Here is a 56037-nt window from a genome sequence, read left to right as displayed (position 1 = left end):
CGACAGCAGCGATGTGCTGGTCGTGCATGCATCCAATAGCGTGGAGGTGTTTCGGGGCGTGCTGGAAGAGTTCAGCCGCCTGAACCCGTCCGTGCGGCTGGAATACACCGAACTGTCCACGCAGGATCTCTACAACGACGCCGTGGACCGCGCCGCGAAGGCGCCCGGCGTGCCGTCCGGGCCGGACCTCGTCATCAGCAGTGCCATGGACCTGCAGACCAAGCTCGTCAACGACGGCTATGCGCGTCCCCACGTGTCGCCGCAGACGCGGTCCCTGCCGGGCTGGGCCAACTGGCGCGACGAAGTGTTCAGCATCGGCACCGATCCCATCGTCATGGTCTACGACACGCGCAGGCTCGACGCCGCCCGCACGCCGCACACCCGCCGCGAACTGCTGTCGCTGCTGCAGGCGCCCGACCAGCCGCTGGCCGGACGGATCTCCACCTACGACGTCCAAGGCAGCGGCATCGGCTACCTGGCCGCCACGCAGGACACGCGCCTGGACAGCATGGCGGGCGCACTCCTTGCCGCCTTCGGACGCAACGGCGTGACGCTCCACGCGTCCACCGAACATGCGCTGGACAAGCTGGAAAGCGGCGACGTCACGCTGGCCTACAACCTGCTGGAATCCTATACCCGGCATCGCATCGACCAGGGCGCGCCGCTCGCGATCATCTATCCGCAGGATTACACGCTGATGCTGTCGCGCTCGGCCATCATTCCGCGGCAGGCGCCGCGCGGCGACCTGGGCGCGCTGTTTCTCGACTATCTGCTGTCCGCGCGCGGCCAGGAAACGCTGGCGCGGGTCTCCGGCATGCGGCCGGTCAGCGCTTCGGTCGTGCCCGCGGCCGGCGTGCGGCCCATGGCGCTGGGCGTCGGCCTGCTGGTGTACCTGGACCCGCTGAAAAAGCGCCACTTCCTGGACCTGTGGCGCGCGGCGATCCTGCCGCCGCGCTGACGCCGCCGGCCGCGCCTAGCGCAGCGCCACGCTCATGCCGCCGTCGGCCATCACCACGGCGCCCACGATGTAGCTGGCTTTTGGCGACGCCAGGAACGCGATCACCTCCGCGATCTCGCTCGGCTCGGCCGCGCGCCGGATCGGCGCGTTCCTGCCATGCTCGGCGAGGAATTTCGGTCCATCGGCGTGGATATGGTTGGTGATGTTGGTGACCACGTCCCCCGACCCCACGGCGTTCACGCGGATGCCGTGCTCGATCGCCTCCAGCGACAGCGCGCGCGTCAATTGCGCCAGCGCGCCCTTGGACGCGGCGTAGGCCGCGATGGTGGGAAACGCCTGGTAGCAGGCATAGGAGCCCACATTGACGATGGCGCCGCGGCCCGCGGGCACCATCGCGCGCATGGCCTCGCGCGAAAACAGGAAGGCGCCGGTGGAATTGACCGCCTGGATGCCGTTCCAGTCGTCCAGGGTCATGTCGACCACCGGCTTGTTGATGATGATCCCGGCGTTGTTCACCAGGATGTCCAGGCGGCCGTAGCGCGCCAGCGCGGTCCTGACGGCCAGCTCGGCGCTCTCTTCGCGCGCGATGTCGGCCACCAGGGGCTCGACCCCGGGGCGCGCCAGCGCGCGCACGCTTTCCTGCCGGTCCACCGCCACCACGCTGGCCCCCTGCGCATGCAGAAGTTCCAGCGTGGCCTGGCCGATGCCGCTGGCCGCCCCCGTCACGATGGCGGCCTGGCCGGCAAAGGGGCGGGTTGCGTCGTACGTCGTCGTCATGATGTCTTTCCTCTCAATGGGTTGTTCAATACGGGCTGGCCGTCGGCCGCACCACCACTTCGCTGACGTCCACGTCGTCGGGCTGATCGATGGCATAGGCAATGGCGCGGGCGATGGCGTCCGGGTGCAGCGCCACGCGGCGGAATTCCTGCATCGCCACGCGCGCGGTGTCATCGGTGATGGTGTCCGCCAGCTCTGACTCGACCACGCCCGGGCAGACGACCGTCACGCGGATCTTGTCGGTCTCCTGGCGCAGGCCGTCCGAGATCGCGCGCACCGCGAACTTCGTCGCGCAGTACACCGCCGCCGTCGGCGACACGCTCAGCCCGCCGATGGACGACACGTTGATCACCTGTCCCCGGCCCCGGCGTTCCATGCCGGGCAGCACCGCGGCAATGCCGTGCAGCACGCCGCGGATGTTCACGTCGATCATGCGGTCCCACTCGTTCACCTTCAGCGAGGACAAGGGCGACAGGGGCATCACCCCCGCGTTGTTGACGATCACGTCGACCGGCCCGTAGGCCGCTTCCGCGGCACGCACAAAGGCCTGCATGTCCTCGGCCGAGGTGACGTCCAGCGCGCGAAACGCCGCCGTGCCGCCCTTTGCCTGAATCTCTTGCACCAGCCGTTCCAGCCGGTCGGTGCGGCGCGCCCCCGCATACACGCGGTGGCCCTGCGCGGCCAGCAGGCGCGCGGTCGCCTCGCCGATGCCGCTGCTGGCGCCCGTGATGAGCACCACTTTGGATTGCCGGGATTGTTGGGATTGCGTCGTGGTCATGGTCGTTCTCCTAAGTTGGAACCATGACTGGAATGCTAAGGACGGCGCCGCCTCGCGCGAATACCCGGCCCTATCGCACCCTTGCCCATTCCTATTGAAGGCCGTTTTTTGCAGGGACGCGGACCGGTAGAATGCCCGGAACCGGAAACCGAATCACGAAGGCCCCATGACACTGCCGTCCAATCCGCTGTCGCAAGAGATGATCGCCCTGGTCGAACGCCTGGCGCCCAACGAGGGATACAGCCTGTCCGCGCTGGACGGCGTGCGTTTCATGCGGTCGGACCGGCCGCTGGGCCGCACGCCGGTGCTTTACGAACCCGGCATCGTCATCGTGTGCCAGGGCCGCAAGCTGGGCTTCCTGGGCGACGAGGTCTATGTCTACGACGCGCAGCACTACCTGGTGCTGTCCGTGCCCCTGCCCTTCTCCACGGAAACGCAGGCCAGCAAAGAAGAGCCCCTGCTGGCCGTCTCGATCCGGCTGGACCTGGCCACGGTGGCGGACCTGGCGCTGGCGATCGACGCGCACGACGCCGCGCGGCGCGAGGGCGGCCCCCGCGAGGGTGGCCCCCACGAAGGCGGCCCCCGCGAGGTCGCGCCCCGCGATCACGCGCCGCTGGGAATCGCGTCCACGCCGCTGTCCGGCGAACTGGCCGATGCCACGGTGCGCCTGTTGCGCGCGCTGTGCAGTCCGCTCGATGCCCAGGTCCTCGGCCCGGCGCTGGTGCGCGAGATCGGCTTTCGCGTCCTGAGCGGCGAGCAAGGCGGCGCGCTGCGCGCCGCGCTGGCGCACCAGGGACGCTTCGGGCGCGTGGCCAGGGCGCTGCGCCGCATCCACACCGACTTCGCCCAGCCGCTGGACGTGACACACCTGGCGCAGGAGGCCGGCATGAGCGTGCCCGCCTTTCACGTCAACTTCAAGGCGGTCACGCAGACCTCGCCGATCCAATACATCAAGTCGACGCGGCTGCACCAGGCAAGGCTCATGATGATCCGCGACGGCCTGACGGCCGCGTCGGCCTCGGCCCGCGTGGGCTACGAGAGCGCGTCGCAATTCAGCCGCGAGTTCAAGCGCTTCTTCGGCCGCGCGCCGGTCGAGGAAGTGCGCGACATGAAGGCGTCGTTCGCGCTGTCGCCCGCCGTCGCCATCGGCGAGTTCGCGGCCCCGCATTGAAATTGCCGGATGCCCAGGGCGTGTGCCGCATCGTGTAGCATTCCGCGCACTTGCAGCCACTCCATGCATCATGAGCTCTGACGTATCCCGCGCCATTGGCGTGCATCACAAGACCGCCCGCCAGATCCAGGATGAAGCGCTCGCCGCCATCCATGGCTGGTTCGACAAGCTGCAAGCGCGCGACGACGTCGATGCCATCGTGGCCCGCACACCGCTGCAAGCCGGCATCCACAGCGAGATCCTGCTGGAATACGAGCCCACGCGCATCGTGTTCGATGTCATGCCGGGATGGGAGCCGGACGACGAGGACGGGCTGCACGCCGAGGGCGGCGGCGGTCCGCTCAGCCCCGAAGCGGTCCAGGAATCCCTGGCGCCCGTGCTGCGCGAGGCCGTGCTCGAACGCATCGCCCGGCTTGCCGGCAAGCCGCACCTGAATCACCACTTCCGTTTTCGCGCGCAGTTCCCCACCACCGGGGGCCGGCTGCGCCTGACGCTGGTGGACCACACCGACGCGCACAAGCAGCAGTGGCTGCGCGAGCGCGTGGCGCAGTACATCGACCAAGCCGTGCTCAATGGCAGCCAACCCACCGATCCGCTGCATGTCAGCCTGCTGTGCGGCCACCTGCTGGATGCGCGCCTCTTTCCCGAACCGGACTACGCGCGGCTGGTCTGCATCTTCCAGCGCCTGCTCGCCCTGAACGCGGGACAGCCGTCGCTGGCCGAGCTGCGCGGCTCCCTCATCCACGCGCTGCGCCGCTGGTCCGAGCAGCAGTACCTGCCGCGTTACGTCGACGTCTCGCAGGACCCCTTCCGCCAGAACATCTATGCGCGCAAGCCCGGCGCCGCGCTCGATCCCCAGGACCGCGGCATCGACCTGCTGCTCTACGCCGCGACGCTGATCCTGCGCCACGAGCCCGGCTATGCGCGTCCCACCGGCCTGGGATTCCTGGAAATCGCGCGCGACCTGGGCAGCGCGCGCGCGGCGGCCATGCTGGCCGAAGGCAGCGGCGCGCATCCGGCCGAATGCACCCGGCTGACGGACGAGCTCGTGGATTGCGCCGCCAACGACGTGCTCGCCACCGTGACCATCGCGATCCGGCAGGAAACGCCGGCTGCCTACGTCCGGTCGCTGGAATTCATCACGCGCCTGCTGCGCGCAGGCTTTCCCGCCGGTTACCGCATCGCGTTCAAGAGCACGGCGCGCCACTACCTGCCGGTCAAGGGCCTCGCCCGGTCCGACATGCACCGCTTCTTTGCCAACGCCGCGCAGCACCCGCAGGCGCATGACGCGCTGCAGGCCTATGCCTGCGCCGCGATCCAGCCCTACGAGTGGTACACCGACGCCGAAGCCGAGAAGGCCTGCCTGTCCGGCACCTATGCCGCCTTTGCGCTGGGCCTGGCCGACGCCAGCCGCTTTGCGCTGCTGCGGCACTACATGGATCAGGTGGATGACGAACATCAGTCGGTGCAGGACCGCTATACCGCCGTCTTTCTTGAACACCATGGGCTGACGCCCGACACCGTCTCCACCGCGGTCGCGTGCCTGCGCCGCTGCACCGACGGCTTCAAGCTGCCCGCCAGGTTCGCGGTCGACGATGCGCAGACACTGACACTACTGGCCGACGCGCTTGCCGACCTGCCCGAGCATGAACGAGCGCATGTGCGTGCACACGTGCGTGCGCGGTTGTTCGGTTCCGACAAGAAGCTGGCCGCGCTGGCGCGCAAGGCCGACGATGCGCGCAAGGCGCCGCTGCTGCGGCTGCTGGAGCCCTAGCCGGGCGGCGCGCGCGCACGCCGTTGCGCGCCGGTTGAATTATCCCGGTATCGCCGCATCACCACGCGCGCCGCCCCGATTTTCATGGCCTGTATTCGCAGGGAATCTCGCCGTGCGCGAGGATTTGAGACGATAATTTGCGCTTGGGCCCGCTGCCGATCACGCGTTCATGCGCGGCGCGCCCAGCCGCTTTGATCCGCAGCAGCGGTGCGCCGCCATCCCTGACCGGCCGGCGCCACCTACCACCATCTGTGACACGTAGCAACGTTTACGTCTGAACCAGAGTTGGAGGCACGCCATGCCCGATCATCGAATCGCAATGCGCCGCGCCGTCGAGGCCGTGGACCATCTGACCGACCCGGATCCGCCATGGGCCGACATCCTCAGCACGGCCCGTGACCTGGTCGGCGCCGACAGCGGCGCCCTCATCGTGTTCGATGCCCGGAACAAGCTGCTGACCCTGTCGGCCATCGGGCTGTCCGATGCGTGCGCGGCGGATTACCAGGCGCACTACTTCAGCTGCGACATCGTGGAACAGGACTCCCGCAACGCGCCCGCGGGCACCTGGCTGGACACCGCGCGCATGTACGACGCGGCCCAGTTGCGCCGCACCGAGTTCTACGCGGACTTCATGACCAAGCACCGCATGGCGCAGGTGCTGGCGCTCATCATCGAATCCAACACCGTGCTGCACGCCGCCATCGGCTTTCAGCGCTCGTCCGTCGATCTCAAGGCCAGCGAGCGGCTGCAATCCGGCGACTATGCCCGGTACTTTCGCACGCTGCGCAACCAGTTGGCGCTGCGAGAGCGCAACCGGACCATCGGATGGAAATCGCTGGAAAGCGCCTTCTCGGAGGTGCAGGAAGCGGTGCTGCTCATCAGCATGGATTGCATGGTGGACAAGTTGTCGCCGCTGGCAGTCGGTTACCTGGGCGACACCAACGGCTGGACCCTGCACGGCCGCAGGCTGCGCCACGCGGACGCCAAGGTGCAGCGGCTGTTCGATGCGCATTGCGCCGCCGTGGCGCGCGACGGCCAGATGCGCTCGATGGCCACGGCCTCCGGCTGGGGGGAACTCTTCTGGGTCGACATCAGCGCGGCGCCGCAGGCGCTCAGCCTGATCGGCGGCAGGATGCTGCTGGTGCGCCTGCGCAAGAAAAGCGCCTTCGCCATGCCTGACGTCACCAAGCTGCAATCCGTGTTCTCCATCACGCATGCCGAGGCCGCGGTGCTGGCGGGCCTGGCCGCCGGGCACAGCGTCGAGGAGGTCGCCACCCTGCGCCATGCCTCGGTGCTTACCGTGCGCAAGCAGGTGGCCTCTTTGCTTACCAAGATGGAGTGCAGCCGGCAGTCCGAACTGGTGAGACTCGCCTCGCTGCTGTAGGCGCAGGACGACGGCCGAGGCCGCCGGGAGCGTACTCAAATTTGAGTATGCGGGCTGCACCCATGCGGTCCTACGATGAGCACAAAGGCATGAGACCCGGGCCGCCGCGCCCCGCCGGGTCACCCCCCCGGCCTGCCCCCCCGCGCCGAACAGGCCATCGCGCCAGCGCGCCGCGCCGGACCATGACCGTCGCGTATCCGGTCCGCAGCTATCTTCGGCCAGCGCCGCGCCACGGCGCGCGCTTCGAGGACACCGGCCCCAATGCTGCGTCTCCCCCTGAAGCCTTAGGAGTCATCCATGAAGCCTGACCTGACATTCCGCGCCCTCGTCCCGGCCGCGCTGGCGGTGTTCGCCCTGCTGTCCAGCCCGGCCGGCGCCCAGTCGGCCGCTTCCGCGCCCACCACCGCCGCGCCCGCCCCCGACTACACCCCCACCCGCGCCGACGTCGAGCGCGACCTCGCCGCATGGCGAGAGTCAGGGCTGGAAGCCCAGTGGGCCGGCGATGAAACCCCGGACATCAACAGTCCGGTGTACATCTCCGACTATCGCAAGTACCAGAGCACCGTCCACGGCAGCGGCATGTCGCAGCCGGCATCGCAGTCCCAGACGGAACCGCAGCGTCGCTGGTGACTCGGCCTTTGCACCGTACCGGCCCACGACGCGCGCGCAGTTGCGCGCGCGCGTCGTCGGTGTGACCAAACCTGTCCGGGCCGCCCGCCCGGCTTGGCGCCCCGCGCAGCCGCCCCGTTACAGGTCCTTCCACATTTAGCCAAATGACACAGTGCTTCCTCCGCTTCTGATTTAGTTCTACTCGTTGCTTGCTGTGGCGTCCGGCGCGACTTTCAGCGCCTGCGTACCGCGGGCAGAGAAAAAATCAATAACCCGGAGGAGAAGTCTATGCGTACGTTCAAGCGCAGGGCCGCCGCATTGCTGGCAAGCGGCCTGATCGTCGTGCTGGCCGGTTGCGCCGCGCCCGGCGGCAAGAAAGACACGGTCGCCATGGCGGGCCTGTCGCAGCCCGTGGAGATCGTCAGGGACAAGCACGGCGTATCCCACATTTATGCCAAGAATCAGGCGGACCTGTTCTTCGCGCAGGGCTTTTCCGCCGCGCGCGACCGGCTGTGGCAACTGGACCTGTGGCGCCGCCAGGGCGAAGGCAAGATGGCCGAGCAGTTCGGACCGCGCTTCATCGAACAGGACCGCGCCGCGCGCCTCTTCCTGTATCGCGGCGACATGCAGGCGGAATTCGCCAGCTACCACCCCGAAGGCAAGGCCATCCTCACTGCGTTCGCCAACGGCATCAACGCCTACGTGAACTGGGTCAAGGCCAATCCCGACCAGATGCCGCCGGAGTTCAAGCTGACGGGCACCGAGCCCGGCTACTGGAGCGCGGAGACTTCGCTGATCCGCATCTACGGCCTGACGCGCAACCTCAGCGAGGAGGTCCGTATGTCGGAGCGGATCGCCGCCCTGGGCCTGAACACCGTGCAGGGATTGAGCACCTTCGAGCCGCCCTTGGCGCTGCAGATTCCCGCTGGCCTGGACGTGCGCCAGATCGACAAATCGGTGCTGGCCACTTACCGGCTTGCGCGCGACGGACAGAAGTTCGAGGCCGGCGATTTCCCGCGCAGCCCGCTCGCCGCCGACGACCGCGCCAGGCTGGCGAGCGCCCTGTCCGAGGGCAGGCTCGCGTCGCTGGACCCCGGCTTCGACCCCCTGGCCGCCCGCTACGAAAGCAATAACTGGACCCTGAGCGGCGAGCGCACCGCCACCGGCAAGCCCATCCTGGCAGGCGACCCGCACCGATCCATCGCCATGCCGTCCTTGCGCTACATGGTCCACCTGAACGCCCCGGGCTGGAACGTGATCGGCGCCGGCGAACCGTCGCTGCCCGGCGTCTCGATGGGCCACAACGACCGCATCGCGTTCGGGTTGACCATCTTTGCATTCGCCGACGAAGAGGATCTCTACGTCTACGAAACCAATCCCGCGAACCCCGGCGAATACCGCTACCAGGGCCGGTGGGAAAAGATGCGCCAGGTCGACGAGACCATCCCGGTGCGCGGCGCCGCTCCCGCCGTGCGCAGCTTGAAGTTCACGCGCCACGGACCCGTCATCCACGAAGATCCGGTGCGCCGCAAGGCTTACGCGGTGCGCGCCGCCTATCTGGAATTCCCGGGCACGGCGGCCTACCTGGCCAGCCTGCGGCTGAACCAGGCGCAGAACTGGAATGAGTTCGTGGCGGGCATGGAAAAGCACTACACGCCCAGCGAAAACATGGTCTACGCCGACGTGGACGGCAACATCGGCTGGTTTGGCGGCAGCATCGCGCCGATCCGTCCGCGCAACGACTGGTCGGGCATGCTGCCCGTGCCCGGCAACGGCGACTTCGAATGGCGCGGCGTGCTGCCCGGCAACTCCCTGCCCCGCGTCTACAACCCGCCCGAGGGCTACGTCGCAACGGCCAACGAGTACAACCTGCCCGCTGATTACCCCTACCGGGACATGTCGGCACGCACCTGGGCGGAACCCTACCGCGTCCAGCGCATCCGCGAGGTGGTGGCCGAAGGCCGCGGGCTGACGGTGCAGCAGTCGCAGGACCTGCAGTTCGACAACCTGTCGATTCCGGCCCGTACGCTGGGGGGCTACGCCAAGGCCCTGAACTCGGCCGACCCGAACGTCGGCGCGGCGCTGCGCCTGCTGAAGGACTGGGATTACCGCATGGACACCGATTCGCGGGCCGCGACGGTCTATGCGTTCTGGCTGCCTGAAGTCGTCAAGCGCGTGACCGACCTGTACGTGCCGGCAAGCGGGCGTGCGGCGTTCGGCGAGCTTTCCACCCGCAAGACCCTGGAAAAGCTCGCCACGCCCGACGCCGCCTTCGGCGCCCGGCCGGAGCAGGGCCGCGACGCCCTCTTGCTGCAGGCGCTGGCGGACGGGCTGCAGAAGCTCAGCGCCAAGATGGGACCGGATTCGACGCAGTGGCAATGGGGCAAGCTGCACCACATCCAGTTCGATCACAGCCTGGCCGCCCTGCTGCCGCCCGACACCGCCAAGGCGTGGGGCACGCCGCGCTATCCGGTCGGCGGCGACAACGACACGGTGCATCGCGCCACATTCCGCAAGTGCGATTTCCGCCAGACCAGCGGCGCGTCGTACCGGCAGGTGATCGACGTGTCCGACTGGGACAACTCGCGCGTGCAGAACGTGCCGGGCCAGTCCGCGGATCCGCGCAGCCCGCACTATCAGGACTTGCTCAAGGGCTGGGCGACCGGGGAGTATTTTCCGATGGCGTTCAGCCGGGCGAAGGTGGACAGCCAGCGCTCGGACACGCTGACGCTCACGCCGGCGGGGAACTGACCGGACGCCGCGGGCGGCCTCCAGCCGGCCTGTCCGGCTTGACGTTCGGCTTGATGTTCGGCTTGATGTTCGTCATGCCGCCCGCCGCGCCGCGGGCGGACAATGTCCCGCAGAACCTCCGGGACCAGGGCGGCAGGCGCCGCGCCGTTGCAGCGCCCCTGCCGCTCTCGCGTCCGCCATATCCCGGGCGCCGCCATGACCGTCTATCCCGTGCTGCTCATCCTGCACCTGCTTGCCGCCTTTCTTTTTGTCGGCACGGTGTCCTTCGAGGTGCTGTTCCTTGAGCCCGTGCAGCGTCGCCTGCCGCCCGACGTGCGCAAGGCGCTGGGCAGCCAGCTCGGTCCGCGTGTGCGCAGCGTGGCGCCGTGGTCGGTGTTGGTGCTGTACGTGGCCGGCATCGGCCTCGCGTGGCAGCACCGGGGCGCGCTGTCCGCGCCCTGGGCATCGTCCTTTGGACTGCTGCTGTCGATCAAGATCGCGCTGGCGCTCAGCGTGCTGGTCCATGTGGCGAGCGCGCTGGCGCTGGCCCGTCGCCGCCGGCTGACGGGCGCGGTGCAGGGCCGCATGCACCTGAGCGTCTTCTGCCACATGATCGCCATCGTCGTGTTGGCGAAGGCGATGTTCTATCTGACGTGGTGAGCCGGGCCGTGCGGTGCGCCTGCGCTAGCGGGCCTGCTTGCCCGAGGCGTCCTGCTCCACCACCATGTCCAGCACGTAGACCTTGGAGGGCGCATCGGCCGGCGGATTCTTCCAGTCATAGCGCTTGACGCGCAGCACGGTGCGCACGCCGTCCTGGTGTTCGAAGCCCTCGATGGACTGATAGAGCGGTTGCCATTTGTCCGGCGCCGGCAGCGCGATGCCCGCCTCGTTGAACTTGCGCTCGCGCACCATCAGGCACTGGTAGTGCGGAATCATGGGATGGCTGCATTCGGCGCGCTTGGCGGCCACTTCCAGGAACATGATCTGCCCCGTGCTGCCGTACAGCGTCTCGGGCGTGGGTTCGCCGATGAACTTGAGCACGGTTCCGTCCTGCGCCGCCAGTTCCAGCGCCGGTTCGGCCTTGTCGCCCGACAGCGCGACGCGCAGGTCACCCTTCAGGCGCTGGCCGATTTCGGCGTCCAGCTGCATCAGGCTCTGTTCGCAGGCCTTCATCGTGGACGCCAGGTTCGCGATGGTCAGCACCCCGTTCTTGTAGGTGTAGCCGCCGAACTGCGCATTGCAGCCGCCGCGGATGTTCAGGCCATCGGCCGTGAAGCTCAGGCGCACCTGGTGCTCGATGCCCTTCTGGAGGGCGGCGATCGACTGGCCCGCCGCATCGGTGGCCGAGGTCAAGCGCCAGTGGTAGGCAGTCAGGGTCGCCTGGGTCTCGGCGGCGGCGGACGGCGTAACGGCGGAAGCAGGCATGGCGGACGATCCTTCGCGGGGAGAGGTAGCGGGCGCGCAGGCGGAAAGCAGCGCGGCGCATACGGATGCAAGAAGGATGGTTTTTTTCATGATTGGTTCCTGTCAGCCGGATGGCCCTGATCGAAAAGCGGCATTCTACGTCCGTGGCGTGGACGAAAATGCCGGGCCACCGCCCAGACAGTTTCCAAATCTTGCGGTGCGGGCGTGCGGCCGGCGAGCGATTACAGTCTGACACCTTCGCCGCCGGCCGCACGCATGCGCCGACCCCGCGCTACAACGCCGAGGCCATCGCCAGCCGCTCCGCGTAGTGCGGAATCGACAGGCGCTCGATAACGGCCTGCTGCTGCGCGCCGAACACATCGCGCTCGTCCGGCGAGGCCGAGATATTCGGACGGTCGATCGTCAGCTTGATCGCGTTGCAGCTATCCACGAAGAACGCGCCGACGACGCGCTCGGGCGGCACCCCCAGCACCCGCGCCACGCTGGCGGGGCAGAACACGTTGGAACGCAGCGCGGCCTCGTAGTCGGCGGCGGAGTTGAACACGATGTCGAACGTGAGCCGGTTGATGCCCGCGTCCTTGCTGCGGATCACCACGGCCATGTCGAGCAGCGGCTGTTCGCGCTGGGGGCTGCCGTCGGGTGGCGCGTCGGCGATCAGCGACAGCGTGCGGTCATCCAGGTTGCCTTCGTAGCGCGTGGTGCCGATGTCGTCGTAGCGGGGCCGGCCGGACCCGCTTTCGGTCCATGCAGAACCATTGGCGCGAAAGTACGTGATCGGGAACATGCGCTGCTTGATCAGGTCTTCGTTCTGGAGCAGGTGGTAAAGCGTCCATTCATAGGCGTCGCCCGCGTCCAGGTTCATGCGCGAGCCTTCGCGGGCGGGGGCCAGCGCAAGCAGGCCGTCCAGGTCGGCGCGGTGGCGCGCGGCAAGCCGGGCGGGATCGCGGTCGATGGTGCGCAGCAGCGCCACCGGGCGGTCGGCCCCGGCTTCATGGATCTGCCAGGCCGCGTCGCGCAAGGCATCCGGAAACTCCGTCTGCACCAGCTTGATCACCGCCTCCCAGATCATCGCGTAATTCGCCTGGAACACCGGATCGCGCGTGCCGCTGGGCACGACCGCGCCGTACTGCCCGTCCTCGCGCTGGAAACTCACCAGATTGGGCGACAGCGGATAGGCAATGTTGCCGGCGGTGGCCTTACGCCCAGCATAGCCATAGTGGATCAGGTAGTGGGTGAGCAGGCTGGCCAGCGTTTCGGCGGCCTGGGGCGTGGCGGCGCGCGTCTCCACGATGAGGCCCAGCTCCTCTTCGCCATCCCGCACGGGCGTGGCCTGCACGCCGTTGCGGCCATACACCAGGACGTCCTCGGGGACGCGCGGCAGGTCGGCGGGGTCCAGATGGACCAGCGACACCTTGCGCTTGCCCAGCAAGCGCGCGCCCTCCAGCTTGATGCTCCACGGCCATGGCTTGCCCGCGTGCACGAACTGGCTGTTGCGGATGCCGGCGGTGCGCGCGTCGCGCGCGAAGAACTCGGTGTGTTCCATCGCCAGGATGCCCTCGGGGTAGAACTGGAGCTGGGGATGGCTTTCCTCGTACAGCGAATGCGCCGCGATCGAATAGGGCGTGCAGCGCCGCGCCGGATCCGGCGCCACGAAGAGCGCCGTACCGTCGTCATAGATCTCCGCCACCAGGCAATCCGACGGCGACCCGGGGTCGCACGCCAGCGCGCCGCATTCCAGCACATGGCCCACGTGGTACGCGAGGCCGGGATCGATGCCGCGGCGGATCATGTCCGACGCGAACAGCGCAATGTCGCACGCCCGGCCAGCCAGCACGTACTTGGCGCCGCTTTCCAGCGCGGTGATGAGGGGATGCACGCCCATCTGGCCCACGATGACGCTCTCTTCGAGCGCCGCCTCGTCCAGGTCGGGACCGGCGCCCGTGGCCCGCAGCGCCCCCGCCCGGTATTCGCGGATGACGCTCGCCGGATCCAGCTCGGAACGGATGACCGCCACGCTGCGGTCGCGCACGCCCAGCTCCTCGAAGACTTCCTTGGCGACGGCGATCATCCAGTCCAGGTTGCGGTTGCCGCCCGCCATGCCGCAGCTCCCCAGGATGACCGGCCCGTCGATGCGTTCGCCCGCCTCGACCATGTTGCGAAAGTCCGCCTTCACGGCTTCGCGTTCAAAGTACTCGGTTCCGGTACCCAGGTAATACGGGCCGGCGTCCATCGACCCCGCATCCGAGATCACGGCGTCGATGCGCCCTTCCAGGGCCTTCTGCAGCGATTCCCGGGGAAATCCATATCCCAGCGCGCCGCACGCGGACACCACGCGATAAACCAGCTTTGCCATCGTCACTCTCCTTGTCGCGCAGGCCGCCGAGGTTGGGGAACCTGCATGGGAGTGAAGCTTGCGCCGGTCTGGGGCGGGCAAAAAATACTATGTCGATATGCGGGTATAGGCGGGCGATATGGTCAGGGCGTCAGCAGCTCCGCGCCCGCCAGCCCCTTTTCCCGCACCTGCTGCATGACGACGTCGCTCAGCAGCCCCCGCACCGCCTCCGCGGGCGGGGCCAGCGGCACATCGGCCGACGCGATGACCGCAGCCGTCAGGTAAACCGGCGGCTCGATCAGCGCCGCCGACACCATGGCGCGTCCGGGCAGGCCGGAAAAATCGCCCCGCGGCAGGATCGTGTGGCCGATGCCGGCCTGCACCGCGGACAGCATGCCGGAGAACACCTCGGTCTCGGCCACGACCTGCGGCACGATGCCGGCCTCGGAGAAGAGGCGGTCCAGCATCCCGCGCGTGATGTTGGGATGCGCGGGCAGAATGAGCGGCATGTCCGCAAGCCGCTCGAACCGCAAGGCCGTTGGCCGTCGCCCGGGTTTGCACGGGCTGACCACGAAAAGCCGCTGCCGGAACAACGGTTCGCGCGCGAACCCCGTGGTCGGCTGGTCCTCGAACACCAGCGCCAGGTCGAGCGAGCTGTCGCGGATGCGCGCGCCCAACTGGCCGCTGGCGTCGCTGCTGAACCGCAGGCTGATCTTGGGCAGCACGGCCCGGCACTTTTCCATCAGTTCGCCGGCCAGGAACGACGCCAGCGTGGACGACATGCCGATACGCACGACGCCCTGGATCTCGCCGTCAAGCGACCGGACGATCTGCGGAATGCGCTCCATGCGGCTCAGGATGGAGGCCGCCTCCGTGTAGAACGCGGCGCCCGCCGCCGTGGGCCGCGCGCCGCGCGCGCTGCGGTGCAGCAGCACCACGCCCAGTTCCTCTTCCAGCGCGGCGATCTGCTGGCTGAGCGCCGGCTGCGCCACCGGAATGAGCGCCGCCGCGCGGGAGAAGCTGCCCGCCTCGACGATCTTCACGAAATACCGGAGGTGGCGCAATTGCACGGACGGGCTCCGGTCAGAACGTCACCTTGACCGACGGCGCACTGCGCTCGGCTGCGCCATGAAACACCGCCTCGATGTTGTTGCCGTCCGGATCCAACACGAATGCGCCGTAATAACCGGGGTGGTAATCGCGCAATCCCGGCGCGCCGTTGTCCTTGCCGCCGTGGGCCAGCGCCGCCTGGTAAAACGCATCCACCATCGCGGCGTCGCGCGCCTGGAACGCAAGGTGATGGCGCCCGGTCAACTGGCCAAGCGCGGCCTGGCTGTCGGCCGTCGATACGAACAGTTCGTCGGCCCAGAAGTAGTCGTCTGCCGTGCCGCCCATGGGCACCTCCAGGGCGTCGAACACGGCCTGGTAGAACCTCAGGCTGGCGGGCAGGTCGCGCACGACGAGCTGGATGTGATCGATCAGGCGGCCGCGATGGATCTCGTGGGTCTGCATGAGGTCTCCGTCCTGGTGAAAAGGCTCGGTTGACTATAGCGCCATCCGCCGCGGATCAACCGGGGCTCGATCAAATGGTGTCCACCCGCCGCGTCCGGCCCCGGAAAAAACGAGGCCCGCATTCCTCTTGCGAGCCATGCGGGCCTGACGTGAAACTCAGGTATCCGGCGCGGCGCCCGGCAGGTCGTGCCGCGAACGGTGGCGCACTGGCACCTTCGCCGCTACTTCGCGGCCGGATACGCCGGGTCGGCCAGGCAGGCCTGCACCCATTCGTAGTCGTCCGCGTCGTAGACCTCGCCGTCGATCTTTGGCAGCGGATCGGCCGCATACACGTACTGCGGCTGGGCCGGCGTGCGATTCCATTTCGTCTTGCCTTCGCTGTCGGAGCATGCCTGGTCCGCGTCGTTGTAGGAGCAGGACGCGACGACCTTGGGCTTGCCGTTCACGACATTGGCGACGTAGCGCCGGGTATACACGCCGCCCGATGCCCACGACTCGTCGATCGAACACACGTGGTCGTGGTTCTGGTAATGGCGAATCGCGAAGCACGCGTAATCCGTGTAGTCGCGCGGCAGGACGTCGCATGAGGTCCAATAGCCCGCGAACGCCCCGCCAGTGAACTGGGCCAGGAACTGCCGTTGTTCCAGCGCGCGGCGGATCATGCGTGGCACCGCGTCGCCTTTTTCCGTTTCCTTGAACTGCGCGCTGCGCGCGCGGATGAGATCGCGCCCGGCCTGGGCGGCGGTCTTGCCGTCGGGCAGCGCGTCGGGCGTCTCGATCAGCGCCTCCAGCGCCTTGTCCCGCGCGACCAGCCAGCGCTTCTGGCTGTTCACCAGCATCGCACGGATCTCGGCGTCGGGCGCCTGCTTGAGCAGCGCGGCGTAGTTCCGGTTCAACTCGGCATCGGCCGCGACCGCGCCGCGGTCCGAGCAGATCAGTTTCTCGACGTCCGTGGCGGCCTTCTTGCAATCGATGGCCAACGCGGGGGCCGACACTGCAAACAGCCCGGCCAGGGACAACAGGCGCAACGCGGGAGTTCCAGGTTTCATCCGATCTTTCTTGGGTTCAGTGGCGGGGCCGCCGGGCATGGCGGTTGAGGTGCCCGCCATTCTGGCATGAAACGGGGTCTGTCCCGAACATGCCGCGCTCGGTGGCGGACCTGGCCTGCCAACCGGAGGCCCGATCAAATGGCGTCCACCCGCCGCGTCCGGCTCCGGCAAAAACGAGGCCCGCATTCCTCTTGCGAGCAATGCGGGCCTGATACCGCGGTCATGCAGGGGCCTGCGATACGCCCCGGGACGCCCCGGGACGCCCCGGGACGCCCCGGGACGCCCCGGGCAGATCAGCCGAACACGCGGAAGCGCTCGGCGTCGTCCATGAAGGGCTTGTCGCCGAAGCCGGCTTCGTTCGAGCCGAACGGCATCTGCGCACGCAGTTTCCACCACGCCGGCACGTTCCATTCACGCGCCACGGCGGCGTCGATCAGCGGGTTGTAGTGCTGCAGGCTGGCGCCGACGCCGGCATTGGCCAGCGCGGTCCAGACCGACAGTTGGGCCATGCCGCCCGACTGCTCCGACCAGACCGGGAAATTGTCGGCGTACAGCGCAAACTTTTCCTGCAGGCTGCGCACCACGTCCTGGTCTTCGAAGAACAGGATCGTGCCCACGCCCGCGGCAAAGCTCTTGAGCTTGGCTTCGGTCTTGTCGAAACCCTCGGCCGGCGCAACCTTGCGCACTTCCTCGGTGGCCAGGTTCCAGAGCTTGTCGCTTTCGGCGCCGAACAGGATCACGGCGCGCGAGCTCTGCGAATTGAAGGACGAGGGGCTGTGCTTGATGGCGTCCTGGATGAGGGCCGTCAGTTCTTCCTTGGAGGCCGACAGGTTGCGGCCCAGCGAATACTGCGTGCGGCGTTTCTTGAGTGCGTCGAGATATGCGTTGCTCATGAGATATGACCTTTCGACCAGTAGATAGAGGTGACGATGAAAGGCATTCTACTGGCTGACCCATGACACGAACACCCGTTCAGCCGTACGTTCGCCGGAACAAACTGTTCCATTGATGGCAATAAAGCGGGAAAAGTGCGCATCCCTGCGCCGAATCAATCGCGGGGATCACGCCCCGGACGGCCGGCGGCGGACCTCGCCATCCAGCCAGTCCTGCAGCGCCTGCACGCGAGGATCGTCCCGGCTGCCGGCGGGATACACCAGGTGATAGGCATAGTCCGGCGCGACCTTGACGCCCACGTCGAACAGCCGAACCAGCCGGCCCTGCTCCAGTTCGCGGTCCACCAGCTCCAGTTCGACCAGGCCGGCCGCCCCGCCCTCCAGCACCGCCTGCACGACGTGGCTCGACTCGGCGAACGCCACGCAGCGGCGGCCATCGAAGTCCGGCACGCCCGCCGCCGCCATCCACATGGGCCAGTCCGGCCACACAATACCGCCGGGCCGGCAGTCCACGTAGCACAGCGTGTGGGCGGCCAGGTCCTCGGGCCGGGCGATGGCGGGCCCGCGCGCCAGCAAGGCGGGGCTGCACACAGGCACGACCACGGTGTCAAACAGCCGATGCGAAACCGCCCCGGCGTACCGGCCCGCGCCGTAGCGGATGGCGACGTCCACGTCGTCCCCCGCGAAGTCCCGCACGTCGTCGCTGATGTCGAAGGTAAGGTCCAGCCCCGGATGCGCGGCGCGCCATTGCGGCAGGCGGGGCAGCAGCCAGTTGGTGGCGAATCGCGCGCCCACCGACAGGCGCAGATGATGCGCGTCCCGGCCAAGCTTGCGCGCACGCGCGGCGGCGCGCCGCAAGGTGTCCAGCGCTTCGCCTGCCGCCTCGACCAGCACGGCGCCGGCTGCCGTCAGGCGGATGGTCCGGCTGGTGCGCGTGAACAGCACCAGGCCGAGCTGGTCTTCGATCTCTTTGATCTGATAGCTGACGGCGGCGGGAGTCAGCCCGACTTCGTTCGCCGCGCGCGTGAAATTCAGGTGCCGGCCCGCGGCTTCGAGGGTTCGCAATGCGCGCGTGCCGGGCAGCGGTCGATTCATGATCTTCAAGCCAGATTTGATGATGACTTGAAAACTACTGGTTTCCCCTGGCGTTGGCAATCGCGGATAGTAGGAATTCTTGAAGATAAACCGGCGGGACGGCATCGTCCCCCTTCACGCTTGGAGTCTCCCATGTCCGCCAGCCCGGCAACTTTCGTGATTCACCGCAACGGCCAGCCCGCGAGCGCCGCCGATCTGGGGCCGCTCGCCTTCGCGGGCTACGCGCACTTCACCGCGATGCAGGTGCGCGACGGCCGGGTGCGCGGGTTGGACCTGCATCTGGCCCGGCTGCGGTCGGCGTCGATGGAAATGTTCGGCCAGGCGCTGCCCGACGACACGGTGCGCCACCGCCTGCGCACGGCGATCCAGGCAAGCCCCGCCGATCATTCGCTGGTCGCCACCGTCTACACGCCGGCCGGCGAGTTCACCGTGGCCGGCCCCGACGCCGGGCTGGACATCCTGGTGCGCTCGAGCCCGCCTGCCGATGGGCCATCGGGCCCCCTGGCGCTGGCGGCGTTCGAGCACGAACGCATGCTGCCGCAGGTCAAGCACGTGGGCGAAATCGCGAAGACGTATCTGCTGCGCGAGGCCGCCGCGCGGGGCTTCGATGACGCGGCCTTCATGGACCGCCAGGGACGGCTGAGCGAGGCGTCGATCTGGAACCTGGCGTTCTGGGACGGCGCGGCGGTGATCTGGCCGGAAGCGGCCATGCTGCGCGGCACGACGATGGGCATCGTGCAGCGGCAGCTCGCGCGCCTGGGCGTGCCGCAGCACACGCGCGCGGTCACGCTGGCGGACCTGCCGGGCTTGCGCGGCGCGGCCGTGATGAACTCGTGGACGCCCGGGGTGGCGGTCAGCCGGATTGGGGAAGCCCGGATGCCGCCCGCGCCGGCCTTCCTGCAATGGCTGCATCAGGCCTATGCCGCCGAGCCGGCTGCCGCGCCCTGAAGCTGCCGGGCTGCCAGGCGGCCGGGCGAGCCGCGCCCGATGCGGCGCGGCACGACCGGCGCGTTGCATCAATCGGCCCGAAAGCCCGTCGCCTTCACCACGTCCGCCCAGCGCTTCGATTCCGAAGCCAGCAAGGCCTGCAGCGCCTGCCGATCCGAGCCCACGACGGCAAAGCCCGCGTCCCCCAGCGTTTTCACGGCGGCCGGCTGACGCAGCGCGGCCGCGCTGTCCGCCTGCAGGCGCGTCAGCACGGCCTCGGGCGTGCCGGCCGGCGCGAACAGCGCAAACCACGCCCCGAAGTTGACCGCCGGCAAGCCGCGCTCGGCGAAGGTCGGCACGTCGGCCAGGGCGGGCGATCGCTGCGCGCCGGTGGTGGCCAGGGCGCGCAGCTTGCCCCCCTGCACCTGGGGCGCGGCCAGCGCAGTCGTCACGAAGGCCGCCTGGACGCCACCGGACACCAGCCCCGACACCGCGTCGCCGGTCGAGCGGTAATGGATCGCCTCGATCTTCAGCCCCGCCTCGCGTGCAAAGAGTTCGGCGCCGAAGTGACCCGGCGTGCCCGCGCCAAACGTCGCGAAGTTCAGGCGGTCGGGCGCCTTCCTGGCCGCGTCGACAAAGGCGGTCAGGTCCCGATACGGCGAACTGGCCGGCACCACCAGCACGAAGTCGGCGCGCACCACCTCGGAAATCGGGGCGAAATCGCGCGGCGGATCGTAGTTCAGGTTGCGGTAGGTGGCGGGGGAAATGCTGATCGAGCCCACCTCGCCCAGCAGCAGGGTCTGCCCGTCCGCCGGGCTGCGCGCCACGGTCTGCGCCGCGATCTGCCCGCCCGCGCCGACCTTGTTTTCCACCACCACGCTTTCGCCCAGCAGCGGTCCCATGTGCTGGGACAGGGTCCGGGCCACGATGTCCGGTCCCGTACCGGGCGGAAAGCCCACGTTCAGGCGCACTGGCCCGTTGGGAAACTGCGCGGCCGCCGCAAGCGGCACGCACAGCAGGAATCCGCCCAGCAGGCGGCGCAGCATTGTTTGCATGGTTGTCTCCTGGTTTTTTTAATGCCGCGGCGCATGCCGCGGGGTCAGCAAATGCGATAAAAGCGCAGCTCGACGCGGTCGGGATACCGCGCGCCCGTGCCGATGAACAGGCTCTCGTTCATCCAGCCCAGCGCGGGCGACGACGTTTCAAAGCGCGGATAGCTGCGGAAATAGATGCGGGCGGGATCCACCGCCTCGCCGCGCGCCAGGCGCGCGATGTCCTCGGCGCTGCCCGTGCGGATGCCGGTGTTCTCCACGTAGACGCGTTCGCCGTCGGGCGTTTCGATCACGTAGCGCGCGTGGATGTCCGTATACGTGGCCGACCGGATGATCTGGAAGTCCGCCCCGCCCGGCAGCACCTTGCCGCGCAGGCGCGGCCCCTCGACCGTGCCGCCGGTGATGGGAATGACGCGGCGCCGGCCCTGCGGCGTATCGCCGACTTCCTGCGGCGCGCCCACGTCGACCACCACGGTGGCCACATGCTCGAGCCGGGGCGGCGGGATCTCGTTGACTGCCGTGTTGCCGCTCATGGCTTTTCTCCACGGGCCAGGCGCAGCGCCGCCGGGTCGAACCCCGCAAGCTGCTTGTAGCGCAGCGACACCGCCGCCAGCTCCTCGCCCGAAATCACGTCGTTCACGTCCGCGAACCCTGCCGGGGCGCGCTCTTCGGCCATCTGCATGACCTGCTCCGGCCCGTTCAGGCGGTTGCGCAGCACGATGCCCGCGGTGCGCGGCAGCCGTTCGGCCTCGTACTCCAGCAGCGCGATCTCCGGCGAACGCGTCTTGCCCCGCAGCGCCTGATCCAGCCAGTCGGCCAGACAGCGCGCGTCCAGAATCGCCTGGGCCGAACCGTTCGAGCCGATGGGATACATCGGATGCGCGGCATCGCCCAGCAGCGTGAACCGGCCCCCCGTCCAGCGCGGCAGTGGATCGCGGTCCACCAGCGGAAATTCATAGATCGCCTGCGCGCCGTCGATGATGGCGGGGATGTCGATCCAGTCCCAGCGCCAGTCGGCGAAGCGGTCGGCAAACACGGACTTGTCGACCTTGCGGTTCCAGTCCGTGGCGGGCAGTTCCGCGCCGGGAATCGACAGCTCGGCAATCCAGTTGATCAGCGAACGGCCTTGCCGGCGCAGCGGTTCCGAAATCGGATAGCAGACGAATTTCTGGTCCTGGTGGCCCGCCATGAACATGCTGCGCCCATCCAGGTAGGGCGGCGCCTCGGTCACGGCGCGCCACAGCATGCGCCCGGAAAACCGCGGCTCGTCGCCCACGGGATGGAGCTGGCGGCGCAGCGCCGAATGAATGCCGTCCGCCCCCACCAGAATGTCGCCCCGCACGGTCTGCAGTTCGCCATCGGCGCGGCGGCGAAATTGCGCCTGCACGCCGGACGCGTCCTGGCTGGCCGATTCGAGCACCATCCCCGGGACGATGGCATCCGGCCCCAGCCGGTCGCGCACGGTCTGCGCGAGCAGCATCTGGAATTCGCCGCGGTGCACCGAGAACTGCGGCAGCGGATAGCCCGCCTCCAGCCCGCGCGGCTCGCGCCAGATGGGCTGGCCGAACTTGTTGTAGTAATGGAGCTGCGAGGTCTCGATGGCGCGTTCGGCCAACGCGGGCATCAGGCCCAGTTGCTCGATCTCGCTTACCGCGTGCGGCAGCAGATTGATGCCCACGCCCAAGGGCCGCAGTTCCTGCGCGCTTTCATAGATGCGGCAGCCGATGCCGCGCCGATGCAGCATCAAGGCAAGGGTCAGCCCGCCGATGCCGGCGCCGGCAATGACGATTTGCATGTCTACTCCTGGTCTTATTTGTTATGCAACATAACAAAATAGACCGGCTTTCCGCACGAGGGATTTCCCGCAATCCGGTGGCGCGGCGACAATGCCTGCATTAGTGTTGAGGCCCCCGAGCCGCCATCCGCCCCCAATGTCCAGAGCTTCCGTCCAACACCCTCGCCGCCCTGCCGCCCGCGGCGAACACTTCGATCCGCACGTTCCCGGCATCCAGTACGGGGCGCTGGACGATCTGGTCGGCTACGCCATCCGCCGCGCGCAGATCCTGATCTACGAAGACTTTCTCGCGGCGCTGGCGCCGTGGGACATCACGCCGCAGCGCTACTCGGCGCTCACGCTGATCGCCGCCAACCAGCATCTCAAGCTGACCGACCTGGCCCGCATCCTGGGCATCGCGCGCTCGGGCGCGGTGCAGATCGTCAATCAATTGCAGGAACTGGGCTACGTCGAGCGCCAGGAGGCCGAACGCGACCGGCGGGCCTACTCCCTGGCCATGACCCGGGCCGGCCACGAAGCGCTGGCCGCCATCACCCGCGCCGTCCAGGCGCACGACGCACGCATCAGCGCCAAGCTGGGCGCGGCCGAACGCCGCAGGCTGATCGGACTGCTGGGCAAGCTGGGCTAGCGGCCGCCGCCGCCCCGCCCGCTTATCAGGGCATTCCCCTATTACGTCCGCCCCGCCGAAAAACTATCGTATTCGAGAATTATCAAATACGAGAATTTTCAGATACGAGAATTTTCACGAAATGACTCCCCGCACCCGACACCATGACTGCTGACACCCTATACGATTTTGCCGTGGTCGGCGCCGGCATCGCCGGCGCCTCCGTGGCCTACCGCCTGAGCGCCACGGCCTCCGTGGCGGTGCTGGAGCGCGAATCCCAACCCGGGTATCACTCCACCGGCCGTTCCGCCGCCATGTTCATGGAGACCTACGGCACGACGCAGATCAAGGCGCTCACGCGCGCCAGCCGCGACTTCTACGAGCATCCCCCGGAAGGCTTCTGCGAACACCCGCTGCTGGCCCCGCGCGGCGTGCTGTACATCGCCACGCCGGAGCAGAAGGATCTGCTGCGGGAGGTGTTCGACGACCTGCATCGCCAGTCCCCCAACGTGACCCTGATCGACGCCGCACAGGCGCTGGCGCGCGTGCCCTGCCTGCGCGAAGACCAGCTCTGCGGCGCGATCGAAGAGCCGGATGCGCGCGACATTGACGTGCACGCCCTGCACCAGGGTTTCCTGCGCGGCATGAGCCGCCAGGGCGCCGTGCTGCACAACAACGCCGAACTCGTGGCGTCGGCGTACGCCGACGGCGTCTGGACGCTGACCCTGGCCGATGGCCGCAGCCTGCGGGCGCGCGCCGTGGTCAACGCCGCGGGCGCGTGGGCGGACCACGCCGCCACAGTGTGCGGCGCGGCGCCCATCGGCCTGCAGCCCTGCCGCCGCACCGCCTTCACCTTCAGCGGTCCCGAGGGCGTCGACTTCTCCCACTGGCCCGCCGTCGTCGGCGTGGACGAGAGCTACTACTTCAAGCCCGACGCCGGCCAGTTGCTGGGGTCTCCCGCCAATGCCGACCCGGTCGACGCGCACGACGTCGTCCCCGAGGAGCTGGACGTGGCCACCGGCATCTACCGCATCGAGACCGCCACCACGCTGACGATCCGGCGCCCGAAACACACCTGGGCCGGCCTGCGCTCGTTCGTGCGCGACGGCGATTTCGTGATCGGCTGGGACGCGGACACGCCCGCCTTCTTCTGGCTGGCGGCGCAAGGCGGCTACGGCATCCAGACCGCCGCGGCCGCCTCCGAACTGGCCGCGGCGGTCCTGACGCGCCAGCCCATCCCCGACCCCCTGCAGGCGCATGGCGTCGACGCCGACGCCATGCGCCCCGAGCGCCTGCGCTGACCCTGCTTTCCACCGACCGAGATCCCGACATGACCGCCATCACCCGCTACCCCAGCACCCTGCCCCTGCCCTTCTCGCGCGCCACCCAGGCGGGCGGCTTCCTGTTCCTGTCTGGCCAGATCCCGATGGACGCCGCCGGCCAGGTCGTGCGCGGCGACATCACCGCCCAGACGCACGCCGCCATCGAGCGCATCAAGGAAACGCTGGCGGTGGCCGGCGCCAGCCTCAAGGATGTGGTGCGCGTGACGGTGTGGCTGTCGGACCTGGCGCTTTTCGCGCAGTTCAACGACGCCTATCGCAGCCATTTTTCCTCGGATTTTCCCTCGCGCTCCACCGTCGAGGCCAAGCTGGCCATGGACGTGGACGTGGAAATCGAAGTGCAGGCGTGGCTGGGCGATGCCCCGGCCAAGGGCCCTGCGGCGGCCGCCTGAAGCCCTTGCCGATCGATAGCATGACACCGCCAGACCGCGACATGGCCTCAACCGGCAACACATCCCCGCCCGAAATCGTGGGCAAGGAAGAAATGGGCACCCGCCTGCGCGCCGAGCGCAAGGCCAGGAAAATGACCCTGCAGGCGCTGTCCAAGGCCAGCGGCATCGCGGTATCGACGCTATCGAAGGCCGAACTCGGCCAGATCGCCCTCAGCTACGAAAAATTCGCCGCCCTGGCCCGCGCGCTCGACATCGACATGACGCGCCTGTTCATGCTGCGCGACGCGGCCCAGGCCGCCGTCGCGCCCACCTACGTCAAGAACAAGCTCAGCGACGCCCGCGACTACATCACCGAGAACTACCACTACCGCCTGCTGATGGGCGAATACCCGGGCAAGAAGATGCTGCCCATGGTCGCGATGATCGACTCGCGCAAGGTCGTCGAGTTCGAGGACTACATCCGCCACCCGGGACAGGAATTCGTCGTGGTCCTGTCGGGCAAGGTCCGGATCCAGTTCGAGAACGGCGACAGCGTCGTGCTCAACCGGCTGGAGTCCGCGTATTTCGACAGCAGCATCGGGCACGTGTACCTGTCGGTGAGCAAAAAGCCTGCGGAGGTGCTGGCGGTTTGCAGCGAGGCGGAGGATGTGGCGGACAGGCTGAAGGGCGGATAACGGATAAGGGCCGGGACGTTGCATCCCGAACGCGGAAACGGGCCCTGGCCGGGCCCGTTTTTCGTTTGTGCCGGTCGTTCTCGCGGTTGAGTACGTCGACGCGGCGCGTGCCCGCCAGCGATTCGCCGATGGCCCTTAGCGCCGGTTCTTCCCCGCCGCCATGAGTTTCTTGGTCATCGTGTCGTACTTGCGCAGGATGCGCCGGCCGTTCAGCGCCTTGCTCCACGAATACAGCGGAAACAATTGCTTGGACCCGTATCCATCCACCAGATACAGCCCTTCCCGCCCGTTGGCGTTGAATCCCAGGACGATGTTGCTCGCGCTGACGTCGTTGAAGATCACGTGCGCATCGATCAACGCCATGAAGAATTCATGGACGAGATAACGCAGTTGCGGGCTGTATCCCTGACGCGCCACCACTTCCTTGAGCGTGGGGGCAAGGTTTCCGTGCGCGTCGACGATCCGTTCCACGACCAGGCCCAGGCCCTTGGACGTCAGGACCAGGCCGAAAATGCGCGCCATCAGCATGTTGCCCATGTGGGCCCCCTGCTGCGCCGTGGTGGCGATGTATTCGACGGTTTCCGCAATGAAAACGCGATGCGCGTCCTCGCGCTGGAAACGCTTGTGCCAGGGGCGCTTGCGACGCAGCTCGCTGCTGCGCGCGCGATTGATGGTCTTGATGAGCAGGGCGTCGTCGGCGGGGTGCAGATACACATCGCGCTCGCTGCCGGCCGCGGCGACGGTCAGCTGCCTCAGGTCCAGGACCTCGAACGGGTTGAATGATCCGGGAGACGCAAGCGCCAGCCGAGGCATGACCTCCAGACCGCTATACGGAGCGGCCGCTTGGGTGATGCGCTGCCGGACAGATACATTTAGCATGGCAAGCGTTCAACCCGACTGCTGCACCGCGGCCGGCCCGCAGGCCCCGCGTTGCGCGAGCCATGTCTGGTAGACCTGCTCCGTGCGCTTGGCCAGCCCGGCCAGCGAGAACTTGCCCTCGCCGTACACCATGCGCCTGCCGGCCTCCCCCATGCGCGCGCGCAGCGCCTCGTCATCGATCAGGCTGGCCAGCGCCGCACGCAGTTTTGCGATATCGCCGGCCGGCACCAGGATTCCCGTCTCTCCGTCGTTCACCATCTCGCTGACGCCCCCCACGTCCACCCCGACGACGGGCAGCCCCGCGGCCGAGGCCTCGACGTAGACGGTGCCCGAGGCCTCTTTCTGCGTCGCCAGCGCAAAGATGTCGCTGCCGGCCAGGATGCTGGGCACGTCATGGCGGAATCCCAGCATGTGGATGCGGTCGGCCAGGCCGATCTCGGCGATCAGCGCCTGCAGCTGTTCGAACAACGGCGCGCCGTTGCCGACCAGCACCAGATGCACCTGAGGCCGCTGCGCCATCAGGGGCCGCAGCGCTTCGATAAGCTCGCGATGCCCCTTTGTCGCCCGGAGAATGGCCACGCAGCAGACCACGATGGCATCGGCCGGCAGCTTGAGTTCCTCGCGCAGGCCGGACGTGATGCCGGGCGGCGGCAAGTTGATGGGGGAATAGACCGTTTCCACGCGATCCGCGGGCACACCCCGCTCGATCAGGTATTCCCTGACGTGATTGCTGACGGTGGTGATGCGATGCGGCACCCAGGTATAGGCCAGCATCGAATTCACCCGATTGGTCAGGTGCCGCGTCCGCACGATCAATGGCGTGCCGGCCATGCGCGCCCCCAGGCCCGCCAGCAAGGTGTCGATGCGGCTGTGGGTGTTGAGCACATCGAAACGCCCCTTGCGCAGGATGCGGGCAACCTTGGGTGCGCCCCGGAGCAGATTCACCAAGCCCCCCATGCGCAGCGTGTGGACCGTAATGCCGGCATCCGCCGCGGCCTGGACGAGTTTCGCCTCCGGCCGGCAGATCAGTTCCACATGATGCCCGCGTTCGCGCATCGCCTGCATTTCCTTGAGGATTCGGCGTTCCTGCCCGGCATAGCCCAAAGCCGCTTCAGCGTGCGCGATGCGCAAAGGTCTTGATGTATCGGAAGACATTAGGAGAGGGAGAGGCAGTCTCTCGACTCGAACGAAAGGACTCGAACGAAAGGCGAAAGAGGTAAGACGAAGGAGGAAAGACGAAAGACTGCAATATTTTCTTGTTAGCTCGGTGGGCACATGGTATTCGCGGGACTTCGCCCGCACAAGCGAGCATTGCAGCGCAAGAGGATGGGGTTTCCCCTGAATTCCCCGTATTTTCACGGGATTGGCGTCGTCGCGGGCTTTTATTCCGGATTGTGGAAATGTGTTTTCCAGCGCCGGGGACCCAGCAAGAGGCAACCCGGAAAGGGGCAACCCAGAAAGGGGCAACCCAGAAACCTACAACAAAAAACCCGCATCCTCATAGGAGAGATGCGGGTTCTTTGCGCCCAGGAACAACCTGGACAAATTCTTGGTGCCGACGGCGAGACTCGAACTCGCACAGCTTTCGCCACTACCCCCTCAAGATAGCGTGTCTACCAATTTCACCACGTCGGCTTGACCATCACGGCAAGGCGTACCTTGCTGGAAAGTCGAGCATTCTATCACGTAAATTTGAAAGCGGGAAAGCTGTCCCGCTTTATCCGTGACGGGTCCGCGCCGGCCCTGTCCCGGCGCCGGCGCGGACCGCCTGCGGGATCAGTTGATCTGCAGGTTGGTCGCCTTGACGACCTCGCCCCATTTGCGGGTCTCGCTTTCCATGAAGGCCTTGAAGGCCTGCGGAGTATTGGGCGGCGGCGGGAGCAGGAAGCCGTTGGTCTGGTAGCTGGCGGCCAGGGCCGAGTCCGAGGTCAGTGCCTTGTTGATGGCGGCGTTGACCTTCTGGACGATTTCGGGCGGGGTGCCTGCCGGCGCGAAGAGGCCGAACCAGGCGGCGACGTCGAAGCCCGGCACGCCGGATTCGGCGATGGTCGGGATGTCGGGCGCGAACGGCACGCGGCTGCCGGTGGTGACGGCCAGGCCGGTCAGCTTGCCGGCGCGCACGTGGGGCAGGAGCGGCGGCAGGTTGTCGAAGATGGAGTCCACCTGTCCGCCCAACAGGTCGGCCACGGCGGGGCCGCTGCCGCGATACGGCACGTGCAGGAGGTCGATGCCGGTCTTCATCTTGAAGAGCTCGCAGCCCAGGTGGGCGGACGAACCGTTGCCGGGCGAGGCGCAGGTCAGCTTGCCCGGGTTCTTCTTGGCGTAGTCGATGTATTCCTGCACGGTCTTGACCGGCACGTTCGCGTTGACCGCCAGGATGTTGGGCACGACGTTCAGCAGCGCGACGGCGTCCAGGTCCTTGAGCGCGTCGTAGGACATCTTGGAATACAAGGACTGGTTGATCGCCGTGGAGATCGATCCCACAAAAAACGTGTAGCCGTCGGCGGGCGAGCGGGTGACGGATTCGGCGCCGATGTTGCTGTTGGCGCCGGGCTTGTTCTCCACCACGAAGGTCTGGCCGAACTCCTTGCCCAGCACGTCCGCGATCATGCGGGCGCTGATGTCGGTCGTGCCGCCCGGCGCGTAGCCCACGACCAGCCGAACGGGCTTGGTGGGATAGGCGTCCGCCTGGGCCTGGACGGGCCCGGTGACGACGCAGGCAAGCGCCGCCGCAATGCCGGCGAGCCTGGAATGGATCTTTCTCATGTTTCCTCCTTTTGAGAACGGTGGGGCGCGACGGGTCGTGCGCGCCGCATTTTTTTGTTGTGGGTGCCGGCGGGGCCGGCTGGATTCAGGCAGGGGCCGGCGGGTGCCAGGGGCCGCTCGGGCGCACCGGCGCGATCAGGTCCGGCGTGACTTCGCCCAGCGTGGCGCAGCCGAGCAGCGCCATATTGGTGGAGATCTCGCTGTGGAATATGCGGGCGACCTTGCGGATGCCCGCCGCCCCGGCCACGGCGGCGCCGAAGAGCTGCGGCCTGCCGGTAAATACGAGGCGCGCGCCCAGGGCCACGGCTTTGAGCACGTCGGCGCCGCGCCGGAAGCCCCCGTCGACCATCACGGGAAAATCCGCCGGCACCGCCTGCACGACGTCGTGCAGTGCCTGCAAGGGCGAGATGCAGCCGTCGAGCTGGCGCCCGCCGTGGTTCGACACGATCAGGCCGTCGACGCCCGCGGCGCAGGCCAGTCGCGCGTCGTCGGGATGCATGACGCCTTTGAGCACCAGCTTGCCGGGCCAATTCTGGCGGATCCAGCGGATGTGGTCCCACGAGAGCTTGTCGCGCTCGCCCCGGAATCCGTTGGGCGGATCCTGCGTGATGGGCGGGCCGATCTCTTCGTACAGGTTCGAGAACCGGGGCACGCCGCTGCCCAGCAGGGTTCGCATGAAGACGTTCAGGGTCCAGCGCGGATGCCGCATGCCGTCCAGCACGACGCTTGCGCTCATCTTGAACGGGACGGTGAACGCCAGCCGCTGCAGGTTCTCGCGATTGGCGCCCACGCAGGTGTCGATGGTAACGACCAGCACCGGGATGCTCGCCTGGCGCAGCCGGTCCAGCAGCTTGGCGATGCGCTCGATGTTGCCCGGCAGGTAGGCCTGGTACCAGCAGCGGTTGCCGGTGGCTTCCTGCAGGCGTTCGAGCGGGACGCTGGAGGCGCCGCTGATGATGAACGGAATCCGGGCTTCCTGGGCGGCGCGCGCCAGGGCCAGATCGCATTCGTGCATGACGATGGCCGAAAAGCCGGTCGGCGCGAAACCGACGGGCATGGCGTAGTCCTGGCCGAACAGGCTGACCTGGCTGCTGCGCTGGTCCACCACGCGCAGTCCGCGCGGCCGGAAGCCGATGTCGCGCGGGGCGCGGACGCTTTCCGCGAGCGAGGCGCCGTCCTCGGTGCCGCCGCAGATGTAGCCTTCGACACAGCGCGGCATGATGCGCCGCGCCTCGCGTTCGAAGTCGCCCACCGACAGGCAGCGGTCCAGCCGGCTCATGCGGCCACCGGCTCACCGGTTTGCACGCCCAGCGCCTGCAAGCAGCCCGCCAGCGAGCGCGCCTGGGTGTCGTCGTACAGCGCCAGCTCGTCCATCACGGGGGCGCCCAGCGCCGCTTCAAACGCGGCCTGGCTGGCGTTCTGCGCGTACTCGGCCTGCGCCTTGTCGCCCAGGTTCGACTGGAAGATGCCGGCCGCGCTGACCGGCAGGAAGTCTTCGTACACCAGCGGTTCGAACTGGATGTAGCCCTGCTCGATCAGGGCCGGCAGCGTCGATGCTTCCGGGGCGCCTTGCTTGCCGGTCAGGAAATAGCGGAAGTACGCCAGCCCCTGGTCATGCAGTTGCGCGTAGTCGTCCGGAAAGGCCGCAAAACAGTCGCGCAAGTTCTGCATGTAGGCAGCCGCGTTGCCTTCATTGGGCGCGCCGCTGATGCGGCTGCGCGCCAGATCCAGCAGTTGGTCGTACAGGGCGCGGCCCTTGCGGGTCAGCGCCACGCCGCGCTGCTCGATCTCGCCGAAACGGGCCGTATGGCTGCCCACGGAGCTGGCGCCGTCCGGACCGGCAAAGCGCACGGGCTCCTCCAGCGCCTTGAAGCTGGTCTGGCGCAGCAGGATCGGGCACTTGCGCGGCGGCGGGCCTTCGATGACGGCCTTGGCCGACACGCCGCGCCGCGGCATCTCGGCCTGCGCTTCGTCGATGTCCAATGTGCGGGGCGTCAGGTGGTTAATGTGCGGACCCTTGAACGCCACCACGTCGGCGATCAGGCGATGCTGGCCGTGCAGTTCGCGGTAGTCGTCCAGGCTGACGGTGGCCTCGCTGTGCCAGCGGAAGGTGTGCAGGGCCTCGGCGACGAATTCCCGGGCGTCGGACTCGTCCAGTCCGCCTTGCGTCTCGAAACGCGCGGTCAGCGCCAGCACGCGCTCGGTGAAGATCCGGCGCGCTGCCAGGATGCGCGCGGCCTTCTCGCGCAGGGCCGCATCGTCGATCAGTTCCAGGCGCAGCAGCGAGGTGAAGACGCGGAACGGGCTGGCCTGCAGCGCGGCTTCGTGCGTGGCGCGAAAAGCGGTCGAATGCACCGGCACCCCGGCGGTCGACAGGTCGTAGTAGCCGACCGGCTGCATGCCCATCACGGCGAACACGCGGCGCAGGTTGGCCAATTCCTGTGGCGTGCCGACGCGGATCGCGCCGTGGCGCTCGATGTCCAGGCGCTCGATCTCGCCCGTGCGCGCCAGTTGCGCGGCGAGATCCGGCTGCTCGGCCATCGTCTTCGCGTTGACCTGGGCGACCAGGTCCAGCAACGTGTCGTACAGCGGGACTTCCTGCTTGTACATGTCGGACATGGCGCGGGAAAACCAGGCGCGGATCTGATCGGGATTGACGAAATTCTGACTCATGGCGGGCTCGGCACATCGGTGAACAAAGGATGGCCCGCATGAAATCACGCCCGGCGGGGCGCGATCAAATGAAAAAATTCGGCCTAGTCAGTCCGTTTTTTCATGGACCGCCCGCGCGGCCCGCCGCGGCCGTCCTGCTGGCGCGCCTGGTCTTGCACCCACGCCACGAATTGCTTGATCTTCGGCACCTCGGCGGAGTGTTCGGAATACGCCACGAAATACGCGCCGCCGCTGGGCTGCACATAGCCCCAGGGAATGACCAGCTTGCCGGCCTGCAGCTCTTCTTCGGCCAAGAGGCGCGGCGTCAGCGCGATGCCGCAGCCGCCCTCGGCCGCGCGCACGCACATGTAGAAGGTATCGAAGCGCGGACCGTGGTAGCTGCGGTCGGACTGGAATTGCTGGTGGGAGAAATAATCGTGCCAGGCCTCCGGGCGCGACGCGCACTGGATCAGCGTCTGGGCGCCCAATTCTTCCAGGCTGGCGACCGTGTCGCCGCGCAGGAATCCGGGCGCGCACACCGGCACGACGTCGGCCTCGAACAGCTCCAGGCATTGCGCGCCGGGCAGCGTGCCATGGCCGAAGAAGAACGAAATGTCGATCTTGGCCTGCATCAGGTCGAACGGCCGGGTTTCGCTGCGCACCTTCACCTGGATGTCCGGATGCGCCGCCATGAAGCGCTGCAGGCGCGGGATCAGCCAGCGCGCGCCGAACGTGGGCTGGGTGCCGATGGTCAGCACCTGCGTCTCGCTGCCGTAGGTGAGGATGTAGCGCGAGGACATGTCTACCTGGTTCAGGATCGCCCTGACCTCGGACTGGTAGAGCGCGCCTGCGGGGGTCAGCTGCAGCCGGCGGCGCACGCGCAGGAACAGCGGGTTGCGCAGCAGCGCCTCCAGCTGCGCGATCTGCTTGCTGATCGCGCTCTGCGTCATGTGGAGCTCTTCGGCGGCGCGCGTGACGCTCATGTGCCGCGCCACCGCCTCGAAACACTGGAGCGCCATCATCGACGGCATCAATCGCTTTTCCATGGGGCCTCCGCGCGGATCAGGTCATTGCTGCAAGCGAAAAAAAAGCCGGCATGCGCCGGCTTTCTTGTCCTGCCACCTTACTTTGCCGGCGCGGCGGGCGTTTCCGCCGGCTTCTCGGCAGCGGGCGCGGCCGGAGCAGCCGGCGCGGAGGGCACCGAGGCGTCGGGCTTGGCGGCGGGAGCGGGGGCTGCGCCGGGAACCGACGAAGCGCCCGGCACCGACGAGGCGCCCGGGGCGGCAGGCACCGAACCCGGCGCCTGCGGCACCGAACGGTCGGCCGGGAAGCTCTGCATCACGCCAGAGTCCACGGCGGGGCCGCTGCTGCCCTTGTGGCTGACATAGGCCAGGCCGGCGGTGGACGCGAAGAACACGACGGCGGACCACTTGGTCGCGCGCGACAGGAAGTTCGCCGCGCCGGTGGCGCCGAACAGGCTGCCCGACGAGCCGCTACCGAAAGCGGAGCCCATGTCGGCGCCTTTGCCCTGCTGAAGCAGGACCAGGACGATGATAGCCAGCGCCGAGATCACTTGGACGGCCAGCAGGATTTTGAGCATCAGGGGCATTACAGACTCCGGAACGGAAACTTAGATGGCGGCAATTCGCAAAAACTCTTCAGCCACGAGCGACGCGCCGCCGACCAGGGCTCCGTCGATATCAGTCATGGCGAACAAACTGGAGGCGTTGGCGGCCTTGACGCTGCCGCCGTACAACACTTGCACCTGGGCGGCGCCCAGGGCGCGCAGCGCGGCGCGGATGGCGCCGTGGACTTCCTGCGCCTGCTCGGGCGTGGCCGTGCGGCCGGTGCCGATGGCCCAGACGGGCTCGTAGGCCAGGACCATGCGGGAGACGGCGTCGGCGCCCAGGGCCAGCACGGGCTTGAGCTGCCGCTCGATGACGGCCAGCGTGTTGCCGGCTTCGCGGTCGGCCAGGGATTCGCCCACGCAGACCACGGGAGTCAGCCCGGCGGCCAGCGCGGCCTGGGCCTTGGCGGCGACGATCTCGTCGGTTTCGCCGTGCAGCACGCGGCGCTCGGAGTGGCCGGCCAGCGCCCAGCGGCAGCCGAATTCCTTCAGCATCGATGCGGAGACTTCACCCGTATAGGCGCCCTTGTCGTGCGCGCTGACGTCTTGCGCGCCCCAGGACACGCTGCTGCCGGTCAGGGCCGAGGCGGCCTGCGCCAGGTAGGGAAACGGCACGCAGATGCCGATTTCGCAGTGGCCCGCAGCATCCGCGGCACGAAGCTCGGTCAGCAACGCGGCATTCTCGGCCAGGTTGCCGTGCATCTTCCAGTTGCCCAGCACGAGGCGGGCGCGGTTTTCGACTGAAGTCATGGCGAATTTGTCTGACGATTGGGTCTGAGGTGGTGAGCCGGATTCGGGTTGCCCCTGGCAAGACGCCCCACGCCGAACCGGGCCTGGAGGACCTGAAAGAGGGGCCGGGTGCAGCAACCGCCCACGGGCCTGCCTGGAAAAAATTCCAGGCGAAACCCGAGATTGTATCCTGTTGCGCGGCGATACGCCGAACGCCGCGCGTTTCTTACATAGTCAGGATGATTTTGCCGATGTTTTCCCCGCCTTCCATCATGGCGTGGGCCTTGGCGGCCTCGGCCAGCGGGAAGGTGGCGTGGACGATCGGCTTGATGGCCCCCTTTTCCAGCAAGGGCCAGGCGTGCTCGCGCAGCGCGCGGGCAATGGCGCCCTTGAACGCCACCGGACGGGGACGCAAGGTGGAGCCGGTGATCGTCAGGCGGCGGCGCATGACCTGGGCCGTGTCCACGTTGGCATGCGAACCGCCGAGCTGGGCGATGATGACGATGCGGCCGTCGTCGGCCAGGCACTGCATGTCGCGGGCGATGTAGTCGCCGGCCACCATGTCCAGGATCACGTCCACGCCGCGTCCGCCGGTGGCGTCCAGCACTTCCTTCACGAAATCCTGCGTCTTGTAATTGATGCCCTTGTCGGCGCCCAGCGCCTCGACGGCGCGGGCGCGGTCGTCGCTGCCGACCGTGGCATAGACCTTGTGGCCCATGGCGCGGGCGAGCTGGATCGCCGTGGTGCCGATGCCGCTGGCGCCGCCGTGCACCAGCAGGGCCTCGCCCTCGGACAGGCGGCCGCGGTCGAACACGTTGCTCCAGACTGTGAAATAGGTTTCCGGCAGGCCGGCGGCCTCGATGTCGGACAAGCCCTTGGGGATGGGCAGGCATTGCGCCACCGGCGCGACGCAGTATTCGGCGTAGCCGCCGCCCGCCACCAGGGCGCACACCTTGTCGCCCACGGCAAAGCCGCTGCCGGCCACGTCGCCGCCCACGATCTCGCCGGCCACTTCCAGGCCCGGCAGGTCGGAAGCGCCGCGCGGGGGTGCATAGTTGCCCTTGCGCTGGAACACGTCGGGGCGGTTGATGCCCGCGGCGGTCACTTTGATCAGAACTTCCCCCGCGCCTGCCTCGGGCGTGGGACGTTCCACGGGGACGAGGACTTCGGGGCCGCCGGGGCGGGTGATTTCAACAGCGTGCATCGCGTGCCTCCTTTGCAGCAAATGGATTATTATTGCGCCCTTTGCGGCATATCGCGTTTTCGTTCGGGCAGAATGTTTGCCTGGCGGCCGCAATATCGCGGCAAACCCCGGAAGCGTGGCAGAGTGGTCGATTGCACCGGTCTTGAAAACCGGCAACGGGCAACCGTTCGTGAGTTCGAATCTCACCGCTTCCGCCAAAATCAAAGGCAACCGTCCCCAGCGGGCGTACCATGGACGCAGATTCCACCCTGGAGGTTGCCATGTTCAAGCACATACTCATCCCCATCGACGGATCCAGCCTGGCCAATTCCGGCCTGGAGCAAGGCCTTGCGCTCGCCCGCGAACTGGGCGCCAGCGTGACGGTGCTGACGGTGTACAGCGCCTTGCAGATGCCCTCCATCGAGACCGTCCACCTCGAAGGCATGCGCAAAGTCTACGAAGACCAGGCGCGCGAACTGGCCAGCTCCTACCTGTCCGAAGCCGCCGGCAAGGCCAGCGCGGCGGGCGTGGCCTGCGCCACCGAAATGCGCGAGAGCGATTCGCCCCACCAGGTGATCGTCGACGTGGCGATGACGCGCGGTTGCGACCTGATCGCCATGTCGTCGCACGGGCGTGGCGGGGTGGCGGCCTTCCTGCTGGGCAGCCAGACGCAGAAGGTGCTGGCGCACAGCACCTTGCCGGTGCTGGTGTACCGCTGATCCTATCCGCCTGAGTAGGTCCCTGGGATGCCGGCGGCGGCCACGCCGCCGCGCAGGGTTTCCTGCGGCAACGCGCCCGCCAGCAGCGGCCGCGCGGCGAGCAGCCGGGACAGGTCGATCCCGGTCCGGTAGCCCATGCTTTCCAGCATGAACACCAGGTCCTCGGTGACGATGTTGCCCGAGGCGCCCGGCGCGAACGGGCAACCGCCCAGGCCCCCCAGGCACGCATCGAAGGCGCGGATGCCTTCGTCCAGCCCGGCCAGGGCGTTGGCCAGGCCCAGCCCCATCGTATCGTGCAGGTGCAGCTTGGTGAGCGCGGCGCCCACCGCGTCCTGGGTGGCGCGCACCGCCTCGCGCACCCGCCCCGGATGCGCGTAGCCCACCGTATCGGCCAGCGCGATTTCGTCGGCGCCCGCGCGCGCCGCCGCTGCGGCCACCTCGGCCACGCGCCGCACCGGCACCTGCCCTTCCAGCGAACATCCGAACGCCGTCGCGACGGCGGCATCGATGCGCATGGGCCGCGCCTGCGCGCGGATCCAGTCCACGATCGATTCCAGCATCGCGATCTGCGCGTCGGTGCCCTTGCCGACGTTGGCGCGGCTGTGGGTGTCGCTGACCGACACCGGAAACGCCAGCACGTGCGCGCCCGCCTCGTAGGCGGCGATGGCGCCCTTCAGGTTGCAGGCCAGCGCGCAGACGGTCAGCCCATCGATCTTCAGGACCTCGGGCAGGATGTCGCCCGTGTCCGCCATCTGCGGCACCCGCCGCGGCGACACGAAGCTGCCCACCTCGATCTCGCGCAGGCCGGCATCGGCCAGTTGCCGGATCCAGCGCACCTTGTCGGCGCGCGACATCATGCCCTTGGCCATCTGCAGCCCGTCGCGCGGCCCCACTTCGCAAAGCCTGACTTCCTGGTTCATGTGCTGTCCTGTCGTCCGTGCGGGCCTATTGCTGGATGACGATGCCCGCGCTCTTGATGGTCTGGCGCGCCTTGCCGATGTCCGACTGGATCAGCGCGGCGAACTGCGCGCTGGAAACGGGGTCGGTTTCCAGCCCCTGGGACGCCAGCGCCTCCTTCACGTCCTGGCGCGCCAGCAGCGTGTTGAAATCGCTGTTCAGCCGCGAGACGATGGCATCGGGCGTCTTGGCCGGGGCCAGCACGCCGTAGTAGGTCACCACGCTGAAATCCTTGTAGCCAAGCTCCGCCACCGTGGGCACGTCGGGCAAGGCGGGGTTGCGCTTGGGCGAGGTCACCGCCAGCGCGCGCACCTTGCCGGATTTGATGAGCGTGGCCGCCGACGAGATCGACGAGCCCGCGAACTGCAGATGGCCGCCCATCAGGTCGGCCAGCGCCGGGGCGGACCCCTTGTACGGCACGTGCTGCATCTTGAAGCCGGCCGCGTGCTGCAGCATTTCCATGGCGATGTGCACGCCGCCGCCCGTGCCGGACGTCCCGTACGAGATCGTGTTGGGCGCCTTCCTGGCCGCCTCGATCACCTCGGGCAGCGTCTTGTAGGGCGAGCCCTCGGCCACCAGCAGCACCATCGGCGTGGTCGCCACCAGCGCCACCGGCGTCAGGTCCTTGACCGGGTCGTAGGCCACTTTCATCAGCAGCGGAATCAGCGTGACGTTGTCGGACTGGCCGATCACTAGGTCATAGCCCTGCGCGGGCGCACGCGCCGCCTCGGCCAGGCCGAGCGCGGTGCCGGCGCCGGGCTTGTTCTCCGGCACCACGGCCCAGCCGTTCAGTTCGTGCAGCTTGGTGCTCATCAGCCGCCCGATGTAATCCGTGCCGCCGCCCGGCGTGGACGGGATGATGATGCGGATGGGCTTGCTGGGATAGTCCTGGGCATGGGCGGCGCATGCGACCGCCAGCGCGGCCAGCGCAACGAGTTTGCGGATCATGGGTGTCTCCTCTTCGATGGACGTCTTGGCGGTCTGGCGCCGCCTCGACAGGGGTAAAGCGCTAATGCCCGGTTTTCATGCGATCACTCCCGCGGCGCGCAAGGCGTCGATGCGCGCGGCATCCAGGCCCAGGCCCTGCAGAATGGCGTGGGTCTGGGCGCCTTGGCCGGGCGGATCGGACCGCTTGCCCGCCTTGCGGCCATCGAACTCGATGGGCAGCGCGGCGGCCGAGATCTCGCCGCCGTCCGGCAGCCGGGTCGGCAGCAGCGCGCCGCCCGCTCTCAGGTGGGCGTCGTCCAGCAGGTCGTGCGGCTGGCGGATCGGGCCATACGACAGATTGGCGGCCTCGAGCGCGGCGCACAGCTCGTCGGTTTTCCAGGTCTTCAGGATTTCGCCCACGCCCGGCACCAGCCACGACCGGGCGGCCTCGCGGTCGACGGCGGTGGCCAGGCGCGGGTCCGCGGACCATTCGGGCGGCAGGAATTTCTGCGCGAAGCTGCGCCATTGCGCATCGCCCACCACGGCGACGAACACGCGGCCGTCGGCGGTCTCGAAAACGTCGTACACGCCCCATGGCGGTTTGCGTTCCGCCCCCATGGGCCGGGGCGCGGCGCCCGTCAACTGGAATTGCGCGATGAACTGCGCCACCAGCAGCAGGTTGTTTTCGAAGAGGCCGGATCGCACATGGCGCCCCCGGCCCGTCGCGTGGCGGTCATGCAGCGCGGCCAGCGCCCCCACCACCCCGAACGTGCCGCCCAGGATGTCATTGACGGAGGCCGCCACCCGCTGGGGCGTGTCCGCGCCGCCATTGATATAGGCCAGCCCGCCCATCATCTGCACCACCTCGTCCAGCGCCGTGCGGTGCTTGTAGGGACCGGAGAGAAAGCCCTTGAGCGACACATAGATCAGCCGCGGATTTCCGGCCGACAGGGATTCGTAGTCCAGCCCGTACTGCGCCAGGCTCCCGTCGCGGAAGTTCTCCACGATCATGTCGCTCTGGAGCGCCAGCTTGCGCACGACCTCCTGCCCCGCCGGCGACTTGAGGTCGATCGCCAGGCTCTGCTTGTTGCGGTTGAAGACCGGAAAATAGCCGCTGCCGGACCCCTTCAGCCGCCGCGTGCGGTCGCCGTCGATGGGTTCGACCTTGATCACCTCGGCGCCCAGGTCCGCCAGCGACAGGCCGGCGGCCGGCCCCATGATCATGTGGGACAGCTCCAGGACCTTGATGCCGCGCAGGGGCAGTTCGGTGCTGTCCATGAAGGGTGAAGCCGGTGCTGCTGTCATCTGCGGTTCCTCTTGCCTGCCAGTTCGACGGATGCGCGGCGGCAGGATCGGAAGCTCGCCCGCCTCCCCCGCCAGCATGCCCCCATGATCGGGGGCCTGCGGCCGGGGCGGGTAGCGGTCTTTCAGCACGGGGGCATTCTCGTTTCGGAACGTCCGGGTTAGCCCTGACCCGCGGCGCCGCTCACGCCGTCGCAGCGGGCAGCACGCCCAGGTGCGCCAGCAGCGCCCGCGCGGCCGGCGACAGTGCGTCCGGATCCCGCACGGCAATACAGAGCGGCGTGCTGGACCACGGCCCCTTCAGCGCAATGAAGCGGATGTCCAGATGCGCCAGCCGCGGCTTCAGGTAATGCGGCACGACGGCAACGCCCATGCCGCGCGCCACCAGCAGGCAGATGGTTTCGTGCGAACTGACGCGCGCGCTGATGCGGCGCGTCATGCCCGCGTCGCGCGCCGCCTGCTCGAACACGCTGCTGATGCCATTGTCGCGGTTCAGCTCGATCTGCTCGAACGGCAGCAACTGCGCGTAGTCCAGCGCCTCGCGGTCCGCCAGCAGGTGCTGGCCCGGCACCACCGCCGCCAGTTCGCAGCGGCCAAAAGGAAACACCTGCAGCCCCTCGTGGCCGAAATCGGACCCCGCCGCCACGTCCGCCTGGCCGTCCAGCACGGCGCGAAACGCCGTCTGCGTGGTGTCTTCTTCCAGCGAAATATCGATCTGCGGATACGCGCGCCGGAACGACTGGATCTGCGCCGGCAGGTCGCCCGACAGGGCGGCAAAGCTCACCGCCAGCCGGATATGCCCGCGCACGCCGGTCGCAAATCCCGCCATGTCGCGGCGCATGCGGTCCATATCCTCCAGCACGCGGCGCACGTGCGCGGCCAGCGCGTCGCCGGCCGGCGTCGGCTGCACGCCCTTGACGCCGCGCTCCAGCAGCGGCACGCCGAACGCGTCCTCCATTTCCGACATGCGCTTGCTGACGGCGGACGGCACGATGTTCTCGCGCGCGGCGGCGCGCGCCAGGCTCCCTTCTTCCAGCGCGGCCAGGAAGAGGCGCAATGAAACGGGATCGATATCTCGGATGGGCGGGGCGGGCGGGGTCGGCTTCATGGCGCAAAGTGTCGTCCCTGGGCTACCCCGGCCGGGATCGGGGTTTTCCCGGCCGCAGCCGGCTTTTCGGCCTCCCGGCGATCCAGGCCGGTCGCCATTCGCCGGAACCGGTAGACCCGCGTATCATCCGCAGTCCCGCCGCCCCGGCCCCGATATCCGCGCCACACGCTCCATGCAATGCCCCCGCTGCAATTGGCAGAATCCGGCCGCCCACACGGTGTGCTTCAGCTGCAATAGCCCCCTGCCGGTCAAATCCGCCGCGCCGCCAGCCCAGCGTGCCCGGACCGGCAATGCCCCGGTGTTTCCCGGCATCTGGCCGCGGCTTGGCGCCACGGCGATCGACGCCCTCTTCATGCTGGCGGCGATCGCCGTCCTGTGCCTGGCGGCCTCGTATACCTATCAAGGCCTGACGGGCGAAAACCGGCCGTTGGTGCTAATGGCGGCGGCGGGGCTGCTGGGCTGGCTGCTGCCCGCCTTCATGGACGCCTGGGGCAATGGTTCGCCCGGCAAGCGGCTGCTGAAGCTGCGGGTCGTCACCCGCAAGGGCAGCGCTCCCGGGCTGTTGCGCGCGATCTGGCGGCATAACCTGAAATTCACGCTGAACGTGGCGCTGCCGGGCATCTTCCACCACCTGCAGCAGACCATTTTTGGCGAACGCGCCATGCACAACGCCTTGGCGGGCACGCATGTGATATCCAGCCAGGCCGATCCCCGCGCCGTGCTGCCCGCGCTGGCCCAGGCCCGCACCGTCACGGGCGCCGGCAAATTCCTGTTCGTTTTGTTCGGCGTCGCGGCCCTGGTCCTGGCCGGCGTGGTCATCGGCGTGGTCGGACTGGACAAGGACGAGGGCGACAATCCCCTGCGATCCGAGGTCATCCATCTGGACCAGGTGTCGGACCCCGTTCGCAGGCTGGCGGAAAGCCACTACCAGCGCACGCGGACGTTCGCGCCCGACATGGCCGCCCTCGGCGTGACGCAGGCTTCGCTGCAAGCCAGCGGCTTCAGCAAGCTGGACGTGAACCCGGTCAACGGCGTGCTGCGCTTCACCATCGCCGGTGAGCCGGGCACGGCGGACGCGCCCACGCTGGGCGGCAAGCACCTGGTCTACCTGCCCGAACTGCGCTCCGAAAAAAAGGGCGGCGGCATACGGCGCTGGCAGTGCGGCAGCGACGACATCCCCCGCGCAGACCGCCCCTACAGCTGCCGTCACGAAGCCGGCGCCCTGGCGCGTTGACCCGCCCCCCTGAATACGGAACCGCATGTCCAGCCTGATCGACTCCATACACCGTGCCGATGACGGCCACGACGACGCGCAGATGCTGGCCCTGTGCGAACAGGGGCTGCGCGAACAGCCCGCTTCGGCGGTCATGTGGGCGTTGCGCGCCCGTTATCACGACAAGCGCCGCGCGCACGCGCAACGGGATGCGGACCTGAACCGCGCGCTGGCGCTGGACCCGCAATGCAGCGATGCCATCCGCGTGCGCGCCACCGCGCTCTACGACGCGGGAGAGCGCGAGCAAGCCTGGCGCATCCTGCGCGACGCCCGGCAACGCGCGCCGTCGCACTTCGGGCTGCTGATGGCTGAAGGCTACCTGCTGATCAACGACCGCCGGCTTGACGACGCCATCGCCAGTTGGACCGCCGCCTCGCAAGTGCGGCCCTCTGCCGCGGCGCCGCACTGCTATATCGGATCGAACCTGCATAACGCCGGCCGCTACCGGGATGCGCTGCCCTACCATGAGCGCGCCGTGGCGCTGGCGCCCAACAACGGCAACTTCCTGTACGACGCCGGAAACAACTACCGCCGCCTGGGCGACCTGGACAACGCCATCGCGATGTTCGACCGCGCCCGCGCCATCCTGGGCGAACAAAACGCCATCCAGCACAATCGGGCTTCCTGCCTGCAGGCGCTGGAACGCCACGAAGACGCGGTCGAAGAATGGACCAGCCTGCTGCGCCGCGAACCCGACTGGGACTGGCCATTGGAAGGCAAGGCGCGTTCGCTGCATCGGCTGGGGCGGGCTGACGAGGCGGCGCCGCTGTGGCGGCATCTGGACGCGCTGTCGGACAGCGGCTGGGACGGCCGCCGCGAACAGGCCCGGGAATATGTGCGCAGCGGCGATCCCGAACTGGCGGAACAGGTCCTGCAGGGACTGGACCCGCTCACCAGCGGCGACTCCGAACTGCTGTTCGTGGCCGGCAATGCCCAGCGCGACCAGCGCTGCTGGGAAGAGGCGCTGGCCTGCTACCAATGCGGCTACGCGCTTGCGCCCGGCAACGACTTCCTGCCCGGCAACGCCGCCGACATGCTGAACCGGCTGGAACGCTACGACGAAGCCCTGCCCTTGTCGGAAGTCGCGATCTCGCTGGATCCGGACTGGCTGAAATGGCGCCGCGCCCGCATCGAGGCGCTGACCGGCCTGGGCCGCGCAGCCGAAGCCGTCGCCGATGCCGACCGGGCCATGGAACGCTGGCCGGATAACGGGGCGCTGCATGCCGACCGCATCAATGCGCTGGTCGCCGCAGCCCGGTACGATGAGGCGCTCTCCGCCTGCGACCGCCTCATCGCGCTGGATCCGGATTTCCGCAGCTGGGCCCTGTACTCGCGCGGCCAAACCTACGGCCACATGAAGCGCCATGCCGAGTCGGCCATGGCCTTCCGTCAGGCATCGGCCTCTTACCAGCAGAACGGCAAGCCCCACTTCCAGGAGCTGTCCCTCAAGCATGCGCTGGCTGCCGAAGCCGCCGCGGCCGCTCCGCGCGGACTCCTGGGCCGCCTGTTCGGCCGCAAATAAGCGCAGCGCGCAAATCGCCGCGATGTGTTTCTAGGTGGCCGCCCAGTCAAAACTGTTCAGCAGGCCCAGCAGGGTACGCCTGACGGCCGCCACCGCCGGATCGCGCAAGGCGTCGCCGCGCCAGCCCATTTCGATCGCATACCCGGGCATCGCGACCGGGCACGGCAGCAGCCGCAGGCCCGACGCCTCGGCCAGGCCGCGCGCCGCATGCGTCGGCAGCGTCGCCAGCGACTCTCCGCCGCGCAGCAGGAAAGCCAGCGCGGAGAAATGCGTGGTCGACGCCTGCACCCGGCGCGTCAGGCCCAGGCCGTGCAGCACTTCGTCCACCACCCCGATAAAGCCGCCCGAAGACACCAGCACATGCTGGCGGCGCGTGAACTCGTCGACCGTCAGGCTGGACTGGCCCGGCGCCAGCGAGTCCGGATCCAGCAGGCAGGCATAGCCGCCCTGCCCCACGGTCACGTGCTGCAGCGCCGGCGCGGTCAGGCCGCCCGATGCGATCACCAGATCCACTTCGCGCGCCATCAGCATCTCGGCCGCCAGCCTGCTGTGCGTCTGGCGGAAAATGATGCGCAGGCCGGGCGCGCTGTCCGCCAACGCGTGGATCGCCTCGCGCCCCAGCGCGATCTCGAAATCGTCCGACAGGCCCAGCGTCACCGACCGCCCCTCATAGCCTTGCGCGCCGGGGCGCACCAGCGACAGGCTCTGCCGGACCTTGTCCAGCGCCTCGCCGATGATCGGCCGCAATTCGCGGGCGCGCAGGCTGGGCGTCAGGCCCCGCCCCGTACGCGTGAACAGCGCGTCCCCATACAGCACGCGCAACCGTCCCAGCGCCGCACTCACGGCCGATTGCGTCACGCCCAGCCGCAAGGCGGCCCGGCCCGCGCCCCCCTCGTCATAGATGGCCTCGAAGACCTTGAGCAGGTTCAGGTCGGCCGACTCGATATCGATCTGGTTCATATCATTTATCTTTAGGCGGGATTGATTGATTTTAGGACGGGCCAGACACTACCTGCTCCCGCCCACTTCCGCCTAGGAATCGCCATGACCTCCACCACCGTCGCCGCCCTGCAGATCGGCTCCGCCCCCGAGGGCAAGGCCCGCACCCTGGAACAGATCCTTGCGTTCGAATCCGACATCGCCGCCTCGGGCGCCTCGCTGGTGGTCATGCCCGAGGCGCTGCTGGGCGGCTACCCCAAGGGCGAGATCTTCGGCACCCGGCTGGGCTACCGGCTCCCCGAAGGACGCGAGGCGTTTGCGCGCTACTACGACAACGCGATCGACGTGCCCGGCCCCGAGACCGAGGCGCTCGCCGGCCTGTCCCAGCGCATGGGCGCCAGCCTGGTCGTGGGCGTGATCGAGCGCGGCGGCAACACGCTCTACTGCACCGCCCTGTTCTTCGAACCCGGCATCGGCCTGGCCGGCCGGCATCGCAAGCTCATGCCGACCGGCACCGAACGCCTGATCTGGGGCCAGGGCGACGGCTCGACCCTGCCCGTCATCGACGCCGCGGCGGGGCGGATCGGCGGCGCCATCTGCTGGGAGAACCACATGCCGCTGTTGCGCACCGCCATGTACGCCAAGGGCGTCGAGATCTGGTGCGCGCCCACGGTCGACGAACGAGACATCTGGCAATGCTCGATGCGCCACATCGCCCACGAAGGCCGCTGCTTCGTCGTCAGCGCCTGCCAGGTGCAGCCCTCGCCCGCCGACCTGGGCGTGGACGTGCCCGGCTGGGACGCCGGCCGTCCGCTGATCAACGGCGGCTCGGTCATCGTCGGGCCGCTCGGCGACGTGCTGGCTGGTCCGCTGCGTGGCGGCACGGGCCTCTTGACCGCCCGGATCGACACGGCGGACCTTGTGCGCGCCCGCTACGATTTCGACGTGGTGGGCCACTATTCCCGCCCCGACATCTTCTCGCTGACCGTGGACGAACGCCCCCGCCCGCCCGTGCGATTCATTTCGTGATTACCCTCGCTTTGGCGTTGCCCGGCAAAATCCCTGCGGGCAAGATGGTATAGTCTCGCCCGCTGCCGGCCCGCCACGGGCCGCGCAACGCCCGAGTGGTGAAATTGGTAGACACAAGGGACTTGAACTAATTTGAGCCCTTCGGAGGAAACTCCAAAGGTGAAGCCCGTCAAACTCGGCGAAGGCCCTGGACCCGTTCCGCGCTAACGCCGAGCCAAGCCCCGGTTCCACAACCGGGGAAGGTGTAGAGAGCAGACGGCGGGCACCTAAGGCCAACAGGCTATGGTGAAGGCGTGCTCCAGACCACGAACAGCAAGCCCTTGCTGGCGGCGAAAGCCGAAGTGGTAAGAAAATCCCTCGGCCTCGCGGCCGTACCGGTTCGATTCCGGTCTCGGGCACCACCCCGTAACACCACCCCGCGCCACATTACGCCACCCTACGCCATCTTCATAGGCGTTTGGTGGTGCCGGTCAGAATCCGCCCCGCCACTCGGCACCACATCCCACCACTGTTTTTGCTAATCTCGTACGCCAAACGTACGCCAGAGATTACGCCAATGCCCACTTTCAGAAAGCGCGGGGATTCGTGGCGGGCCGAAGTCGCCCGCAACGGCCACCGCGAAAGCAAGACCTTTTCCACCAAACGAGAGGCCATGGACTGGGCCAACCGGCGCGAGCTGGAGCTGGCGAACGTGCGCGCGGGCAAGGTCACGCGCTGGACGCTCGCCGACGTCATGCAGCGGTACGCCGACGAGGTGAGCCCGGAGAAGGCGGGCGAGAGGTGGGAGAGGGCGCGGATCGCGGCCATGAAGACGGATCAGGTCGCCAAGATGGTCATGCAGGACATCGGACCCGCTGATCTGGCGGCATGGCGGGATCGCCGCCTTGCCAAGGTCCAGGGCGCCACGGTGCTGCGCGAGATCGGCTTGCTGCGCGCCATCTGGACCAGGGCCAAGCTGGGCGAATGGCGGTACGTGGACCATGACCCCTGGCCCGACGTCATCAAGCCGAAGGACAACCCGGCGCGCAAGACGATCTTCCAGGAGGGCCAGGCCGAGCGCATCGTGGCCGCGCTGGGCTATAAGGGCGGCACTCCCAAGGACAAACGCGAGCAGACGGCAGTCGCGTTCCTGCTGGCCCTGGAAACGGCCATGCGCTCGGGCGAGATCCTGACGCTGGAATGGCAGCACGTGCATCTGGAACGGCGCATGCTCCATCTGCCCAAGTCGAAGAACGGCGACGCCCGGGATGTGCCGCTGTCGCGGCGAGCGATGGAGCTGCTGGAAGCCATGGCCGGCATCGACGAAGAGAAGGTCTTCACCGTGAACGCCGGGCTGCGCGACGCCTACTTCCGTCAGGGGAAGGCGCTTGCCAAGGTCGACGGCCCCACCTTCCACGACGCGCGCGCCACGGCGATCACCCGGCTGGCCAAGAAGCTGGAGCTGCTGGAGCTGGCGCGCATGGTGGGGCACCGCGACCCGCGCAGCCTCATGATCTACTACCGCGAGAGCGCCACAGAGATCGCCAACAAACTGGACTGAGCATGAACGACAACGGAATCCTGGAGCAGGTCCCCGGGCAGTACGTCGGCGAGGCGCTGAAGACACTCCCGCCCGCTGCGACCGCCGAAGACCGGGAATACCCGGTGGAAATCGACGCCCGCCACGCCGGCCGCGTCCGCATCTTCTTCCGCAAGCAGAAGGCCAAGCGCGGCAAGTTCAGCCACTGGTTCTGGGTGGCAAAGCGGGCGGAGCGGGTGCAGGTCGCCAAAGGCTAGAATCGAACCCGCCATATAGTTGGGTCACCGAGGGAAGGGATGAAAAACAAGAAATTTGCGGCCATGGGTTTGACCGTCCTCGACGGTTACGAGCCGAGAAAGTTTAGGTTTGAGCAGGGTGTGACCCTCGGGAAGTGCGAAGTCCTCGCCGGCGCCGCCTTCGGCTTTCAGTCGTACATGAACAGCGGATTCGTTCGAAGCTCTGTGATCGTCGGCCGCTACTGTTCCATCGGGCGCAACGTGACACTTGGATCGGGCGCGCATGACTTGAGCGCCCTTTCCACCAGCCCATTCTTTCAGACGAACAGCAATCCCCCTGTCCTGAAGTTCGCCGACCCGGCTCGCCGCATTCGAGTTCTTGTTGGTCACGACGTGTGGATTGGTGACAACGCCTACATCATGTCCGGCGTCACAATCGGGGATGGCGCGGTCGTAGCAACGGGCTCCGTCGTGACCCGCGATGTGGCGCCATATTCCATCGTGGTGGGAACGCCGGCGAAACACTTCAAATGGCGGTTCGAAGATGAGTCGATCCGCCGCCGGCTGGCCGCGCTGCGGTGGCACGAGTTCGACCCAGAGCGGCTGAAGGGGCTGGATATCGGCCAGATCGAAACGGCGATAGCTGAAATGGAGGCTTGGCCCGCGTCAGCCCGCACGCACAAGGCAGTCAACTACCAGACGACCTGAAACTATGGTTTCGTCTTGGCCAGCAACTCGGACTTCTTCTGCCCGCCGGCAGTGCTGCCGAAGTAGTAGGAAATGATGCTGGTCCATGCCGTGCCCAGCGAGCCGAGCAGGATGTACAGCGGTTCCTTGCTGGCGGCCGGGATCGCGGCGAACACCATCACCGACAGCATGCCGAAGAATCCGGCGGTCACCAGGTAGGCGAGGATTCGCGGCGTCCAGTCCTGGCGCTCAATCTCGCGGTGCCGCGCGTCGGCCCGGTCGTCTGCCGCGATCTTTTCAAGGTCCGCCTCGCTCTTGAAGCCGAGTTCCGCCATGCGGGTGGCGAAATCCTGCTCGGCCTTCTTGATCTGCAGGAGCGTGTCAGGGCTGGCGGTTGCCAGCTTCTTAGCGATTTCTGCGTCTGATGCATCGGGCCCTAAGCCCAGCGCCTCGGTAATCGCGGCGACGGCACCGCCAGCCAACGGCCCGAGCAGTGCTGTGGCAAGCATTGGGGCTACATTACCCAGAGCGCCCTTCCAGTCGAAGTTCATCAGATGTCCCCGGCGGCGTACCGCAGATTGGCGACCACGCGCCGCGACCAGCCTTTGCCGAAACTGGGCCAGGTCTTCAGATCGGTGTAGAACTGCTCGCGCTCCGCGTTGAACAGCAGCAGGATGGACGCCGCACCGCGCGCCGTGATCGCCGCCAGCGTCTTGGGCCCGATGATCCCGTCGTCCGCCACGCCGGCCGCGCGCTGAAGGAACTTGGCCGCCTGCCCGTTGCCGTGATTCACCGCGGCGTCAAACACCTGGAACGCCACCGCGAACGGCAGGCTGTCGGCCTTCACCTTGTCCCAATACTGCGCACGGTAAATCGCTTTGGCGGTCTCGCGCGGCATGCTGCGCATCGGTCCGGCATATCCGCTGGCGCGCGCCACCGCGACCGTGACGCCCCACATCGTTTCGCCGCCAGGATCGTCCGGATGGTTGCTGTAGCCGCCCTCGTGACCGATGAGCCGGTCGAATGCCGTGTCGAAGTTCAGTTGCATCTATTCACGCTCCTGGGAACTTGAAACATCCGAGTTCCCCTTTTTTAAGAGGGTTGAGAGAAGTTTCCAGGCGCGGTCCTGCCGTTCCTGCTCCCGCTTCATCACGGCGATATCGACTTGCATGGTCGCCTGTCCGATCTGAGACGTTGTCAGCATGTCGGCGATTTTTTCCATCCGCCGCACGCCCTCATTGGCGTACCAGACGTACCCGCCGCTCATGATCACGACGGCTGCCGCCACGCCACAGCCCCAGTAGTAGTACTTGTCGACGCGCTGTTCCAGGCGTGAAACGCGCGCAGGAAGATCGTGGTCCATGTTGCTTAGAACCCCGTCAACGCAAAGAAGAAAGCGGCGTCAACTGCCACCCCCGCGTTATCGCGGGTCGTGACGTCTATAGTGGAAGCGTCGATGATCGAGCACATAGCCGATATCGGGGACGTGCCCTTGCCTGTAGCTTGGGGGAACAGGGTCTGATTCGTGGTGGCTGGGGTGCTCAGCACCACCCGCACCACCCCAACACCTGTCCTGGTGACAGAGGCGATTCCCTTCGCGACCACAATCGTCGCCGTGCCGTTGTTGTTGATGTTCCCCACCGCAAGGCTTTTTTGCACGAAGGGACTGTCTTGCCTGATAAACGCGGCGGTGGAATTGAACGGCGTGATGTTGCCCACAAAGGAAAGATCCATGCCGACCTTTGCGCCATACCCAGCGCTCGGGCTAGCCGCGCTGATGGCGATCATCGTGTCGGCAGTATCCGTTTTGCGGAACACCACGCCGTCAATGACACCACGCTGCGTCGCCGCCTGCGAATTGATGCCGGTACAAGCGCCACCGGACGTGATTCCGATGTCCTGAATCACGCCCTTTCCAATCGTGTATTCCTCGACGGTGTTCTGGAAGTTGATGCCGGCGCGAAGACCGCCGCGGATCGTGAAATCACCGATCACCACCCGCCGGTAGTTGCTGACGACCACGTTTCCATCAATAACCTGCTGCCCAAAGCCTTCGACATGGTTCCCGGTCAGCTCCAGATCCTCACCGATGTTCTGTTCGGTCGCATCGTGGGCCACCGCGAAAATGCCCGCGCGGTTTCCTGCGGAGTTCGAGGGGGCGGCGATGATGATGTTGCCGCGAACCTTCAGGCGGCGCGGTGGGGCATAGCCATCCGCCGCATTGAATCCGCCCTTGTCCAGCCCGATGCCGATGTGGGCATTGAAGATGACGTTGTCTGCGAAGGTGATGTCGGTACCGCCGTGCGTGTCCAGCGCCTTCCAGGACGGGCAATGGCGCACGACGTTCAGGGCGATCTGCCCATAGGCGCTGTTGCGATAGTCCGTCAGCGTGCCGTCGGCGTTCGTGCAGTGGTAGATTCGAGTCGCCGTGATGCCATACACGTTGTTGTTGGGGTCTATGCCCTCGGCGGGGAAGCCGGGCGCCATGTACTCGATCTTGTTGCTGGTCACGTCGAATTCACGGCAGCCGTACATGCGCACACCGTCACGGCCGCAGTGTCGGATGCGGTTGAAGCTCGCGGAAAATCGATCGATCTGGTCGGCGATGATCCCCGACTGGCCCCAGCCTTCAATGACGCAGTGGCGCACCACGATGTCCGACGAGGTGCCCGAGACAGGCGTCGGCGGATTGGCCGGGTAGTTGGGGTTGTTGTAGAAATACTGGTCGTAGCGGCCCGAGATGCTAATACCGATGGACCGATAGATTGGCTGGACCGTGAGCCCGTAGAAGGGTCCGCGCAGATCAAGGCCGTTGAACTCGATCCCCGTTGAACCAGGTTCAACCCGGAACCCGCAATACTCGGTGCCGACCGATCCCGTGGCCGAGGCGTCGTAATTGCCCTGGATGATGATGGCTCCTTGCCCGATGACTTTGGTCCCGGACCGGACCGTGGGGCCATTCCCGGCCCAGCGGTAGGTTCCCGGAGGAAGAACCACGACAGGATGACCGGCGTCCAGCGCCTTCTGCACGACGACCTCATCACCCGGATTGCCAAGTCCAACTTCTCCGAAATCCTTCACGCTGACGCTGTCGCGCATCTTGGCCTGGAAGGTCCGGTAGACAGCCCCGACACCAGATTGCAGGAACCAGCCGAACCCGCCCACCACGCCAGCGATTGCCGTCTCGACGTATTCCCACATCGAACGACGATTCACGGCATCCTGGTCAGCGATCGGATCACCGAGATCCTGGATGCGATTTCCCTTCGCGCGGTAGGCGCCTGCGCCATCAACGTCGGAATCGCCCAGCCGCGGCACTCGATTCAGGAATCCGAACGCCTGCTGGATGGCCAGCCACAACCGGTCAAAGTCGAAATTGACGGTCTTGGCGAAGAGGTCGCCATTGGTCTGATAGTCCGTCTCGCGGTCCAGCACCATGTCCAACTGGATGACGATCTGGGCTTGGTCCGCTGGCGCAGCAAGGAAGGTCACGTCCCCGCCGCTGCTCTGCCCGATGTTGGACACGGTATAGGCGGACGGGTCAACGACGGCGCCCGCTACGATCACCTGAAGATCGCGCGCGGCGAGACATAGAAAATCGTAGGCAAATACGGTGGTGACGCCATTGCCGACATGGGCGGTGCGCGTTGGCTGCTGGGGGACGGTCACGGTGGCGGCTCCGACTCTTGCGCCGGGCCCGCCGGCGGCTAGGTTTCGAGGGTGACCTCGTGCACACCCCCTGTTGGGCGCCAATCTTCCCGCCCATGACCGGTCGGAATCCCGACTTTTTCCCTGACCATCCGGCCGATGCGGACCGGTGCCTGAAGGATCGCGCCAGCGCCGCTGTCCAGGTAGTCGTCAGGCTGCTCCTTGATCTCCGGGTTCCAGTCCTTCATTTGGTCCCACATGGGGCCGTCAAGCACGTCGACGTGCGCCCACATGACGCCGGATTTCATGGGCGGTTCCAGGCCGTCCAGGATGCGGGCGTTCTTGTTCTGCCCCACCTGGATGTCGGTCACGCCGCAGCGCAAGCCCTGCTGCTTGAGCGCCTGGCGCAGGAGCTGGGGAACGAAGGCGCCGTTGCCGTTCGTCTCGACATAGACGTTGGGGATGTTGAACCGCTCGATCAGAGCGCAGGCCTGCATAACCTGGCCGCCGATGATCTTGGCGTTGCGCGCGTCCGAGAACTCGGCAAACTCGCCCATCATGGCCTCGGCGACGTGCCAGTAGATGTTCCCCGCCGCGTCGTCCAGCACCAGGGAGAAGGCCGACACGTCGCCGCGGATCTTGCCCAGGGCGCAATCCCAATAGGCGCGCGCGCTGACGATCTGGACATTGCCCAGCATCATGCGCACCGCCCGGTTGGCCAGCTCGACGCGCGGATGCACGGCATAGGGCTTGATCTTTTCGGGGTCCAATCGTGACTCCTTGATGGGCTTGGCCTGCAGCTGATACTGCGAGTCCCAGTAGTTCAGCGTCCGGGTCTTCTTGCGCCGGATCTCGATTTCCGCGCGCGTGAAGCGCTCCGGCCATGCGCATCGCGCGTAGATGTCCAGCACGGCGCCGCCGGGCGGCTTGGCGAATACGACCTCACCGCGCTCGTAGCGGTAGTCCCGCCCTTCCACCAGTAGCCGCGCATGTTTGTAGATGCCGAGCATGACGTACAGCCCGTCCGCCGCCGGCTTGAATGGCACCGGGTAGCGGGTGCGCTTCGTCGTTTCCTCGTACCGGATCTGGTCTTCCAGCAGCGGGATGGTCAACGACGCCGCACCGCCGGCGATCATTTCCGGGTAGATGGAATCGTGCGTGTGCGGCGTGCCGATGTAGGTCTCCTGCCCGCCGGGCACCAGGATGAAGGTCGCCTCCTGGATCTTGGCGCGCAGGTTCTCGCGGGCGTCCGCCGTCTTGATGTTCTTCGGCACCTCGACGTCGTCGTAGTCGATGTCACGCGCGCGGGCGCTGGTGACGTTCTGATTTACGCCCACGGCGGTCATGCTGGCGTTGCGCGGGTCGTTCGACCCGGACACCCAGAACATCTGCGAGCCCGGCTTGGTGGGCAGCATGCCGCCGCACAGAGGGTGCCGGCGCAGCACGTTGATGGTGTCACGCGTCAGCTTCTTGGCCAGCGGACCGTCTGCCGCCCAGATGAGCGATACCCATGTGCCATCGCAGTAGAGCTGCCAGGCCTTGTATACCGCGTAGATCGTGGACTTCGCAGCGCCGCGGAAGACCTGCAGGACGCGCACCGGCTCGCTGCATGTGTCCAGCCAGTGGCAGATTCGGACGTGCAGGTCGGGGACGGTCCAGCCCTGCACCTTCGACCACATCAAAAAGAAGGCCAGGAAGGAAATCTTGCGCTTCATCGCGTGGCGCCGGCCGCCTTCTGGACCTTCTCCAGGAACTTGGCCGCCTCCTTCTCTGCCCGCTTGACCTCGCCTTCCAGCCCGTCGTCGGCCTCGGGGTGATCGTCCACCGCCGCCGCGCCGCCGTCGCCCGCCGTCTGGCGCCGCGTCAGGTCGATCAGGCTGTTCAGCTTCATGGCCAGCGTGACAGTGGCGATGGGGTTTTTCTTCGCCCAGAACCGATCACCGCGCGTCTGCGCATCCATCATATTCGGGTCGACGCCATGCCCGGGCCAGTTGTCCGGGTTCATCTCCTGCACCAGCACGTCGATCAGCTTCTCGGCGTATTCGGTCAGGCGTTCAAATTGGTCTTGGCGCATCATCGACTCCAGGCACGGGAAAGGTCGGGGCCGCGCTCCGGCAGGCCCGGGCCGAGCTGCCACCAGTAATCCTGATCATGCTGGCGCGCGGCGCGGCGTTCCACACGGCTCAAGTATCCCGGGCTGAGGTTTTCTTGCAAGGCGTGAAAGAAGGTGTGGTCGATGGCGCCGGACAGCCACCACAGGTTCTGATACGGCAGCGTGCCGCGGATCGTGCGCGCCGCGCCGGCGCCCAGGTTCAGGTCGTCGCCGCTGGCCGCGCGCCATGCGTTCTCGACGCCCAGGCCCACCACGTCGAACAGGGTGCCAGCAGACGGGCCAAGCACGGTGCCGCCCACCGATGCGGCGAATCCGCCCGGGGTTTCGCGCGGGTCCTGGAAGAGCATGTCGCCCACGATGGACAGGCCGCCGCCCTGCAGCAGAGCCTCGGACCAGAACCGGCCGCTGTTCACCGCCAGCGGATCCCGGCCGGACAGCATTTCCTTGATCTGGAAGGCGATGCCGCCGGCGATGGTGGTGCCCAACATGACGGCGGTGCCGTAGGCCAGACGGTTAGCGGCCGCCGGCGCGCCATCCAGCCCGCGCGGCGCGTCCAGCATGCGCCGGTAATGCCGGGAAATCATGGCCATGGGAAAGCTCTTGAACTGCATGACCGAGCGGGCGAGCTCGCCGCCGATGGTGCCTGCCTGCTGGCCGCCCCAGGTCTGCGCCGCGCGGGTGGCCAGGTCAGGATTGATCACCGCGTATTCCGACTCGTCGCGGATCAGGCCCAGCACCTTGGACACCAGCTGCGGCGCGTTGTCGGCGCCCGTGGCCATGATCGACTCGGGCGTCAGGTATTGCTGCCCGCGGTACTCGGTCGGCTGCACCTTGCTGATGACCGCCCAGTCGTCCTCGGTGATGCCTTTGCGCGCCAGGTGCGAGCGGTCCCATTCTGTCAGTGCGCCCCATTCCTTGCCGGCCATTTTGCCCAGGCCGCCCATCATGGTCATCTGGAAAGCCCGGCGCATGCTGTCGGTCCAGGCGTTCATGAGGGACAGCTTCATGACGCTGTTGGCGACCTTGCCGGACCAGTTGTTGCGGATGTGGTCGCCCGAAAAGCGGTTCAGGTCGGACACCAGGGATTCGGCGATCAGGCCATGCGCGTTCAGGAATTCCCGCGTCTCGCCACTGGCCTGGCCGCCGATGTTCTTGAGCGCCTGCCAGTAGGGCAGCTTGTTGTAGCCGGCCGTCACCAGGTAGGTGGGAATGTCGGACAGGGACGCCCAGACCGCGCGGCCCAGCTTGGAGGCGACATTGAGGTTTCGCAGGTCCGCCGCGACGCGCGCCAGGTTAGCGTTCTGCACGGCGCCGGCGTTGCCGGTCAGCACGTCGAAATAGGCCTCGGGCTGGTTGATGAATGAGCGCTTGACGCCGCCGTCCTGCTTCTCGGCGATATCAGCCTGCACGCGGAACTGGTGCGCCGGGCTCGGGCCGTAGCGCTCGACCAGCGCGATATCGCGCGCCAGCCCGGAGATATGCCCGTTCATGGCGTCGTACATGCTGCCCTGGCCGAATTCGCCCATGTACTCGATATAGGCCTGGCCGTCGCGCCAGTGGAGCTGCCGGGCCTGGCTGCCCCGGTTGGCGCGCGCGCCGGTGCCTCGGAACCCGCCCGGCTCCAACTTGTTCAGGCCGCCCGAGGACAGGGTTTCCCAGGTCGCGCGCAGGAACGCCGTCATTTCCGCGTCATCCATCAGGCTGCCATCAGGGCGCACGTAGCGGCTGCGGTCCAGCTTCGGCAGCGTCTGCTTCACCCAGGCGTCTTGGCCGGCAGCCAGCACGCGGCCCTGGTCACTGCCCTGCGGGAGGTAGCCGTATTCCAGCCGGCCGACGTCGCCGCCCGCGTTGTTGAATCGCTGGCGCATCGTCTCGACCGTCGTTCCCCAGGCCTTGGCCGCCTCCACGGCCAGCCGGTTGCCCGTGCCGCCCTCGCCACGCGCGAACACCTCGACAGCCAGATCCCGCGTCATCTGCGGGTTTTCGACGTCGAACAGGAACTGCAGCGCGCGGCGCCCTGCCGATACACCCTCGGACGAGGCCGCGGCGTCGAACAGGCTGCGCAACTGGGACCAGTATTGGTCCTTGACGCCCTTGATGTAGGCGTCCGTCTGCTCCATGTGCCGCACCAGGGCGCGGGACCGGCTGTCCCCGAACAGATCCTGGATGCTGGCAATCTCGGCGTCCACATCGGCGCGCTTTATCAGTTGGAGTTGCTGGCGCTGAAGCTTGAGCCGTGCTTCAGCGCGGGCGTCCTGCATGGCGCGCTCGGCAGCGGCCAGGGTGCGCTGGGCGGGCGTGAGCGCCAGCCAGGCGGCGCGGTCCTGGCGGGCCAGCGTTGCGGCCGTGCCGGCAATCCGGTCATCAATCGACTTGATTTCGGACTGGCTGAGGGTGCGGCCGGCAGCCGCGTTCACCTGGTCGATACATTTTTTCAGCATGTCGTTTCCTTATGCCGCGCTGATAAAGCAGTTGGCGGCCACGGCCAGCAGGTCAGCGTCGGCGTCATCCCTGGCCAGTTGTTCGTTCAGGCGGCGGATTGCCTCGGAGAGCGGCACGTCTTCTGCGTCGCCGTCCATGCGGACAGGCAGGTCCGGCTGGGCGGCTTCGATTTCCGCCAGGCGCGTCGTGACATAGGCGTCGCTGGTGGCTTGAGCCGTGGTGGTGGGCAGCTTGGCCGGTGGCGCGATCGGATCGACGTCGGCGCGGGAAGCTGTCGGCGTCACCAGGTCGGTGCCGGATGCGAATTCCTGGCCGCCCGGCAGCGTGCCGCCGGCCTCGGCGCGCGCGGCGGCCGGTTGCCGGCCGCGCTCCGGGATCTGGAACGGTGATTCAGCAGCACGGGCAGCCTCACGCACGCCAGCGGCAACCGGCGTCATGGCGGTGGCCGGCGCGTCGATCGCCGCGCGCTCGGCGCGCATCTGCTCGATCCGTTCGTCCAGCACCGC

53 protein-coding genes and 2 tRNA genes (2 of these 55 cut by a window edge) are annotated in these 56037 nt (G+C 67.5%); 20 read left to right on the top strand and 35 right to left on the bottom strand.

Features of this window, described 5'->3' with window-relative positions:
• Nucleotides 1–958 carry the 3' portion of an ABC transporter substrate-binding protein gene (locus tag BXA00_RS15250; RefSeq protein ID WP_076519257.1) on the top strand. 125 nt of this gene lie to the left of the window's left edge, so the window shows 958 of its 1083 coding nt (coding positions 126–1083); its start codon lies beyond the left edge, outside the window; its stop codon occupies nt 956–958.
• 15 nt (nt 959–973) lie between these two features.
• On the opposite strand, the gene BXA00_RS15245 is transcribed toward BXA00_RS15250, so the two are convergent.
• Both BXA00_RS15245 and BXA00_RS15240 read right to left on the bottom strand, forming a co-directional pair.
• Nucleotides 974–1735, bottom strand: coding sequence for an SDR family NAD(P)-dependent oxidoreductase (locus tag BXA00_RS15245; protein ID WP_076519256.1), 762 nt, complete (start codon nt 1733–1735; stop codon nt 974–976).
• Between the two features lie 25 nt (nt 1736–1760).
• Nucleotides 1761–2513, bottom strand: coding sequence for an SDR family oxidoreductase (locus BXA00_RS15240; RefSeq protein ID WP_076519255.1), 753 nt, complete (start codon nt 2511–2513; stop codon nt 1761–1763).
• 166 nt (nt 2514–2679) lie between these two features.
• On the opposite strand from BXA00_RS15240, the gene BXA00_RS15235 reads away from it, so the two are divergent.
• From BXA00_RS15235 to BXA00_RS15210, 6 genes are all read left to right on the top strand, one after another.
• On the top strand, nt 2680–3684 hold the full coding sequence (locus BXA00_RS15235) for an AraC family transcriptional regulator (protein ID WP_076519254.1): 1005 nt from the start codon (nt 2680–2682) through the stop codon (nt 3682–3684).
• A 70-nt stretch (nt 3685–3754) separates the two neighbouring features.
• Entirely contained in the window at nt 3755–5458 is a 1704-nt protein-coding gene (locus BXA00_RS15230) for a DUF6138 family protein (protein WP_076519253.1), read from the top strand.
• A gap of 298 nt (nt 5459–5756) precedes the next feature.
• A complete protein-coding gene (locus tag BXA00_RS15225; protein ID WP_076519252.1) occupies nt 5757–6842 on the top strand; it encodes a LuxR C-terminal-related transcriptional regulator in 1086 nt (361 codons plus the stop codon).
• A gap of 297 nt (nt 6843–7139) precedes the next feature.
• A complete protein-coding gene (locus BXA00_RS15220; RefSeq protein ID WP_076519251.1) occupies nt 7140–7472 on the top strand; it encodes a hypothetical protein in 333 nt (110 codons plus the stop codon).
• 267 nt (nt 7473–7739) lie between these two features.
• Entirely contained in the window at nt 7740–10202 is a 2463-nt protein-coding gene (locus BXA00_RS15215) for a penicillin acylase family protein (protein WP_076519250.1), read from the top strand.
• Nucleotides 10203–10397: 195 nt separating this feature from the next.
• On the top strand, nt 10398–10841 hold the full coding sequence (locus tag BXA00_RS15210; protein ID WP_076519249.1) for a CopD family copper resistance protein: 444 nt from the start codon (nt 10398–10400) through the stop codon (nt 10839–10841).
• A gap of 24 nt (nt 10842–10865) precedes the next feature.
• On the opposite strand, the gene BXA00_RS15205 is transcribed toward BXA00_RS15210, so the two are convergent.
• The 7 genes from BXA00_RS15205 to BXA00_RS15175 all read right to left on the bottom strand — a co-directional run bounded on the left by BXA00_RS15205 (nt 10866) and on the right by BXA00_RS15175 (nt 18487).
• Nucleotides 10866–11606 carry an META and DUF4377 domain-containing protein gene (locus tag BXA00_RS15205; protein WP_197685547.1) on the bottom strand — a complete coding sequence of 247 codons (741 nt, stop codon included), beginning with the start codon at nt 11604–11606 and terminating at the stop codon, nt 10866–10868.
• A 271-nt stretch (nt 11607–11877) separates the two neighbouring features.
• Entirely contained in the window at nt 11878–13959 is a 2082-nt protein-coding gene (locus tag BXA00_RS15200; RefSeq protein WP_076519247.1) for a DUF4387 family protein, read from the bottom strand.
• 122 nt (nt 13960–14081) lie between these two features.
• Nucleotides 14082–15008, bottom strand: a complete 927-nt coding sequence (locus BXA00_RS15195; RefSeq protein ID WP_076519246.1) for a LysR substrate-binding domain-containing protein — start codon at nt 15006–15008, stop codon at nt 14082–14084.
• Between the two features lie 13 nt (nt 15009–15021).
• Complete coding sequence (locus BXA00_RS15190; protein WP_076519245.1) at nt 15022–15450, bottom strand: VOC family protein; 429 nt, start codon at nt 15448–15450, stop codon at nt 15022–15024.
• 221 nt (nt 15451–15671) lie between these two features.
• Nucleotides 15672–16499, bottom strand: coding sequence for a lysozyme inhibitor LprI family protein (locus tag BXA00_RS15185; protein WP_076519244.1), 828 nt, complete (start codon nt 16497–16499; stop codon nt 15672–15674).
• A gap of 293 nt (nt 16500–16792) precedes the next feature.
• Nucleotides 16793–17392, bottom strand: coding sequence for a nitroreductase family protein (locus tag BXA00_RS15180; protein ID WP_076519243.1), 600 nt, complete (start codon nt 17390–17392; stop codon nt 16793–16795).
• Between the two features lie 168 nt (nt 17393–17560).
• Nucleotides 17561–18487 carry a LysR substrate-binding domain-containing protein gene (locus tag BXA00_RS15175; RefSeq protein ID WP_076521964.1) on the bottom strand — a complete coding sequence of 309 codons (927 nt, stop codon included), beginning with the start codon at nt 18485–18487 and terminating at the stop codon, nt 17561–17563.
• A 132-nt stretch (nt 18488–18619) separates the two neighbouring features.
• On the opposite strand from BXA00_RS15175, the gene BXA00_RS15170 reads away from it, so the two are divergent.
• A complete protein-coding gene (locus BXA00_RS15170; protein WP_076519242.1) occupies nt 18620–19435 on the top strand; it encodes an aminotransferase class IV family protein in 816 nt (271 codons plus the stop codon).
• A 68-nt stretch (nt 19436–19503) separates the two neighbouring features.
• Here the strand turns inward: BXA00_RS15170 and BXA00_RS15165 are convergent, their stop codons facing one another.
• Genes BXA00_RS15165 through BXA00_RS15155 form a run of 3 tightly spaced genes read right to left on the bottom strand, consistent with a single transcriptional unit; the run spans nt 19504 to nt 22261 of the window.
• A complete protein-coding gene (locus BXA00_RS15165; RefSeq protein WP_076519241.1) occupies nt 19504–20469 on the bottom strand; it encodes a tripartite tricarboxylate transporter substrate binding protein in 966 nt (321 codons plus the stop codon).
• Between the two features lie 44 nt (nt 20470–20513).
• Nucleotides 20514–20999, bottom strand: coding sequence for a DUF3237 domain-containing protein (locus BXA00_RS15160; RefSeq protein ID WP_076519240.1), 486 nt, complete (start codon nt 20997–20999; stop codon nt 20514–20516).
• The gene (locus BXA00_RS15155; protein ID WP_076519239.1) at nt 20996–22261 is read right to left on the bottom strand and encodes a flavin-dependent oxidoreductase; all 1266 of its coding nucleotides are present in this window, start codon (nt 22259–22261) and stop codon (nt 20996–20998) included. The genes BXA00_RS15160 and BXA00_RS15155 overlap by 4 nt, the downstream gene beginning before the upstream one ends.
• A gap of 136 nt (nt 22262–22397) precedes the next feature.
• Here BXA00_RS15155 and BXA00_RS15150 point away from each other — a divergent pair, with 136 nt between their 5' ends.
• The 4 genes from BXA00_RS15150 to BXA00_RS15135 all read left to right on the top strand — a co-directional run bounded on the left by BXA00_RS15150 (nt 22398) and on the right by BXA00_RS15135 (nt 25274).
• A complete protein-coding gene (locus BXA00_RS15150; RefSeq protein WP_076519238.1) occupies nt 22398–22889 on the top strand; it encodes a MarR family winged helix-turn-helix transcriptional regulator in 492 nt (163 codons plus the stop codon).
• A 143-nt stretch (nt 22890–23032) separates the two neighbouring features.
• Complete coding sequence (locus BXA00_RS15145) at nt 23033–24169, top strand: FAD-binding oxidoreductase (RefSeq protein WP_076519237.1); 1137 nt, start codon at nt 23033–23035, stop codon at nt 24167–24169.
• A 29-nt stretch (nt 24170–24198) separates the two neighbouring features.
• Nucleotides 24199–24600 (top strand): RidA family protein, encoded by a 402-nt coding sequence (locus BXA00_RS15140; protein ID WP_076519236.1) that lies wholly within the window; start codon nt 24199–24201, stop codon nt 24598–24600.
• 41 nt (nt 24601–24641) lie between these two features.
• Nucleotides 24642–25274, top strand: a complete 633-nt coding sequence (locus BXA00_RS15135; protein WP_083714266.1) for a helix-turn-helix domain-containing protein — start codon at nt 24642–24644, stop codon at nt 25272–25274.
• A 135-nt stretch (nt 25275–25409) separates the two neighbouring features.
• Here BXA00_RS15135 and BXA00_RS15130 read toward each other — a convergent pair whose 3' ends face one another.
• From BXA00_RS15130 to BXA00_RS15085, 10 genes are all read right to left on the bottom strand, one after another.
• A complete protein-coding gene (locus BXA00_RS15130; RefSeq protein ID WP_083714265.1) occupies nt 25410–26153 on the bottom strand; it encodes a YrbL family protein in 744 nt (247 codons plus the stop codon).
• Between the two features lie 9 nt (nt 26154–26162).
• Entirely contained in the window at nt 26163–27308 is a 1146-nt protein-coding gene (locus BXA00_RS15125) for a glycosyltransferase family 4 protein (protein ID WP_076519233.1), read from the bottom strand.
• A gap of 395 nt (nt 27309–27703) precedes the next feature.
• A tRNA-Leu gene (locus BXA00_RS15120) sits at nt 27704–27788 on the bottom strand.
• Between the two features lie 141 nt (nt 27789–27929).
• On the bottom strand, nt 27930–28919 hold the full coding sequence (locus BXA00_RS15115) for a tripartite tricarboxylate transporter substrate binding protein (protein WP_076519232.1): 990 nt from the start codon (nt 28917–28919) through the stop codon (nt 27930–27932).
• 85 nt (nt 28920–29004) lie between these two features.
• The gene (locus BXA00_RS15110) at nt 29005–30198 is read right to left on the bottom strand and encodes an alpha-hydroxy acid oxidase (RefSeq protein ID WP_076519231.1); all 1194 of its coding nucleotides are present in this window, start codon (nt 30196–30198) and stop codon (nt 29005–29007) included.
• Entirely contained in the window at nt 30195–31592 is a 1398-nt protein-coding gene (locus BXA00_RS15105) for a VOC family protein (protein WP_076519230.1), read from the bottom strand. The genes BXA00_RS15110 and BXA00_RS15105 overlap by 4 nt, the downstream gene beginning before the upstream one ends.
• Nucleotides 31593–31675: 83 nt before the next feature.
• Nucleotides 31676–32617, bottom strand: coding sequence for a LysR substrate-binding domain-containing protein (locus tag BXA00_RS15100; RefSeq protein ID WP_076519229.1), 942 nt, complete (start codon nt 32615–32617; stop codon nt 31676–31678).
• Between the two features lie 77 nt (nt 32618–32694).
• A complete protein-coding gene (gene secG / locus BXA00_RS15095) occupies nt 32695–33180 on the bottom strand; it encodes a preprotein translocase subunit SecG (RefSeq protein ID WP_076519228.1) in 486 nt (161 codons plus the stop codon).
• A 21-nt stretch (nt 33181–33201) separates the two neighbouring features.
• Nucleotides 33202–33948, bottom strand: coding sequence for a triose-phosphate isomerase (tpiA, locus tag BXA00_RS15090; RefSeq protein WP_076519227.1), 747 nt, complete (start codon nt 33946–33948; stop codon nt 33202–33204).
• Nucleotides 33949–34153: 205 nt separating this feature from the next.
• The gene (locus BXA00_RS15085; protein ID WP_076519226.1) at nt 34154–35131 is read right to left on the bottom strand and encodes an NAD(P)H-quinone oxidoreductase; all 978 of its coding nucleotides are present in this window, start codon (nt 35129–35131) and stop codon (nt 34154–34156) included.
• A gap of 109 nt (nt 35132–35240) precedes the next feature.
• On the opposite strand from BXA00_RS15085, the gene BXA00_RS15080 reads away from it, so the two are divergent.
• Together BXA00_RS15080 and BXA00_RS15075 are read left to right on the top strand one after the other, a co-directional pair.
• Nucleotides 35241–35328 (top strand) — tRNA-Ser (locus tag BXA00_RS15080).
• Nucleotides 35329–35391: 63 nt separating this feature from the next.
• Nucleotides 35392–35829 carry a universal stress protein gene (locus tag BXA00_RS15075; RefSeq protein WP_076521963.1) on the top strand — a complete coding sequence of 146 codons (438 nt, stop codon included), beginning with the start codon at nt 35392–35394 and terminating at the stop codon, nt 35827–35829.
• A gap of 2 nt (nt 35830–35831) precedes the next feature.
• Here BXA00_RS15075 and BXA00_RS15070 read toward each other — a convergent pair whose 3' ends face one another.
• The 4 genes from BXA00_RS15070 to BXA00_RS15055 form a co-directional block, all read right to left on the bottom strand.
• A complete protein-coding gene (locus tag BXA00_RS15070) occupies nt 35832–36749 on the bottom strand; it encodes a hydroxymethylglutaryl-CoA lyase (RefSeq protein ID WP_076519225.1) in 918 nt (305 codons plus the stop codon).
• A 25-nt stretch (nt 36750–36774) separates the two neighbouring features.
• Nucleotides 36775–37734 carry a tripartite tricarboxylate transporter substrate binding protein gene (locus tag BXA00_RS15065; protein ID WP_076519224.1) on the bottom strand — a complete coding sequence of 320 codons (960 nt, stop codon included), beginning with the start codon at nt 37732–37734 and terminating at the stop codon, nt 36775–36777.
• Nucleotides 37735–37809: 75 nt separating this feature from the next.
• Complete coding sequence (locus BXA00_RS15060) at nt 37810–39018, bottom strand: CaiB/BaiF CoA-transferase family protein (protein ID WP_076519223.1); 1209 nt, start codon at nt 39016–39018, stop codon at nt 37810–37812.
• 181 nt (nt 39019–39199) lie between these two features.
• Nucleotides 39200–40123 (bottom strand): LysR family transcriptional regulator, encoded by a 924-nt coding sequence (locus tag BXA00_RS15055; RefSeq protein ID WP_076519222.1) that lies wholly within the window; start codon nt 40121–40123, stop codon nt 39200–39202.
• 172 nt (nt 40124–40295) lie between these two features.
• Here BXA00_RS15055 and BXA00_RS15050 point away from each other — a divergent pair, with 172 nt between their 5' ends.
• The gene (locus tag BXA00_RS15050; RefSeq protein WP_076519221.1) at nt 40296–41357 is read left to right on the top strand and encodes an RDD family protein; all 1062 of its coding nucleotides are present in this window, start codon (nt 40296–40298) and stop codon (nt 41355–41357) included.
• Nucleotides 41358–41382: 25 nt separating this feature from the next.
• Nucleotides 41383–42918: a tetratricopeptide repeat protein gene (locus tag BXA00_RS15045; protein ID WP_076519220.1), complete on the top strand. Its 1536-nt coding sequence runs from the start codon at nt 41383–41385 to the stop codon at nt 42916–42918.
• Nucleotides 42919–42948: 30 nt separating this feature from the next.
• On the opposite strand, the gene BXA00_RS15040 is transcribed toward BXA00_RS15045, so the two are convergent.
• The gene (locus BXA00_RS15040; RefSeq protein ID WP_076519219.1) at nt 42949–43878 is read right to left on the bottom strand and encodes a LysR substrate-binding domain-containing protein; all 930 of its coding nucleotides are present in this window, start codon (nt 43876–43878) and stop codon (nt 42949–42951) included.
• An 84-nt stretch (nt 43879–43962) separates the two neighbouring features.
• On the opposite strand from BXA00_RS15040, the gene BXA00_RS15035 reads away from it, so the two are divergent.
• From BXA00_RS15035 to BXA00_RS29445, 4 genes are all read left to right on the top strand, one after another.
• The gene (locus BXA00_RS15035; RefSeq protein ID WP_076519218.1) at nt 43963–44886 is read left to right on the top strand and encodes a carbon-nitrogen hydrolase family protein; all 924 of its coding nucleotides are present in this window, start codon (nt 43963–43965) and stop codon (nt 44884–44886) included.
• Nucleotides 44887–45442: 556 nt separating this feature from the next.
• Entirely contained in the window at nt 45443–46426 is a 984-nt protein-coding gene (locus tag BXA00_RS15030) for a site-specific integrase (RefSeq protein WP_076519217.1), read from the top strand.
• A 2-nt stretch (nt 46427–46428) separates the two neighbouring features.
• The gene (locus tag BXA00_RS15025) at nt 46429–46662 is read left to right on the top strand and encodes a hypothetical protein (RefSeq protein ID WP_076519216.1); all 234 of its coding nucleotides are present in this window, start codon (nt 46429–46431) and stop codon (nt 46660–46662) included.
• Nucleotides 46663–46701: 39 nt separating this feature from the next.
• The gene (locus BXA00_RS29445) at nt 46702–47349 is read left to right on the top strand and encodes a CatB-related O-acetyltransferase (protein ID WP_083714264.1); all 648 of its coding nucleotides are present in this window, start codon (nt 46702–46704) and stop codon (nt 47347–47349) included.
• A 2-nt stretch (nt 47350–47351) separates the two neighbouring features.
• On the opposite strand, the gene BXA00_RS15015 is transcribed toward BXA00_RS29445, so the two are convergent.
• The 8 genes in view from BXA00_RS15015 to BXA00_RS14980 are tightly spaced (at most 38 nt apart) and all read right to left on the bottom strand, a layout consistent with a single transcriptional unit that may run on beyond the window.
• Nucleotides 47352–47879 (bottom strand): hypothetical protein, encoded by a 528-nt coding sequence (locus BXA00_RS15015; RefSeq protein WP_156902808.1) that lies wholly within the window; start codon nt 47877–47879, stop codon nt 47352–47354.
• A complete protein-coding gene (locus tag BXA00_RS15010; RefSeq protein WP_083714435.1) occupies nt 47879–48370 on the bottom strand; it encodes a glycoside hydrolase family 108 protein in 492 nt (163 codons plus the stop codon). Before BXA00_RS15010 ends, BXA00_RS15015 begins: the two co-directional genes overlap by 1 nt.
• A 6-nt stretch (nt 48371–48376) precedes the next feature.
• Nucleotides 48377–48691: a hypothetical protein gene (locus tag BXA00_RS15005; protein WP_076519212.1), complete on the bottom strand. Its 315-nt coding sequence runs from the start codon at nt 48689–48691 to the stop codon at nt 48377–48379.
• A 5-nt stretch (nt 48692–48696) separates the two neighbouring features.
• Complete coding sequence (locus BXA00_RS15000) at nt 48697–50997, bottom strand: right-handed parallel beta-helix repeat-containing protein (protein ID WP_076519211.1); 2301 nt, start codon at nt 50995–50997, stop codon at nt 48697–48699.
• A 38-nt stretch (nt 50998–51035) separates the two neighbouring features.
• Nucleotides 51036–52691 (bottom strand): phage terminase large subunit, encoded by a 1656-nt coding sequence (gene terL, locus BXA00_RS14995; protein WP_076519210.1) that lies wholly within the window; start codon nt 52689–52691, stop codon nt 51036–51038.
• Entirely contained in the window at nt 52688–53050 is a 363-nt protein-coding gene (locus tag BXA00_RS14990) for a hypothetical protein (protein ID WP_076519209.1), read from the bottom strand. The genes terL and BXA00_RS14990 overlap by 4 nt, the downstream gene beginning before the upstream one ends.
• Nucleotides 53050–55530: a hypothetical protein gene (locus tag BXA00_RS14985; protein WP_076519208.1), complete on the bottom strand. Its 2481-nt coding sequence runs from the start codon at nt 55528–55530 to the stop codon at nt 53050–53052. The genes BXA00_RS14990 and BXA00_RS14985 overlap by 1 nt, the downstream gene beginning before the upstream one ends.
• Before the next feature lie 9 nt (nt 55531–55539).
• Nucleotides 55540–56037: the final stretch of a hypothetical protein gene (locus tag BXA00_RS14980; RefSeq protein WP_076519207.1), read on the bottom strand. 1425 nt of this gene lie beyond the right edge of the window; 498 of the gene's 1923 nt are visible here — the last part of the coding sequence; the start codon falls outside the window, past its right edge; it ends in the stop codon at nt 55540–55542.

This window comes from Achromobacter sp. MFA1 R4 (assembly GCF_900156745.1).
Taxonomy (GTDB): Bacteria; Pseudomonadota; Gammaproteobacteria; order Burkholderiales; family Burkholderiaceae_B; genus Achromobacter.
The sequence above is the reverse complement of the archived record's forward strand: the minus strand, read 5'-3'. Positions and strand labels throughout refer to the sequence as shown.

Coding starts and splice junctions, on each gene's coding strand:
- BXA00_RS15245 (WP_076519256.1), bottom strand. CDS start 1,735: ATGACGACGACGTACGACGCAACCCGCCCCTTTGCCGGCCAGGCCGCC.
- BXA00_RS15240 (WP_076519255.1), bottom strand. CDS start 2,513: ATGACCACGACGCAATCCCAACAATCCCGGCAATCCAAAGTGGTGCTC.
- BXA00_RS15235 (WP_076519254.1), top strand. CDS start 2,680: ATGACACTGCCGTCCAATCCGCTGTCGCAAGAGATGATCGCCCTGGTC.
- BXA00_RS15230 (WP_076519253.1), top strand. CDS start 3,755: ATGAGCTCTGACGTATCCCGCGCCATTGGCGTGCATCACAAGACCGCC.
- BXA00_RS15225 (WP_076519252.1), top strand. CDS start 5,757: ATGCCCGATCATCGAATCGCAATGCGCCGCGCCGTCGAGGCCGTGGAC.
- BXA00_RS15220 (WP_076519251.1), top strand. CDS start 7,140: ATGAAGCCTGACCTGACATTCCGCGCCCTCGTCCCGGCCGCGCTGGCG.
- BXA00_RS15215 (WP_076519250.1), top strand. CDS start 7,740: ATGCGTACGTTCAAGCGCAGGGCCGCCGCATTGCTGGCAAGCGGCCTG.
- BXA00_RS15210 (WP_076519249.1), top strand. CDS start 10,398: ATGACCGTCTATCCCGTGCTGCTCATCCTGCACCTGCTTGCCGCCTTT.
- BXA00_RS15205 (WP_197685547.1), bottom strand. CDS start 11,606: ATGCCTGCTTCCGCCGTTACGCCGTCCGCCGCCGCCGAGACCCAGGCG.
- BXA00_RS15200 (WP_076519247.1), bottom strand. CDS start 13,959: ATGGCAAAGCTGGTTTATCGCGTGGTGTCCGCGTGCGGCGCGCTGGGA.
- BXA00_RS15190 (WP_076519245.1), bottom strand. CDS start 15,450: ATGCAGACCCACGAGATCCATCGCGGCCGCCTGATCGATCACATCCAG.
- BXA00_RS15185 (WP_076519244.1), bottom strand. CDS start 16,499: ATGAAACCTGGAACTCCCGCGTTGCGCCTGTTGTCCCTGGCCGGGCTG.
- BXA00_RS15180 (WP_076519243.1), bottom strand. CDS start 17,392: ATGAGCAACGCATATCTCGACGCACTCAAGAAACGCCGCACGCAGTAT.
- BXA00_RS15175 (WP_076521964.1), bottom strand. CDS start 18,487: ATGAATCGACCGCTGCCCGGCACGCGCGCATTGCGAACCCTCGAAGCC.
- BXA00_RS15170 (WP_076519242.1), top strand. CDS start 18,620: ATGTCCGCCAGCCCGGCAACTTTCGTGATTCACCGCAACGGCCAGCCC.
- BXA00_RS15165 (WP_076519241.1), bottom strand. CDS start 20,469: ATGCAAACAATGCTGCGCCGCCTGCTGGGCGGATTCCTGCTGTGCGTG.
- BXA00_RS15160 (WP_076519240.1), bottom strand. CDS start 20,999: ATGAGCGGCAACACGGCAGTCAACGAGATCCCGCCGCCCCGGCTCGAG.
- BXA00_RS15155 (WP_076519239.1), bottom strand. CDS start 22,261: ATGCAAATCGTCATTGCCGGCGCCGGCATCGGCGGGCTGACCCTTGCC.
- BXA00_RS15150 (WP_076519238.1), top strand. CDS start 22,398: ATGTCCAGAGCTTCCGTCCAACACCCTCGCCGCCCTGCCGCCCGCGGC.
- BXA00_RS15145 (WP_076519237.1), top strand. CDS start 23,033: ATGACTGCTGACACCCTATACGATTTTGCCGTGGTCGGCGCCGGCATC.
- BXA00_RS15140 (WP_076519236.1), top strand. CDS start 24,199: ATGACCGCCATCACCCGCTACCCCAGCACCCTGCCCCTGCCCTTCTCG.
- BXA00_RS15135 (WP_083714266.1), top strand. CDS start 24,642: ATGGCCTCAACCGGCAACACATCCCCGCCCGAAATCGTGGGCAAGGAA.
- BXA00_RS15130 (WP_083714265.1), bottom strand. CDS start 26,153: ATGCTAAATGTATCTGTCCGGCAGCGCATCACCCAAGCGGCCGCTCCG.
- BXA00_RS15125 (WP_076519233.1), bottom strand. CDS start 27,308: ATGTCTTCCGATACATCAAGACCTTTGCGCATCGCGCACGCTGAAGCG.
- BXA00_RS15115 (WP_076519232.1), bottom strand. CDS start 28,919: ATGAGAAAGATCCATTCCAGGCTCGCCGGCATTGCGGCGGCGCTTGCC.
- BXA00_RS15110 (WP_076519231.1), bottom strand. CDS start 30,198: ATGAGCCGGCTGGACCGCTGCCTGTCGGTGGGCGACTTCGAACGCGAG.
- BXA00_RS15105 (WP_076519230.1), bottom strand. CDS start 31,592: ATGAGTCAGAATTTCGTCAATCCCGATCAGATCCGCGCCTGGTTTTCC.
- BXA00_RS15100 (WP_076519229.1), bottom strand. CDS start 32,617: ATGGAAAAGCGATTGATGCCGTCGATGATGGCGCTCCAGTGTTTCGAG.
- secG (WP_076519228.1), bottom strand. CDS start 33,180: ATGCCCCTGATGCTCAAAATCCTGCTGGCCGTCCAAGTGATCTCGGCG.
- tpiA (WP_076519227.1), bottom strand. CDS start 33,948: ATGACTTCAGTCGAAAACCGCGCCCGCCTCGTGCTGGGCAACTGGAAG.
- BXA00_RS15085 (WP_076519226.1), bottom strand. CDS start 35,131: ATGCACGCTGTTGAAATCACCCGCCCCGGCGGCCCCGAAGTCCTCGTC.
- BXA00_RS15075 (WP_076521963.1), top strand. CDS start 35,392: ATGTTCAAGCACATACTCATCCCCATCGACGGATCCAGCCTGGCCAAT.
- BXA00_RS15070 (WP_076519225.1), bottom strand. CDS start 36,749: ATGAACCAGGAAGTCAGGCTTTGCGAAGTGGGGCCGCGCGACGGGCTG.
- BXA00_RS15065 (WP_076519224.1), bottom strand. CDS start 37,734: ATGATCCGCAAACTCGTTGCGCTGGCCGCGCTGGCGGTCGCATGCGCC.
- BXA00_RS15060 (WP_076519223.1), bottom strand. CDS start 39,018: ATGACAGCAGCACCGGCTTCACCCTTCATGGACAGCACCGAACTGCCC.
- BXA00_RS15055 (WP_076519222.1), bottom strand. CDS start 40,123: ATGAAGCCGACCCCGCCCGCCCCGCCCATCCGAGATATCGATCCCGTT.
- BXA00_RS15050 (WP_076519221.1), top strand. CDS start 40,296: ATGCAATGCCCCCGCTGCAATTGGCAGAATCCGGCCGCCCACACGGTG.
- BXA00_RS15045 (WP_076519220.1), top strand. CDS start 41,383: ATGTCCAGCCTGATCGACTCCATACACCGTGCCGATGACGGCCACGAC.
- BXA00_RS15040 (WP_076519219.1), bottom strand. CDS start 43,878: ATGAACCAGATCGATATCGAGTCGGCCGACCTGAACCTGCTCAAGGTC.
- BXA00_RS15035 (WP_076519218.1), top strand. CDS start 43,963: ATGACCTCCACCACCGTCGCCGCCCTGCAGATCGGCTCCGCCCCCGAG.
- BXA00_RS15030 (WP_076519217.1), top strand. CDS start 45,443: ATGCCCACTTTCAGAAAGCGCGGGGATTCGTGGCGGGCCGAAGTCGCC.
- BXA00_RS15025 (WP_076519216.1), top strand. CDS start 46,429: ATGAACGACAACGGAATCCTGGAGCAGGTCCCCGGGCAGTACGTCGGC.
- BXA00_RS29445 (WP_083714264.1), top strand. CDS start 46,702: ATGAAAAACAAGAAATTTGCGGCCATGGGTTTGACCGTCCTCGACGGT.
- BXA00_RS15015 (WP_156902808.1), bottom strand. CDS start 47,879: ATGAACTTCGACTGGAAGGGCGCTCTGGGTAATGTAGCCCCAATGCTT.
- BXA00_RS15005 (WP_076519212.1), bottom strand. CDS start 48,691: ATGGACCACGATCTTCCTGCGCGCGTTTCACGCCTGGAACAGCGCGTC.
- terL (WP_076519210.1), bottom strand. CDS start 52,691: ATGAAGCGCAAGATTTCCTTCCTGGCCTTCTTTTTGATGTGGTCGAAG.
- BXA00_RS14990 (WP_076519209.1), bottom strand. CDS start 53,050: ATGCGCCAAGACCAATTTGAACGCCTGACCGAATACGCCGAGAAGCTG.
- BXA00_RS14985 (WP_076519208.1), bottom strand. CDS start 55,530: ATGCTGAAAAAATGTATCGACCAGGTGAACGCGGCTGCCGGCCGCACC.